At 67.8% G+C, this 56,757-nt stretch carries 52 protein-coding genes, 1 tRNA gene and 2 pseudogenes; 20 read left to right on the top strand and 35 right to left on the bottom strand.

Annotation, left to right across the window (positions count from 1 at the left end):
• Positions 1 to 109: 109 nt before the first annotated feature.
• The 10 genes from A5713_RS05670 to A5713_RS05625 form a co-directional block, all read right to left on the bottom strand.
• Complete coding sequence (locus A5713_RS05670) at positions 110 to 961, bottom strand: hypothetical protein (protein ID WP_156751762.1); 852 nt, start codon at positions 959 to 961, stop codon at positions 110 to 112.
• A gap of 212 nt (positions 962 to 1,173) precedes the next feature.
• Complete coding sequence (locus A5713_RS05665) at positions 1,174 to 1,452, bottom strand: hypothetical protein (protein WP_067922381.1); 279 nt, start codon at positions 1,450 to 1,452, stop codon at positions 1,174 to 1,176.
• A gap of 369 nt (positions 1,453 to 1,821) precedes the next feature.
• Positions 1,822 to 2,601, bottom strand: coding sequence for a hypothetical protein (locus A5713_RS05660; RefSeq protein ID WP_156751761.1), 780 nt, complete (start codon positions 2,599 to 2,601; stop codon positions 1,822 to 1,824).
• 185 nt (positions 2,602 to 2,786) lie between these two features.
• Positions 2,787 to 3,119 carry a hypothetical protein gene (locus A5713_RS05655; RefSeq protein WP_082972798.1) on the bottom strand — a complete coding sequence of 111 codons (333 nt, stop codon included), beginning with the start codon at positions 3,117 to 3,119 and terminating at the stop codon, positions 2,787 to 2,789.
• A gap of 88 nt (positions 3,120 to 3,207) precedes the next feature.
• The gene (locus tag A5713_RS05650) at positions 3,208 to 4,425 is read right to left on the bottom strand and encodes an acyl-CoA dehydrogenase family protein (RefSeq protein WP_068093458.1); all 1,218 of its coding nucleotides are present in this window, start codon (positions 4,423 to 4,425) and stop codon (positions 3,208 to 3,210) included.
• Positions 4,426 to 4,439: 14 nt separating this feature from the next.
• Entirely contained in the window at positions 4,440 to 5,498 is a 1,059-nt protein-coding gene (locus tag A5713_RS05645) for an acyl-CoA dehydrogenase family protein (protein WP_067922390.1), read from the bottom strand.
• Positions 5,499 to 5,519: 21 nt separating this feature from the next.
• A complete protein-coding gene (locus A5713_RS05640; RefSeq protein WP_068093454.1) occupies positions 5,520 to 6,350 on the bottom strand; it encodes an amidohydrolase family protein in 831 nt (276 codons plus the stop codon).
• On the bottom strand, positions 6,343 to 7,998 hold the full coding sequence (locus A5713_RS05635) for an acyl-CoA synthetase (RefSeq protein ID WP_068093451.1): 1,656 nt from the start codon (positions 7,996 to 7,998) through the stop codon (positions 6,343 to 6,345). Before A5713_RS05635 ends, A5713_RS05640 begins: the two co-directional genes overlap by 8 nt.
• Before the next feature lie 9 nt (positions 7,999 to 8,007).
• A complete protein-coding gene (locus A5713_RS05630) occupies positions 8,008 to 9,210 on the bottom strand; it encodes an amidohydrolase family protein (protein ID WP_068093508.1) in 1,203 nt (400 codons plus the stop codon).
• A 30-nt stretch (positions 9,211 to 9,240) separates the two neighbouring features.
• Positions 9,241 to 10,083, bottom strand: coding sequence for an enoyl-CoA hydratase (locus A5713_RS05625; RefSeq protein ID WP_067922516.1), 843 nt, complete (start codon positions 10,081 to 10,083; stop codon positions 9,241 to 9,243).
• 292 nt (positions 10,084 to 10,375) lie between these two features.
• Here A5713_RS05625 and A5713_RS05620 point away from each other — a divergent pair, with 292 nt between their 5' ends.
• Complete coding sequence (locus tag A5713_RS05620; RefSeq protein WP_067922399.1) at positions 10,376 to 10,612, top strand: general stress protein CsbD; 237 nt, start codon at positions 10,376 to 10,378, stop codon at positions 10,610 to 10,612.
• Positions 10,613 to 10,693: 81 nt separating this feature from the next.
• Here A5713_RS05620 and A5713_RS05615 read toward each other — a convergent pair whose 3' ends face one another.
• Positions 10,694 to 11,701: a dihydrodipicolinate synthase family protein gene (locus A5713_RS05615; RefSeq protein WP_067922401.1), complete on the bottom strand. Its 1,008-nt coding sequence runs from the start codon at positions 11,699 to 11,701 to the stop codon at positions 10,694 to 10,696.
• A gap of 41 nt (positions 11,702 to 11,742) precedes the next feature.
• Positions 11,743 to 12,540, bottom strand: a complete 798-nt coding sequence (locus A5713_RS05610) for an SDR family NAD(P)-dependent oxidoreductase (protein ID WP_067922404.1) — start codon at positions 12,538 to 12,540, stop codon at positions 11,743 to 11,745.
• Between the two features lie 221 nt (positions 12,541 to 12,761).
• Between A5713_RS05610 and A5713_RS05605 the strand changes: the two genes are divergently transcribed.
• Positions 12,762 to 13,574 carry a TetR/AcrR family transcriptional regulator gene (locus tag A5713_RS05605; protein WP_068093505.1) on the top strand — a complete coding sequence of 271 codons (813 nt, stop codon included), beginning with the start codon at positions 12,762 to 12,764 and terminating at the stop codon, positions 13,572 to 13,574.
• A 20-nt stretch (positions 13,575 to 13,594) separates the two neighbouring features.
• Here the strand turns inward: A5713_RS05605 and A5713_RS05600 are convergent, their stop codons facing one another.
• Both A5713_RS05600 and A5713_RS05595 read right to left on the bottom strand, forming a co-directional pair.
• The gene (locus tag A5713_RS05600) at positions 13,595 to 14,488 is read right to left on the bottom strand and encodes an enoyl-CoA hydratase/isomerase family protein (protein WP_068093448.1); all 894 of its coding nucleotides are present in this window, start codon (positions 14,486 to 14,488) and stop codon (positions 13,595 to 13,597) included.
• Complete coding sequence (locus A5713_RS05595) at positions 14,485 to 15,192, bottom strand: hypothetical protein (protein ID WP_068093446.1); 708 nt, start codon at positions 15,190 to 15,192, stop codon at positions 14,485 to 14,487. The genes A5713_RS05600 and A5713_RS05595 overlap by 4 nt, the downstream gene beginning before the upstream one ends.
• Positions 15,193 to 15,323: 131 nt before the next feature.
• On the opposite strand from A5713_RS05595, the gene A5713_RS05590 reads away from it, so the two are divergent.
• The 6 genes from A5713_RS05590 to A5713_RS05565 are packed head-to-tail and all read left to right on the top strand — an operon-like array spanning position 15,324 to position 22,358.
• On the top strand, positions 15,324 to 16,136 hold the full coding sequence (locus tag A5713_RS05590; RefSeq protein WP_068093443.1) for an enoyl-CoA hydratase/isomerase family protein: 813 nt from the start codon (positions 15,324 to 15,326) through the stop codon (positions 16,134 to 16,136).
• A gap of 9 nt (positions 16,137 to 16,145) precedes the next feature.
• Positions 16,146 to 16,958, top strand: a complete 813-nt coding sequence (locus A5713_RS05585; protein WP_068093441.1) for an enoyl-CoA hydratase/isomerase family protein — start codon at positions 16,146 to 16,148, stop codon at positions 16,956 to 16,958.
• On the top strand, positions 16,955 to 17,749 hold the full coding sequence (locus A5713_RS05580; RefSeq protein ID WP_068093499.1) for an enoyl-CoA hydratase/isomerase family protein: 795 nt from the start codon (positions 16,955 to 16,957) through the stop codon (positions 17,747 to 17,749). The genes A5713_RS05585 and A5713_RS05580 overlap by 4 nt, the downstream gene beginning before the upstream one ends.
• Positions 17,749 to 19,227, top strand: coding sequence for a class I adenylate-forming enzyme family protein (locus A5713_RS05575; RefSeq protein WP_068093436.1), 1,479 nt, complete (start codon positions 17,749 to 17,751; stop codon positions 19,225 to 19,227). Before A5713_RS05580 ends, A5713_RS05575 begins: the two co-directional genes overlap by 1 nt.
• Positions 19,217 to 20,821: a class I adenylate-forming enzyme family protein gene (locus tag A5713_RS05570; protein ID WP_068093433.1), complete on the top strand. Its 1,605-nt coding sequence runs from the start codon at positions 19,217 to 19,219 to the stop codon at positions 20,819 to 20,821. Before A5713_RS05575 ends, A5713_RS05570 begins: the two co-directional genes overlap by 11 nt.
• Positions 20,814 to 22,358, top strand: coding sequence for a class I adenylate-forming enzyme family protein (locus A5713_RS05565; RefSeq protein WP_068093431.1), 1,545 nt, complete (start codon positions 20,814 to 20,816; stop codon positions 22,356 to 22,358). Before A5713_RS05570 ends, A5713_RS05565 begins: the two co-directional genes overlap by 8 nt.
• Here A5713_RS05565 and A5713_RS05560 read toward each other — a convergent pair.
• The 6 genes from A5713_RS05560 to fabG form a co-directional block, all read right to left on the bottom strand.
• Entirely contained in the window at positions 22,334 to 22,696 is a 363-nt protein-coding gene (locus A5713_RS05560) for a hypothetical protein (protein WP_067922413.1), read from the bottom strand. The genes A5713_RS05565 and A5713_RS05560 overlap by 25 nt on opposite strands.
• Before the next feature lie 72 nt (positions 22,697 to 22,768).
• A complete protein-coding gene (locus tag A5713_RS05555) occupies positions 22,769 to 23,461 on the bottom strand; it encodes a GntR family transcriptional regulator (protein ID WP_068093427.1) in 693 nt (230 codons plus the stop codon).
• 2 nt (positions 23,462 to 23,463) lie between these two features.
• Complete coding sequence (locus A5713_RS05550) at positions 23,464 to 24,657, bottom strand: acyl-CoA dehydrogenase family protein (protein ID WP_068093423.1); 1,194 nt, start codon at positions 24,655 to 24,657, stop codon at positions 23,464 to 23,466.
• Between the two features lie 25 nt (positions 24,658 to 24,682).
• Entirely contained in the window at positions 24,683 to 25,876 is a 1,194-nt protein-coding gene (locus A5713_RS05545; RefSeq protein WP_068093421.1) for a CoA transferase, read from the bottom strand.
• Positions 25,873 to 27,090: an acetyl-CoA C-acetyltransferase gene (locus tag A5713_RS05540; RefSeq protein WP_068093496.1), complete on the bottom strand. Its 1,218-nt coding sequence runs from the start codon at positions 27,088 to 27,090 to the stop codon at positions 25,873 to 25,875. Before A5713_RS05540 ends, A5713_RS05545 begins: the two co-directional genes overlap by 4 nt.
• Positions 27,091 to 27,100: 10 nt before the next feature.
• The gene (fabG, locus tag A5713_RS05535) at positions 27,101 to 27,904 is read right to left on the bottom strand and encodes a 3-oxoacyl-ACP reductase FabG (RefSeq protein ID WP_068093418.1); all 804 of its coding nucleotides are present in this window, start codon (positions 27,902 to 27,904) and stop codon (positions 27,101 to 27,103) included.
• 108 nt (positions 27,905 to 28,012) lie between these two features.
• On the opposite strand from fabG, the gene A5713_RS05530 reads away from it, so the two are divergent.
• The 3 genes from A5713_RS05530 to A5713_RS05520 are packed head-to-tail and all read left to right on the top strand — an operon-like array spanning position 28,013 to position 30,510.
• Positions 28,013 to 29,185 (top strand): acyl-CoA dehydrogenase family protein, encoded by a 1,173-nt coding sequence (locus tag A5713_RS05530; RefSeq protein WP_068093416.1) that lies wholly within the window; start codon positions 28,013 to 28,015, stop codon positions 29,183 to 29,185.
• Between the two features lie 31 nt (positions 29,186 to 29,216).
• Positions 29,217 to 30,038, top strand: coding sequence for a mycofactocin-coupled SDR family oxidoreductase (locus A5713_RS05525; protein ID WP_067922432.1), 822 nt, complete (start codon positions 29,217 to 29,219; stop codon positions 30,036 to 30,038).
• Positions 30,039 to 30,084: 46 nt separating this feature from the next.
• Positions 30,085 to 30,510 (top strand): pyridoxamine 5'-phosphate oxidase family protein, encoded by a 426-nt coding sequence (locus tag A5713_RS05520; protein ID WP_068093414.1) that lies wholly within the window; start codon positions 30,085 to 30,087, stop codon positions 30,508 to 30,510.
• A gap of 4 nt (positions 30,511 to 30,514) precedes the next feature.
• Here the strand turns inward: A5713_RS05520 and A5713_RS05515 are convergent, their stop codons facing one another.
• The 3 genes from A5713_RS05515 to A5713_RS05505 form a co-directional block, all read right to left on the bottom strand.
• Positions 30,515 to 31,591, bottom strand: a complete 1,077-nt coding sequence (locus A5713_RS05515) for a phosphotransferase family protein (RefSeq protein ID WP_068093411.1) — start codon at positions 31,589 to 31,591, stop codon at positions 30,515 to 30,517.
• Positions 31,592 to 31,679: 88 nt separating this feature from the next.
• Positions 31,680 to 33,416 carry an ABC transporter ATP-binding protein gene (locus A5713_RS05510; protein WP_068093494.1) on the bottom strand — a complete coding sequence of 579 codons (1,737 nt, stop codon included), beginning with the start codon at positions 33,414 to 33,416 and terminating at the stop codon, positions 31,680 to 31,682.
• Positions 33,413 to 35,995 carry an ABC transporter ATP-binding protein/permease gene (locus A5713_RS05505; RefSeq protein ID WP_068093409.1) on the bottom strand — a complete coding sequence of 861 codons (2,583 nt, stop codon included), beginning with the start codon at positions 35,993 to 35,995 and terminating at the stop codon, positions 33,413 to 33,415. Before A5713_RS05505 ends, A5713_RS05510 begins: the two co-directional genes overlap by 4 nt.
• Positions 35,996 to 36,148: 153 nt before the next feature.
• Here A5713_RS05505 and A5713_RS05500 point away from each other — a divergent pair, with 153 nt between their 5' ends.
• Positions 36,149 to 36,577, top strand: coding sequence for a thiol-disulfide oxidoreductase DCC family protein (locus A5713_RS05500; protein ID WP_068093399.1), 429 nt, complete (start codon positions 36,149 to 36,151; stop codon positions 36,575 to 36,577).
• Here the strand turns inward: A5713_RS05500 and A5713_RS05495 are convergent.
• A complete protein-coding gene (locus A5713_RS05495) occupies positions 36,574 to 36,882 on the bottom strand; it encodes a hypothetical protein (RefSeq protein WP_068093398.1) in 309 nt (102 codons plus the stop codon). The genes A5713_RS05500 and A5713_RS05495 overlap by 4 nt on opposite strands.
• 74 nt (positions 36,883 to 36,956) lie before the next feature.
• Positions 36,957 to 37,040, bottom strand: a tRNA-Leu gene (locus tag A5713_RS05490).
• 97 nt (positions 37,041 to 37,137) lie between these two features.
• On the opposite strand from A5713_RS05490, the gene A5713_RS05485 reads away from it, so the two are divergent.
• Entirely contained in the window at positions 37,138 to 37,518 is a 381-nt protein-coding gene (locus A5713_RS05485; RefSeq protein WP_068093395.1) for a hypothetical protein, read from the top strand.
• A complete protein-coding gene (locus A5713_RS05480; RefSeq protein ID WP_067922452.1) occupies positions 37,515 to 37,865 on the top strand; it encodes a DUF3817 domain-containing protein in 351 nt (116 codons plus the stop codon). Before A5713_RS05485 ends, A5713_RS05480 begins: the two co-directional genes overlap by 4 nt.
• A 35-nt stretch (positions 37,866 to 37,900) precedes the next feature.
• Here the strand turns inward: A5713_RS05480 and rdgB are convergent, their stop codons facing one another.
• On the bottom strand, positions 37,901 to 38,500 hold the full coding sequence (gene rdgB, locus A5713_RS05475; RefSeq protein WP_068093392.1) for an RdgB/HAM1 family non-canonical purine NTP pyrophosphatase: 600 nt from the start codon (positions 38,498 to 38,500) through the stop codon (positions 37,901 to 37,903).
• 207 nt (positions 38,501 to 38,707) lie between these two features.
• On the opposite strand from rdgB, the gene A5713_RS05470 reads away from it, so the two are divergent.
• Entirely contained in the window at positions 38,708 to 39,808 is a 1,101-nt protein-coding gene (locus A5713_RS05470) for a ferritin-like domain-containing protein (protein ID WP_068093389.1), read from the top strand.
• A gap of 40 nt (positions 39,809 to 39,848) precedes the next feature.
• Here A5713_RS05470 and rph read toward each other — a convergent pair whose 3' ends face one another.
• The 7 genes from rph to clpS all read right to left on the bottom strand — a co-directional run bounded on the left by rph (position 39,849) and on the right by clpS (position 45,013).
• On the bottom strand, positions 39,849 to 40,628 hold the full coding sequence (gene rph, locus A5713_RS05465; protein ID WP_068093387.1) for a ribonuclease PH: 780 nt from the start codon (positions 40,626 to 40,628) through the stop codon (positions 39,849 to 39,851).
• Positions 40,629 to 40,652: 24 nt separating this feature from the next.
• Positions 40,653 to 41,435, bottom strand: coding sequence for a cyclic nucleotide-degrading phosphodiesterase (locus tag A5713_RS05460; protein ID WP_068093383.1), 783 nt, complete (start codon positions 41,433 to 41,435; stop codon positions 40,653 to 40,655).
• A gap of 76 nt (positions 41,436 to 41,511) precedes the next feature.
• Complete coding sequence (murI, locus tag A5713_RS05455) at positions 41,512 to 42,327, bottom strand: glutamate racemase (RefSeq protein WP_067922467.1); 816 nt, start codon at positions 42,325 to 42,327, stop codon at positions 41,512 to 41,514.
• Positions 42,324 to 43,004, bottom strand: a complete 681-nt coding sequence (locus A5713_RS05450; RefSeq protein ID WP_067922470.1) for a rhomboid family intramembrane serine protease — start codon at positions 43,002 to 43,004, stop codon at positions 42,324 to 42,326. Before A5713_RS05450 ends, murI begins: the two co-directional genes overlap by 4 nt.
• A 36-nt stretch (positions 43,005 to 43,040) precedes the next feature.
• The gene (locus A5713_RS05445) at positions 43,041 to 44,084 is read right to left on the bottom strand and encodes a P1 family peptidase (protein ID WP_068093381.1); all 1,044 of its coding nucleotides are present in this window, start codon (positions 44,082 to 44,084) and stop codon (positions 43,041 to 43,043) included.
• Between the two features lie 16 nt (positions 44,085 to 44,100).
• On the bottom strand, positions 44,101 to 44,682 hold the full coding sequence (locus tag A5713_RS05440; RefSeq protein WP_068093377.1) for a DUF2017 domain-containing protein: 582 nt from the start codon (positions 44,680 to 44,682) through the stop codon (positions 44,101 to 44,103).
• A 25-nt stretch (positions 44,683 to 44,707) separates the two neighbouring features.
• Positions 44,708 to 45,013 (bottom strand): ATP-dependent Clp protease adapter ClpS, encoded by a 306-nt coding sequence (gene clpS / locus A5713_RS05435; protein WP_067922479.1) that lies wholly within the window; start codon positions 45,011 to 45,013, stop codon positions 44,708 to 44,710.
• A gap of 67 nt (positions 45,014 to 45,080) precedes the next feature.
• On the opposite strand from clpS, the gene A5713_RS05430 reads away from it, so the two are divergent.
• Both A5713_RS05430 and A5713_RS05425 read left to right on the top strand, forming a co-directional pair.
• Positions 45,081 to 46,415 carry a nicotinate phosphoribosyltransferase gene (locus A5713_RS05430; RefSeq protein WP_068093372.1) on the top strand — a complete coding sequence of 445 codons (1,335 nt, stop codon included), beginning with the start codon at positions 45,081 to 45,083 and terminating at the stop codon, positions 46,413 to 46,415.
• Positions 46,412 to 48,427 (top strand): ATP-dependent DNA helicase, encoded by a 2,016-nt coding sequence (locus A5713_RS05425; protein WP_068093491.1) that lies wholly within the window; start codon positions 46,412 to 46,414, stop codon positions 48,425 to 48,427. The genes A5713_RS05430 and A5713_RS05425 overlap by 4 nt, the downstream gene beginning before the upstream one ends.
• A gap of 2 nt (positions 48,428 to 48,429) precedes the next feature.
• On the opposite strand, the gene glgP is transcribed toward A5713_RS05425, so the two are convergent.
• The gene (gene glgP / locus A5713_RS05420; protein WP_068093369.1) at positions 48,430 to 51,093 is read right to left on the bottom strand and encodes an alpha-glucan family phosphorylase; all 2,664 of its coding nucleotides are present in this window, start codon (positions 51,091 to 51,093) and stop codon (positions 48,430 to 48,432) included.
• A gap of 226 nt (positions 51,094 to 51,319) precedes the next feature.
• Between glgP and A5713_RS05415 the strand changes: the two genes are divergently transcribed.
• Positions 51,320 to 53,434 carry an alpha-1,4-glucan--maltose-1-phosphate maltosyltransferase gene (locus tag A5713_RS05415; protein ID WP_068093485.1) on the top strand — a complete coding sequence of 705 codons (2,115 nt, stop codon included), beginning with the start codon at positions 51,320 to 51,322 and terminating at the stop codon, positions 53,432 to 53,434.
• 1 nt (position 53,435) lies between these two features.
• On the top strand, positions 53,436 to 55,631 hold the full coding sequence (gene glgB, locus A5713_RS05410) for a 1,4-alpha-glucan branching protein GlgB (protein WP_068093366.1): 2,196 nt from the start codon (positions 53,436 to 53,438) through the stop codon (positions 55,629 to 55,631).
• A 102-nt stretch (positions 55,632 to 55,733) separates the two neighbouring features.
• On the opposite strand, the pseudogene A5713_RS05405 reads toward glgB, so the two are convergent.
• A pseudogene (locus A5713_RS05405) lies at positions 55,734 to 56,661 on the bottom strand (tetratricopeptide repeat protein).
• Between A5713_RS05405 and A5713_RS29040 the strand changes: the two are divergent.
• Positions 56,597 to 56,757: pseudogene (locus A5713_RS29040) on the top strand (co-chaperone YbbN); the annotation flags it as partial. The pseudogenes A5713_RS05405 and A5713_RS29040 overlap by 65 nt on opposite strands.

The raw sequence follows: 56,757 nt of genomic DNA, 5'->3' as shown, positions 1-56,757 counted from the left end.
GGGTCCCGGCTGCTTCCGACGCGATGGCGGGCACGGCGGACAGAGAAATACGTTGTTTCCCAACGAATATGACGGGGCAGCGGTTTGGCGCGACTTTGCGCGTCAGAACTCACAGGCCGCCGGTGACGTCTTGTTCGACGTGGCCGAACTCGTCGTCTTGGCCGTTGAACGTGCCGTGGCATGACACCACCAAGTGATACTTGACGCCCAGCGGTGGCGCCAGGAAGTCAAGTCTGGTGGCATCATTCGGGTTGACGTTGAAGTCGCGGTGCACCGCCGGCATCAAGAGCCCGTTCTTCGGCGCGGCGTCATACGTGCACTTGCCAGGCAATGGCGAGGTGTTCTTGACGTTCACCGCCACTGACGTCGGTGACTGCTCGACATTGACCGCGACCGCGTTCTTCGGCGGCTTCGGCGCAGGAGGCGACGGATTGGGCGTCTTGGAGCAATCCGAGCCGGCAGGCAGCTCGTAGTTGCCGGTACACCGCACCGGAAGGTTGTTCGGGCTCGCTGCTGCCTTACAAGTCTGCCCAGCCGGAACGGTCGGAGTCTCCGAACCCGCCGGACACTGGACGGCCGCCGGCGGCGCTTGGGGGGCGGCGGCCGGCTTACCGAGCACGATGGCGACGGTGTCGTCATCTCCCTTGCGGAAGAAGCCCACGCCGAAGTCCTTGTTGCTGCAGTCGTTGATGGCAGGAGTCGCTTCGCCAACGGCGCCGCGGGTAGCCCCCTCCGCGTTGTTCGCGCTCCCGAAGGGAGCGGCCAACGTGACGGCGAACGTGCCCTTGTACTGCCCGGTCGGGGGCACCCCCGGCAGGTTGTTGCCGATGGCATGCTGCGCCTCCCCCTCCAGGGGGATGCTGTAGTTCAAAGGGGGACAAGTCGATCCTGCTCGCGCATTGTTAACCGCCTGGCGGATGGCAGCGAGTGGATCGGCGGACGCGATCGGCGCCATCGTCAACGCGAGCGCCGAACCCGTCAGCGCCGCGAACGCAACTGCAACTGCTGCCCGGGTTCTGGTCATGGTGATCTCCTTTTCGTCGCCACCCGCGCACGCCGGATGCGGCAGGCCGGCGCGTCGGTGTCCGTCCGACATGCACGACGCTAAGTGGAATGGTCAGATGCGGAAATAAGGAGAATCCCTACTCTTGCGCGTTCATTGACCTGTCGGGGCTATTTGGGTACCTGCGGGGCAATTTCGTGAGCAAGTTTCACGGCGGCGGCGTTGGCCTGCTCCGCGGAGAGCCTCAACACGGCCACCTGCACGGTGTTGACGCGATTCCCCGCGGCGAACTCGACCCCGCCGCCACCCATGTATCGCATGCCGTCCGGCCCCGGCGTGCTGGGGTCGGGGAAGCCTGCCGCCGGCGGAGGGAGCTTGTCGTTCAGGGCGGTCCCTGGATTGCTGATGGTCAATGAGACCGATTCGTCGGTCGCCGTGTTCGTCCACATGCAGTCCCCCTGATCGGGATCCTTTCCTGTCGACACCCCTGTAGCCGGAGCGCCCAGCAACGACGTAATCTCCTGTGGCGCAATCATGGAGCACGCGTCGATGCGGGTTCCTGCGTGCAGCGTGGCGTTGGCCGCCGACTGCGACAGCCCTGATCGGCCCGCAGCGTTCCCCGGCCCGCTCGACCCGCATCCGGCCATCACACAGGACAGCGCGGCGACGATGACCAGTGCTTTCGTTCGGTGGACCTCACCACCGGTCGTCCGGAGCCAATACCGTGTACTGTCGGTCGCCGTACCCGCTTGTTGTCGCACAGGCGTCTCTCTTCTACTCGAATCTGGTTCACTGCAGCAATTTTCGTTCGGACGCACCTATTGCTTGGCCAGCACTACGGTAACGACGTCGACGCTGCGGTCATCGTGTCGGATGAAGCCCACACCGAAGGTCGTGTTACTGCAGTCGGCAATGGCGGGATTCGCTTTTGACGTGGCGCTTTGGATGGCCTTGATAATCGGGTCACCGGAACCCAGGAAGCCCACTTCGCCCGCCCTCAGTGCGGCGTTCTCCGTTCGCGCGTATTGCTGGGCCTCGTTTTCAAGGCTGGTCCGATACGTCAATGCTGGACAATGGGATTGGCTGCGCGCCTGGATGACAGAATCCGCCGCCACACCAAGTCCGGGACCAGGCTGCTGGTTTTGCGGCGGCGCGACTGACGGTTTGGTCGACTGGCCCAGCACGATCGTGACGACGTCGACACTGCGGTCATCGTGCCGAATGAAGCCCACCCCGAAGTCGGTGTAGTTGCAGTTCGCCAGTGCACTTTTCGCCTTGGCCATCGCGCTGTCATCAGCCTTGGCGAAGGGATCACCCGAACCGAGAAAGCCGACCACCGTCCCGGGATATCCGCCGGCCTGCGGCGGCTTTTCGGTGGTCGCGTACTGCTGGGCGATGCTGTCGAGGTCGCTACGCGCCGTCAGTCCTGGGCACGTCGTGGTGCCGCGAACATTGTTGACGTAGTCGCGCGTTTGCTGTTGATCGGCGTGGGCGATGCCGCTCGGTATTGCGCCCACGAACACGACAAGGCCGGTGATGGCGGTCGCGACCCCAAGCGGTGCTGATTGTGCTGTTCTCGTCATGACGGTTTCCTTCATCAGTGTTAGACGCGCCGCCGCGCCGGCGCCCGGGCCATCCCTGCGACGGTTCGTTGTGCGCCCAGCGTTACTAGGACTGTGGTCTCAGAGGGCGTTCGGGAGAAATAGGGGATTTCCCTATCGCTGCGATGCGGTCGGGTCGAATGGCACGGACGCGGGTCGCGGGGAGCGTACGGCCGGGCGGGTCAGCGGTCCCGGAATCGCACCCATCCGACAGCCGAACTGATCCGTTGCGCTGGATCGCCGGCATCCTGGCAAACCTGGGCAACGAGCGCGGCCGACTCGGCAGCAAAGACACCGAACGCGTAATCGTCCGCCGGCACGCCCATCGCCGTCAGCAGCCGGACCTGCTTGCCATCAGTCGACACGGATGCGGCACTGGTGTTGAGACGATCAACGACGTCTCCGATCGAGTGGGCGGGTGCCTGCGGCCCGTACCACTCGACGAGGAACCCCTGTGTGTGCTCCTCGATATTCGCCATCGGCACCACGCTACCGATGCCGGCGATCGTCAACATCAGGGTTTTCCCTAGCACGTATCGGGTTCCCATTTCGGGGCTGCGAGTGCTCGGTGTAAAGCTGCACACGCCGACGTCCTCGCGAGGATTACCCGTTCGCGCTGATCGAAGACACCTTCTTGACCGGCGGCGCGTACGCGGGCTTGCCCAGCCCGAGCGTGTACTGGGCGATCATGTTGCGGAAGACCTCCAGCGTGCCGCCATAGATGCCCACCAGTGGGGCGAACCGGTAGGCGTATTCGGCGCTGCCGTCGTCGGCGGCCGCCTCGGCTCCGTACGGCAACGCGGACGCGGCGCCGAGGATGTCCATCAGTTCCGGGGAGATGTCGCGCATCGTTTGTGCGATGGCCACCCGGCCGAAAATGCTCGGGGTGGCCAGCGCCACCTCCAGTCGGGCAACGCTGCGGCCCAGTCGATACGCGACCGACTTGTCTTCGATGAGTCGGCGGCCCGCGCCGTCCGTGCGCGCCACGCACGCCGCCGCCTTGTCCACCGCCTCGGACAGAAAACTGGCCTGGTGCATCATGATTGACGTATCCTGCAGACCGTCCGGGGCGGCGGCGACGGCGCCGTGCTCGACGTTGAGCGGTTCGCGCAGCACCGTCCAGCCCCCGTTCACCTCGCCCAGCCGGTATTTGTCGTCCACGCGGACGTCGCTGTAATAGACGATGTTGGTCCGATCGCCATCCACCGTGCGGATACCCTGGATTTCGATGCCCGGCGAATCCAGCGGCACCAGGAACATGGTCAGGCTCTTGTGTTTCGGCGCGTCCGGGTCGGTATTGGTGATCAGGAAAACGTATTGGCAGTTATGGGCGCCGGTGGTGAACATCTTGGAGCCATTGATGACCCAGCTCGATCCAACCGCCTCCCGTACCGCGCGGGTCTTACAGGTGGCGACATCGGAGCCGCCTTCGGGCTCGGTGTAGCCGAGGCACAACCGAACCTCGCCGCTGAAGACTTTCGGGAGCACCTCGTCACGCAGTTGCGGTGACCCGAACTTGTCCACCGAGCGGGCCACCATCGCGGTTGTCCCCCACGTCACCCACGGCACATGTGCCCGCCGCTTCTCCAACTCCCAGATGCGCCGCCGCACCCGGCTGAGACCACCGTCGGACTCCGGTTTCCATTCCGCCGCCAAATAGCCTGCGGCGCCGAACTTCAGGTGCAGGCCCTCGTCGAAGTTGTCGCCGGTTTCCCTGTCGCGGCGCCTGACCTCTTCGGTCATGTGCGTGGCCAGAAAGCTGCGCGCTTCGTCGCGGAATGCCTCGTCGGCTTCGGACAGCTCGACGCGGGAGAAATCCATCGTGTTGCCCCTTCCTACGCCGGCTGCGCCGCGCTCTCGCGGGCGGCGACGATCTCGGCCACCCGTTGGGACGTAGCCGCCGGATCGCCGCCGGCCAGTGGCCACCCGCGGGCGCGCACCAGATACGCCGTCGCCGCGGCCTCGGCCGAGACCCCGAGGCCGCCTTGAATATGGACCGCCATGGTCGCCGCCCTCGCCGCCTCCTCGGCCATGAAAACGAAAGCGGAAGGCGCCAATTCGGGCCGCTCGCCGGGTTCATTGTCCAGGAACCAGGCGGCGCGGCGAGCCAGATTGCGGCCACCCTGGACGGTGATGGCCATATTCGCCAGCGGGTGGGAGATGGCCTGCAGCGTGGAGATGGGCACACCCAGCGTGTATCGGGTCTTGGCGAACTCAGCGGCGATGGTCATGGTCTCCTCCACCAGCCCGACGAGCGCCGCCGCGGTCAGCAGCCGCCATTCGTCCAGCGCCAAAAGGTAACTCGCCAGTGCATCCGGCCCCTCGGCGATGACCTCGCGCGTGTCGGCCACCGCGGGGTCCACCCAGGCCATGGGCAGGCGGCCGATATTGTCGACCTTCGCCGGGCGGGTGCCGAAGGTCAGGCGCACGACTTCCTCGCCTTCGCGGACGACGACGTGGTCAGCGATCGACCCCGACGGAATCAACCGCGGGCCGCGCCCGGCGTCGATGCGCGGGTCCAGCGCGGCAAGCTGTTCCCCGTCCGCGATCCCGGCGGCAGCCTCGCCCAGCGCGCCGAGCCGCCCCAGCAGCCGCGCGGTGCAGACGTGGTCGATCCACGGAACCGGTGCCAGCGTCCGGCCGACCTCCTCGGCCACCAGGGTGAGGTCGACCAGGGTCGCGCCGTCACCGCCGCAGGACTCCGGCAACGCCATCGTGGTCGCGCCCATCCCACACAACCTCTCCCACAGGTTCTTGTCGAAACCCGACGGCTCTGCGGCACGGACGGTTTCGATGGAGCAGTGCGTCTTGAAGAACTGCTTATAGGCGTCCCGCAGGGCCACATGATCGTCGGACAGGCTGTAGTCCAGTCGGCGTAGTTCGAAGCGGTCCATCGTCAGTGCTCCCGTTCTCGGTCAGGCGCGGTCGCCGAAGAAAAAATCCTGCGCGTTGTTGTAAAGGTAGTTATCCAGCACGTCGGCCGGCAGATCAAGGGCACGGGCCTCGGGGATGACCCGCCGCATGGGCAACACCGGCCAGTCGGACGCGTAGATCACCTTGTTGCGACCGCGCGTGCGCATGTAGTGCAGCAGGCTCTCCGGCAGCCGCTTGGGCGACCACGCCGACGTCATGAGGCGCAGGTTCGGGTACTTCAGCAGCAAGCGGATCGCGACGTCCCACCACGGGTCGGCGCCGTGAATCATGCACAGCCGCAGTTCGGGGAATCGTACGCACACGCGATCCAGGTGCATGGGGTGCTGGACCTCGCCGGGTATGGGCGGCCCCGGGATGCCGGTGTTGATGCACAGCGGAAGGTCCAGTTCCGCACATTTGGCATAGAGCGGGTAGTACACGGCGTCGCTGGGCGGGTATTGGCCGTCGCCCCAAAAGCTCGGCCCCACTACGGCATACGCGACGGGCAGGTCGCCCGCGATCTCGGCGAGCTTGCGCAGCGACGGCACCGGGCGAAGCAGGTTGACCCCGCCCTCGGCCAAGGCGAATCGATCCGGTTTGGCTTCGGCGAATTTGCGCGCGGTGGTGGACGGGTTGGTGAGCGAGTCCATCAGGATCGCCTTGTGCACACCTTGTTCGTCCATCTCGGCGAGCAATTCGGAGAGATCGACCGGGGCGAACATCGACTCGGGGCCCTTGAAGTAGTCGTCCCTGACCTTGAGCATCCACGTCGGCTGAATTTCGGCTTCGCCGAAGTGGACGTTCACCAGGCAGTCAATCACTTTGTCATTCATGACTTCCTTCGGCGTCGGACCCTACCAGCGCGCTCACCGGAAGGTGTTGAGTGGCTTGTTCTCTGGCCCATCGGTAGTTGGGCTTGCCGTTGCCGAGGCGTTCGATCTGCTCGACGAAGATGACGGCCTTCGGCGCCTTGAAATGCGCCAGTTGTGCCGTGCACGCGTGGTAGAGGCCGTCCGGGGTGAGCCGGGCGCCGGGTTGCGTGGCGACGAGCGCGACGACCTCTTGACCCCACCGCTCGCTTGGTCGGCCGACGACCAGGGCATCGGCGACGCCCGGCTGAGCGCGCAGTACCTCTTCGACCTCTTCGACGAAAACCTTTTCGCCACCGGTGTTCACGACCAGCGAGTCGCGGCCCAGCAGGCGGATGGTGCCGTCCTTCTCCAGCGATGCCCGGTCGCCGGGTATCACCACCCGCCGGCCGTCGATCTCGGGGAAGGTCCGTTGCGTGGCCTCGGCGTCACCGAAATACCCGAGCGGGATGCGGCCTGTCCTGGCGGCCCAGCCGACTTCCCGCTCACCGGGCCGCAGAAATCGGCTGCGGTCGGCCGACACCACGCTGGCCCCCTCCCTGGGTTGGAAGGTTTCGCTGGCGGTCCCCCCGCGGCTGTGCCCGAACGCCATGTTGCCGCTCTCCGACGACCCATAGCCCTCGATGATGGTGATGTGTGGCAGGCATTCCATCAGTGCGCGTTTGTGTTTCGCGTTCGTCGCGGCGCCTCCGGTGCCGATCGCACGCAGCGAGGACAGGTCATAGGAACGCGCGCGCAGCTCGGCGATCAGCGGGCCGGCGTACGCGTCACCCACCATGGTCATCATGCCCACCTTCTCGCGCTCCGCGGTTTCCCACACCGACCGGACGTCCAGCCTGTTGCTGTCGTCGTAAAGCACTACGGGCAGGCCGGCGCAGAGCGCGGAGAACGCGGTCCACATGCCGGCGGCGTGCATGAGCGGGGAGACGGCGAACCACGGCTGGCCGCCCGCGGCGACCTTGTCGTGAATCTCCGTGACGCTGGCATGATCGGCCCCGACCATCGACGACACGTACATGTCGCTCTGTCGCCACAGCACGCCCTTCGGACGCCCCGTCGTCCCGCCGGTGCACATCATGATGAGATCGTCCGGAGATCCGGTCTCCTCGCGATCGGGGCCGACGGACGCCAGGGCGTCGTCGAGCGAGATCGCCTTCGGCAGTTGGGGAACCGTAGTGCCGTCGTCGATGGAGATCAGCAACTCGGTACCGATCGGCGGCAGGACGTCGGCGAACCGGGCGCCGAGGGAGCGGTGGTAGATGATCGCCCGTGGGCGGACGTAGTCGAGAAGGTCGCGGATTTCCCGGGGCGAGTAGTGGTGGTTCACGTTGACCGGGACGGTGCGCGCCTTCAGGCAGCCGATGACCATGTCGGGGTACAGGTCGTTGTACATCAGCAACGCGATGCGGTCCTGTCCGCATTCCCAGCGCTGCAGCGCGTCACGGGTCGCGTAGACGCCGAAACCCCTGCCTTCGAGGTAGTTCGCCAATCGGTTGGTGCGGACCGCGGAGTCGGCGAAGGTGCTCTTGCGGTCGCCGCACACGGTCATCAGCCGGTCCGGCACGGCGTCGGCGATGGCGTCCAGAACCGCGCCCACAGTCCATTCACTCATGGTGGGGCGCTAAACGGCCGACGGGACCGGAACGCCGAGCAGGTCGAGAGCATTGTCGCGCATCACTTTTCGGGCATCGGCTTCGCCGAAGCCGTTGAGTTCCCCGGCGAACGACACCGGCGTCTCGAGGCCTTCGCCGTGCGGCCAGTCGGACCCGAACAGGATCTTGTCGATGCCGATGACGTTGGCCAGCTCTTGCAAATCGTCCTCGTAGTAGGGGGCGATCCACACATTGTTGCGCAATTGCTCCACCGGGTCCTCGGGGAAATGCCGCGGGTAGTTGTTGGCGACCTTCTTCAGCCGCTTGATCAGCCGATGCACGAAATAGGAGCCGTTTTCGATGCTGACCGCCCTGAGCCCGGGGTGGCGGGTGAACACACCGTGCACGATCATCGAGGCCATCGTGTCGTGGATGGCGCGGTCGTCCAGGAGAACCTGATCCAGTGGGTCCTTTTCCCCGAACCCCTCGAAGGTCGCCTTGCCGCCCCACTGCGCGGCGATGTGCAGATAGCCGCTGTCGCTGAGGTGGAAGCCGACCGGCACCCCCGCCTCGGCGAGCCGGGCCCACACCGGGTCGTGGCTGGGATCGCCCAGCGATCTCGGCTTCACCACACCGGGCACCGGCGCGGGCCGCACCAGCACCAGCTTGGCGCCGCGCGCCAGCACGAACTCGACCTCTTCGAGCGCCTTGGCCGGGTCTGCCAGCGAAATGATGGGCGCGGCGATGATGCGGTGATCGGGCCGGTCGAAGCCCCAATCTTCGTCGAGCCACAGGTTGAACGCGTGCAGCGAGGCCATCGTGGCCTCGATGTCTCCCTTGAGCGCCTCCTCGACGCCGCACGCGAAAGTCGGCAGCATGAACACCGTTTCGACGTCCTGGGTCTCCATCACCGCGACCCGCGCGTCGCGGTTCTGGTACTCGGGGTGGCTGGCCAGCCGCTCGACCTTCATCAGCGAGGCGGGGTCGACGCCGTCGGGGATTTCGCCGCGGAACAACAGGTCCAGGCAGCCCGGCACGATGATCGGGTCAAAGGTCGGGTTGGGGATGAAGTGGTTGACCCGATCCCCGATCACGGCCCAGGTGCGCTTGCCGTCGTTGAGCATCTGCACGCCTCGCCGCTTGAACTTCTTGTCCAGGTGGCGGGTGAAGGCGTCCAGTGGTTCGTAGTAGTGGTTGTCGACGTCAATCGCCTTATAACCCAAGCTGGTCATGATCATCCTTTCCGGCATCACCGGCGAACACTAAGCGTCGGTCGGGTCGAGCGAAGGGAATCGGGGGGGCCGCTTCTCCAGAAAGCTGGTGATGCCTTCGATGACGTCCGGCCGCGGCATCGCCTCGTGCAGCAGCACCTCGGCACGCGCCGTGGCGTCCACGACATCGCGAGTGGCGTCACCGTATACCTGCCGCTTGATCACTTCCATGGACGCCGGCGAGCAGTTGCGTGCGATGTCCTCCGCGTATTCCAGCGCGCGGTTCATCAGATCCTCGGGCGCGACCACGTCCTTGACGAGGCCGAGGTCGGCCGCCTCCTCGGCGAGGAAGGTGCGGCCGCTCAACAGCAGATCCAGGGCGACGCCCCAGGTTGTCAGTCGCGGCAGTATCCAGGAGATGCCGAACTCGGCGATCAGTCCGCGGCGGGCGAAGACCGCGGCGAACTTGGCCCCGGCGGCCGCGAACCGCACGTCACACATGAGCGCCTGGGTCAGGCCGATGCCGACGCAGGCGCCGTTGATGGCGGCCACGACGGGCTTGCGCAGCGTGGTCACGAAATGCGGCGGCCGTTCCCCGACCAACTCGGCGAGGTTGGTCTGACTCGCCTTCTCCATCGTGTCGCCGTAACTCGGTGCGGAATTCGGCGTGCCCAGATACGCGCCGGCGCAGAATCCTTTGCCCCGGCCGGTCAGCACGACCACCCGGATGGCCGGGTCCTGTTCGGCGCGGTCGATCGCCGAGTAAAAGCCGGCGGCAATGTCCGGCCCCCAGGCGTTCAGGCGTTCAGGACGGTTGAAGGTCAGAATCGCCACGCCGCTGCCGGTGGACTCGTAGAGCACTGCGGCCTCGGAAGCGTCGTCCCCGCCGGACATCTCCCCCGCCACCTCCTCACGACCGCTACCCGATCCCGCGACGATTTGTACGCATACTGTATACCTATCGGTACCGTTTTCCACAACCGCCTTCGGGTGCCCACGAACCCCGGCCGAACAGGGGATTTCGGCTTGCTGAACCTCACCCCTGACCGCCGTCGACGGGGCTACTCATGACCAGGAGTGGCACGGATATCCCGGGTGTGGCGAGCACCACGCGCCGATCGCGTTTCCTCCTGGCGGCGAAAAGGGAAAGCCAACACAGATACCCACTACCGGGAGGGGAAACGCAATGGTTGACATCAAGAGCGGTCCGGTCGAGCTGATCCAGGGCATCGTCGAAGCCGTCTTCGGCAAGGCCAAGGAAATCGTGGGCACGATCATCGGCCGCAACGATCTGGTCAACGAGGGCCAGGCGCAGCAGGACAAGGCCGACGCGCAGCGCAGCGCGGCGAAGAAGGAAGCCGCGGCCGAGAAGGCCCGCGGCAAGGCCAAGGCCGCGGAGGCGCGCGAGCAGGCCGAACAGTAGACGGTTAGGCACAGGCCCGGTCACCTCGGTGGCCGGGCTCTGCTATGTATCCCGATGTGGCGCAGCGGTTTTGGCCGCCGATTAGGCCTCGATGAGCCCAAGCCGGCGGTATGCGTTCTCGATCTGCGACTTGGCCTCCGTCGGCAACTCCGCCTGCGGTGGCCGGGAATGCGGATACGCGCCTATCGGCAAGCCGAGAAGCGAGGCGGCGTACTTGAACGCGCCACCCCAGTGAGTGAAGTAATCGGCCCGTCCCGGATAGCACGTCCACCAGGATCCGACGTCGAGGTCGAATTGGTCCAGGCCCGACTCGCGGCCGAAGTCCATCGCCTCGAGCAGCTTGTCGCTTTGTACCAAATCCCAGTATTCCGAGAACAATCGCCGCCGCGGCGTCTCGAACAGATAGCCCGCGGTGCCCAGTTGCGCCGGACAGACGATCCCGTCGCGCAGCCAACCGGCGCGATACACCGTCTTGTCACACTCCCAGAGCACCAGGCCGGGCGCCAGCTGGTGGAGCATCCGGCTGCTGGCCGGCCTGAAGGCGCCCTCCTTGGTCGCGCACACGGCGGGCACCTCATCGTAGATCCGCGCGCTTTCGGCGGCGGTCAGCACGTAGCCGGACGACGGCGAGTTGAACATGCCCAAGGCGATGTCGGTGCGCGAGGCGATGTATTTGAAGAATCGCAGAACGCCCTCGCCGCCATGCACTTCCATCATCGGCGTTTGGATGTAGACGATGTCGGCGCCGGCTTCCTGGGCGTGCAACGTCAACTCCAGACAGTCCTTCGCGGCGATGGCGGCCGTGCAGGCTTGCACGACGACGTCGGGATTGACGGCACGCCCTTCCTCAATCGCTACCTCTAACAAGCGTTTTCGCTCATCGATGGTCAGCGACCAGAACTCCGAGAGACCGCTGGTGCACCACAACATCGGGTGCCCGAGGTCGCCGACGCAGTAACGGACCAGCGTCCGATAGGCCTCCCAGTCGATGTCGTCGCCGTCCGGCCCGCAGAACGGGGTGTAGAGCGAGTCACCGATTCCGCGCAATGCGCCGCGCGCCCAGGCGCGGGCCTCGCTTGCCGTCGCCACTTTCGACTCCTTCTTTCGGCCGAGCTTTTCGTTCCGGGCGGTCAGGTGAAGTCCGAACCACCGTCGACGTTGATGTTGGCCCCCGTCATGTAGGAGTTGCGCCGCGACGCGAGGAATGCGGCCACCGGCCCGATTTCCTCCGGCAGCCCCGCCCGTGGCATGTGGGCCGGATGGCCGAAGTGCTTGTCGATGGCGTCCATCAACGCGTAAAGATCGCCGCCGTCGACGCCCACCGATTTCGCCCAACCGACGAGCGACTCGGACGCGATGCTGCCGGGCGACACCACGTTGACCAAGATCTCGTCCTTGGCCAAGAACAGAGACAGATTCTTGGACACGCTGGTCAGCATCGACTTGGCCGCCGTGTAGGCGGGCAGCATGACGCTCTGCCGCTGGGTCGAGTGGGCCGAGAAGTTGACGATCCGCGCCCATTGCGCCTTGCGCAGCAGCGGAAGTGCCGCGCGGACACAGCGCACCATGCCCATCACCCCGTCTTCGACGGCCTGGCGCCATTGCTCGTCGGCCAAATCGTCGAACGTGCCCGCCGCTCCCGGCCCGACCGTATTGACAAGGGCATTGAGTTCTCCGCCCCATCGCCGGCCGAGTTCGGCGAACGCCTCGTCGACCTGACCGGGATCGGCAATGTCCGCGACGAGCCCGACGGCGTCGGGGCTACCGCGCCCCGTCAACTCCGCCGCGGCGCAGTCGAGCGCGTCACGACTGCGGCCGATCACCGCGACCCGGGCACCTTCGTCGGCGAGGCAGCGGGCCGTGGCCAAACCCATGCCGCGGCTACCGCCGACTACCACCGTTGCGGCATCCGCCAGCCCTAAATCCATGGCAATTCCCGTGGCTCATCGGATGACTGGGTGAATGGCTTGCGCCCGGTCATGTTCGCCCGCCCGGCCTATCGTTACCAAAACGCCTACGATAGGTATTACAGTAGCAGATGAAAAGTGCACGAAAGCCGGGTTGACGGACATCGTCGAGCGGCGACACGGCTAAGCTTGCGCAGGTGAGTCGGTACGGCTCTTGGACCGCATGCACAGGATACAGCGTGATGGAGGTGCCCGTAGTGGCAAAGCAGGCTACCGCCGATAGGCGTCAACGCCGCGAACGCGGATCCATCAATCCCGATGACATCATCAGTGGCGCATTCGAACTCGCGGAGCAGGTATCGATCGACAACTTGAGCATGCCGCTGCTTGGCAAACATCTGGGCGTCGGCGTCACGAGCATCTACTGGTACTTCCGTAAGAAGGATGACCTGCTCAACGCGATGACCGACCGCGCATTGAGCAAGTATCGGTTCGCCACCCCCTACGTCGAGGCCAGCGACTGGCGCGAGACATTGGCCAACCACGCGCGCCTGATGCGTAAAACGTTCATGGGTAACCCAATTCTGTGCGACCTGATTCTGATCCGCGCCGCGCTCAGCCCGAAGGCGGCACGGCTGGGTGCCGAGGAGATGGAGAAGGCCATCGCCAACCTGGTCGAAGCCGGGCTGTCGCCGGAGGACGCCTTCGACACCTACTCGGCGGTTTCGGTGCACGTCCGCGGCTCGGTGGTGCTGCAGCGGCTTTACGAGAAGAACCAATCCTCCCATGAGGGTGCGCGTGCCATCGAGGACGCCGTCGCCATCGACCCCGAGAAGACTCCCCTGCTGGCCCAAGTCAGCCGCATCGGGCACCGGATCGGCGCACCCGACGAAACCAACTTCGAGTACGGACTCGGCTGCATCCTGGATCACGCCGGCCGGTTGATCGAAGAAGGCAAGGGGCCGAAAGGCGGCAAGGCCGCGCCGTCACGGCCACGCAAGGCGGCCAAGTCGCCCGCGTCACGCGCACGCACCAAGGCCCCGGCCGCGCGCTAGCCGGATACCGAATAGGGTTACTACACTTCGGGTTCCGGCACGTCGAAGTGTTCGTCACGGAGCCGGAACGCTTCCTTGGTCCCATGCTGTGCGCGGGCCTTGACGAAATTGAACTCTCCTGGCCCGAATTGCAGGTTGGTGCCGAAGGCGTGGAAGAGATAGCTCGCGACTTCCTCACCCTGGTATGCCTGGCTCTGCTCGACGAGGCGGAAAGCCTCCTTGGCGATGACCACCCCGTCGGCGGGCATCTTCGCCGCCTTCTCGGCCCAGTACCGCGCCCGCGCCGGGACGGCGGCGGAATCGCAGGTGTCGGTGAAGATCCCGAGATGTTCGAGCTCGCCGGCCTCGATGATGTCGCCGGTCAGCAGCAGGCGCCGGGCCAGCACCGGACCCAACCGGTGGAAGAACATGTGCAGGCTGCCGAGCGCGGGGCCGAGGAAGCGGGTGGCCGGCATGCCGACCTTCGTGTCGCGCGCTATCACGGAGATGTCGGTCATCAGCGCCATCTCGAAACCGCCGCCCAGCGCATATCCGGTGATCTCGCCCACCGTCACCTTGGGAAAGCCCATGAAGTTGTGGTAGAAGCCAAAAGACTTACGGTCCACGGTAAGTCGCCGACGTTGACTGGGACGGCGCTTGCCCGACGCGTCGCCGGGCGTGGTCGTTTCGCCATACCAGCCATAGGCGTTGTTCATGTCGGCCCCGGTGGAGAAGACGCCGCCCGCGCCGCGCAACAGCACCACCGTCAGGTCGTCGTCGTCGGCCACCCGATCCAGACAGCGGGCGATGGCGTCGCGCATGACGGCGTCGTAGGAGTTGCGGTGCGCCGGATTGTTCAGCGTGATCGTGGCGATGCGGCGGTCGGGGTCCATCTCGAACAGCACGCGATCGTCCGATGCGCTCGGGGGCGTCATGTGTCGGATTCCTTTCGCCGCCTGCCGAATTTGAACCCGGCGAGCCTCTCAGGGGGTGACGCCAAGGTGTTCACCTGGCCGGTGCAGAGCACTTCGCCGTCGAACAGCAGCCGTGCCGTCGATGCGATGCCGCGTTCGACCTGCGATCGGACGATGTCGAACCGTAGCGCGGTCAACACCGGTGTCGGTCGGCGGAACGTCACGACCAGTGATCGCGTCTTGCCGGACAGGCCCGTGACGCAATTGTGGTGCTGGATGACGCAGTCGAAGAAGACGCCCAGAAAGCCGCCGTGCACGCATCCCGGCGGGCCCTCGTAGACGAGCGGGAAGTTGACTCGCCCCGTTGCCTCGTCGGCATCGAGCTGATCGAACCGATACTCCGGGAAGCACGGATTGTAGGCGCCGATGTCGGTCGCATGGTCGAGATAGACGCGCCGGGGATCATCGGGGACGTCGCCGATTCGCGGCGCGTTGTCCACCGGCGCAGCGGCAGAGAGTTCGCTCTCCCATTCCGCGAACTTCTCCACCATGGTGTCGACGGTGGGATGGGGATGTTCGAGGGCCAGCAGCAGTGAGCTCAGGCGCCGCATGGCGCCGGCGGCCGCCACGGTCTGGGAGAGTGGCCGCTCGCCGAATCGGGCGTCACCCGATCGCGTTGACTCCGGTTCGGCGCAGCCCCCCGCTCGCCCCTCCTGCAAGGCCATGCATCCCCCTTTTCGCTCGGGTTCCGGCCCGGCTATTTCCGGCGGCGGCGTACCCTGCTAACTTATACAGCGTATCAATGGTATTGCCTACTGTATGGGTAACCGTAACGGCAGAAAGGCCGGATTCGACGGTGAGTCAGGAGGCCGACGCGGCCGGCGCCGACGGTGCGGTGACAGTGTGCCGGGACGGCGGGGTGTTGCGGATAACGCTCGATCGCCCATCCCAGCGAAACTCGTTGAGCCAGAACATGATCAGCGCCTTGGTCGAGGCCCTCACCGACGCCGCCGCCGATGATTCGTTGCGCGCCGTGCACATCCGGGGCGGCGAGGATTTCTGCGCCGGGGTGGACTGGCTGGCCACCAACGACCGCCGGCGCCCCCGCGCCGGCGACCTGGTGCGGCGGATCCCCCATGCCGCTCATCGCGTGATCGAGCTGGTCGCCGGCATCCAGTTGCCAGTGCTCTGCAGTGTGCGGGGATGGGCCGCCGGGTTCGGCTGCAACCTCGCGCTGGCAGCCGACTTCACCGTCGCCGCCACCGACGCGGTGTTCTGGGAGCCCTTCGTTGACCGGGGCTTCAGCCCGGATTCGGGCGCGACCTGGCTGCTGCCCCGGCTGGTGGGGCTGGCACGGGCCAGGCGAATGCTGTTGTTGGGCGAGAAAGTCAGCGCGCGGGATGCGGCCGATTGGGGATTGATCCACCGGGCCGTAAGCCCGCCCGAGCTCGACGACGCGGCCGAGGAATTACTCGAGCGGCTGGCCTCCGGGCCGACGGTGGCGATCGGGCTGACCAAGCAGGCACTGGGCTTCGGCCAGGACACGACGTTGAGCCAATCCATGGCCCAGGAGCTGTACAACCTGGAGTTGTCCTGCCGGACAGCAGATTTCAAAGAAGGTCTGGACGCCTTCCGGCAACGACGCGGCCCGAAATTCCAGGGCCGGTGAGGGAGCAGGATGCCTACTGACTCGTTCGACACCATCAACTACGACGTCGACGGGCATACCGCCACCATCACCCTGAACCGCCCGGACGCCCTCAACGCGCTCAGCCCGCACATGATCACCGAATTGCGAGCCGCCTACGACGAGGCCGAAAACGACGACCAAGTCTGGCTGACCATCGTGACCGGCACCGGTCGCGCGTTCTGCACCGGTGCCGACGTCACGGCCATTCCCGAAGACGGCAAGGTCGTCTACGAGCGCCCGTACCTGTCGACCTATGACCAATGGGAGGCGCCGCAGGAGGGCACCCCTCCGTTCCGCACGGCCGCCAAGCCCGTGCTCGCCGCGGTCAACGGGTTGTGCTGCGGCGCCGGCATGGACTGGGTCACCACATCCGACATCGTGATCGCCTCGGAACAAGCGACTTTCTTCGATCCACACGTCAGCATCGGCCTGGTAGCCGGCCGCGAGATGGTGCGGGTCTCGCGCGTGCTGCCCCGCTCCATTGCCCTGCGGATGGCCTTGATGGGCAAGCACGAGCGGATGAGCGCGGGGCGCGCCTACGAATTGGGATTGATCAGCGAAATCGTCGAGCACGAAACGCTTCTCGAGCGGGCCCACGAGATCGCCGGCATCGTCAACTCCAATGCGCCGCTGGCGGTACGGGGCACTCGTCTCGCCATCCTCAAGGGGCTCAACGTGCCGCTGCACGAAGCCGAGATCATGGCCGAAACGTTCCGCGAGCGCGTGTTGCGCACCGAGGATGCGGCCGAAGGGCCCAAGGCCTTCGTGGAGAAGCGCAAGCCCGATTGGCAGTGCCGATGACGTTCGAAACCATCAGGCTCGAGGTCGACGAGAGTGACCGGGTCGCGACCATCACGCTGAACCGGCCCGGACAGCTGAACGCGTTCAACCGCACCATGTGTGAGGAGGTGGCCCGCGCCTGGCGCATGGTCAAGCTCGATGATGCGGTCAACGCGGTGGTACTGCGGGCGGCGGGCGACCGGGCGTTCAGCGCCGGCCTGGACATCAAGACGCCCTACGGTCAGCCCGAAAACATCTGGAACCACGAGGATCCCGGCGAGGCACTCAGCCCCAAATGGCAGAAGATGTGGAAGCCGGTCGTGTGCGCCGTTCGGGGCATGTGCACCGCGGGTGCGTTCTACTTCGTCAACGAATCCGATGTCGTCATCTGCTCGGAGGACGCGACGTTTTTCGACTCGCACGTATCCGCCGGCCTGGTCTGCGCGTTGGAGCCGATCGGCCTGATGAGGCGCATCGGCCTCGGCGAGACGCTGCGCATCGCGCTGATGGGCAACGACGAGCGGGTCAGCGCCGACACCGCGCTACGGATCGGCTTGGTGTCGGAGGTCGTCCCCGCCGAGCAGCTCTGGGACCGCGCGCACGACATCGCCGCCACCATCGCCGCGAAGCCCCCGACCGCGACCCAGGGCACGGTGAAGGCGATTTGGGAATCGCTCGACAAACCCTATCGGGCGGCCATGGAACAAGGACTGATCTACACCCGCCTGGGCAACCCGCTCGGAACGGCCGAACTTGCCGCCCGACCGAGTTCCGGCGACGAAGGCGCCGCGCGCAATCCGAAGACCCGCTGATGCCCCCGCACCCCCTCAGCCAACGCATTGCCGACGTCCTCGACCTGCAGCCCGAGGCCGACGCCATCGAGTATGAGGGGCAATGGATCTCCTGGGCTCGCCTCGGCGGATCGGCACGGCGCATCGCCGCCCTGACGGCCGGCGCCGAAGCCGGGATGCTGCTGCGCAACCGGCCGGGTCAGGTGGCCGCCTTCCTCGGGGTGTTGCTGGGGGGCGGCACCGTGGTCGTCATCAACCCCGGCCGCGGTGAGGTGCGCACGCGGTCGGACATCGCCGCACTGCAGACCCCGCTGATCATCGGGGAGCACGACGAACTGACGGCGCTGGTGCCCCCGACGACCGCGACGACGGCCGTGCCGATCTCCGGTCGGCTAGACGATCCCCCAGCTGACTGCGTGACCACTTCACCCGCGGCGCAGACCGGTCCGCGGCCGGGCGTCGCGGTGCGCATGCTCACCAGCGGCACCACGGGACCGCCCAAACGAATCGACCTCGACTACGACACGCTGGCGCGCAGCGTGATGGGCGCCGAAGCCGATCGCGCCCCGGCGCCTACGGAGCTGCGGCGTGGAGTCGCGATCGTCAACTCGCCGCTGGTGCACATCGGCGGGGTGTTCCGCGTGTTGCAATGCATCGCCGAGGCGAGGCCGTTCGCGCTGCTCGAGCGATTCGAGCTGAATGCGTGGGCCGACGCGGTGCGCAGGCACCGGCCGCGCACGGTATCGCTGGTGCCCGCCGCTCTGCGCACGGTGTTGCACTCCGACGTGCCGCGAGCCGACCTGGCTAGCATCCGCGCGGTCACCTGCGGCACCGCCCCGCTGTCGGCCGACGACGCCGACACCTTCACCGAGAAGTACGGCATTCCGGTGCTGACCTCCTATGCGGCAACGGAGTTCGGTGGCGGCGTGGCGGGCTGGACCCTGCCCGACTACCGGCGATACTGGGCGGCCAAACGGGGCAGCGTCGGTCGCGCCAACCCCGGCGCCCAATTGCGGGTGGTGACTGACGACGGCGCGCCGCTCGGACCTGACCAGGTTGGTCTGCTCGAAGTGAAGCCGAGCCAGCTGGGGCCCTCGGCCCGGTGGATGCGGACCACGGATATGGCGCGTATCGACGCGGACGGGTTCGTCTGGATCGTCGGGCGGGCCGACCAGGCGATCATCCGCGGCGGGTTCAAGGTGATGCCCGACGACGTCCGCACCGCCCTGGAAAGCCACCGGGCGGTGGCCGGTGCCGCGGTGGTCGGGCGCTCCGATAGGCGCCTCGGCGCGACGCCCGTCGCCATGGTGGAATTGCGCGAGCCCGGCTCCACCGGACCCGACGCGATCGTGGAATATCTGCGAACACGGCTGGCGCGCTATGAGATTCCCACCGAGATCGCGATCGTCGACGCGATCCCCCGGACACCGTCGGGCAAAGCCGATCTGGGCGCGATCCAGCGCTTCTTCAGCGCACCCCACGGCGATCATGCGCGGTGACATCGCGACCGTCGCCGGGGTCCTCACGCGCCAGGCCCGCTCGCGGGCCGACCACGCCCTGCTCGTCTGCGACGACGACCGGATCAGTTATGGGGAAGCCGAGGCCCGCTCGGCCAAGCTGGCCCGCGGGCTGATCGCAGCCGGCGCGGGCAAGGGTACCCATGTGGGCCTGCTCTACCCCAACGGCCCGGAGTTCGTGGTCGCGATGCTGGCCGCGGCGCGGATCGGCGCCGTGGTGGTCCCCTTCTCCACGTTCGTCACCACCCGCGAACTGCGCCAGCAGCTGCTCGACAGCGATGTCGAAATACTCTTGAGCGCGGCGACTTTCCGCGTCCATGACTACGTGCAACGGCTCGAGCAGGTGCTGTCGGATCGCGACTTCGACTCCGACCGCCATTTGTTCTCGCCGGCCGCGCCACAACTGCGGCAGGTCGGCATCGCCTACCGCCCGGGCGCGGCGCGGCGCCGCCGGGACATCGTTCGGTTCTACCGGCTCGCCGATACCGTGGACCCCGAGCTGCTGGCGGCGACCCAGGACGACGTCAACGGCTGCGACCCTTTGGCCATCGTCTACACGTCGGGCTCCACCAGCTCCCCCAAGGGCGTCGTGCACACGCATGGCGGCCTGCTCGGACATCAGCAAAACCTCAACAAGATTCGCGGTTTGACGGCGGACGACAGGCTGTTCTGCAATTCGCCCTTCTTCTGGATCGGCGGCTTCGCGTTCGGGCTGCTGGCCACGTTGGTCGCCGGGTCGACGCTGGTGTGCTCCAACGCCGCCGACCCCGGAAGGACACTTGACCTGCTGGAGGCCGAACGACCGACCGTGACCAACGGTTTCAGCGCCGGGATCGCTCACCTGACCGAACATCCGAGCTTTCCGGGCCGGGACTTGTCATCGATGCGTCGGGGCAACCTCTATCCGATCATGGCGCCCGACGTTCGACCGGCCGACCCCGAACTGCGGCACAACATGCTGGGCATGACCGAAGCCGGCAGCGTCGTGCTGATCGGCGACGACGAAACCGATCAACCGGAGAACCGGCGCGGGTCGTTCGGCAAGCCGGCACCCGGTATCGACACCAGGATCATCGGCGCCGAAACGGGAGAACCGGTGACCGCAGGCGACGCCGGCGAACTGTGCATCCGCGGACCGTATGTGATGCAACGCTATTACGGACGCAGTCGCGAGGAGTGCTTCGATGCCGACGGCTGGTTCCACAGCGGCGATCTGGTGCGGGTGGACGCGGACGGATTCTTCTACTACCTCGGCCGGCTCGGCACGATGATCAAGACGGCGGGAGCCAATGTCTCGGCGGTCGAGGTCGAACGGGCTATCGCCAGCGTCACCGGCGGGCTGGCAGCGCACGTCATAGGCGTTCCCGATGCCCGGCGGGGCCAGCTGGTCGCGGCGGTCGTGGTGGTGCCGGACGGTGCTGCCTTCGACCCGGCGGCGTTGCGCGACCGGCTCAAGGCGGAGCTGTCGGCATACAAGATCCCCCGGCGCTTTGTGGCCGTCTCACGCTCGGAGCTTCCGTTGCTCTCCAGTGGCAAGGTCGACACCCGAGGACTGAGGGAGCTCTTCGGTGCCTGACACCCTCGACCGACTGGTACGGCTGCGCTCCGACCACGACGGCGACAAGCCGATGGTGATCGACCCCACGTCGCGGGTCAGTTATCGCGAACTCGACTCCACTACACGAGAATTGGCCGCGGTGTTCGTCGAAGCCGGTGTGGGCAAAGGCACGCGGGTGGGATTGATCATGCCCAACAGCACCCGCTGGGTGCAGATCGCTGTCGCCTTGACCCGCGTCGGGGCCGTGCTGGTTCCGCTGAGCACCCTGCTGACGGCGCGGGAGCTGGCCGCCCAACTGCGGGCCGCCGCGGTGCAACTGCTGGTCGGCGTCGAGGAATTCCGCGGGCACCGATATCTGGACGACCTCGCGCCGCGGACCCAACTTCCCGCCCTGCGTCAGGTCTGGACGGCCGACCGGCTCGCCGACGCGACCGCCGGCCTTCGAGCCCGCCGACTGGTCGACGCCCTGACGGAAAGGGTCAACGCCGCCGACCCGTTGGTCATCATGTTCACCTCCGGCAGCAGTGGGCCGCCCAAGGGAGTCATGCACTCTCACGGCAGCGCGCTCGGCGCGACCCGGTCGAGCCTGGGCGCGCGATGCATCACCCCCGACACCCGTCTGTATCTCCCGATGCCATTCTTCTGGGTGGGTGGCTTCGGCAGCGGAATCCTGTCCGCGCTGCTAGCCGGCGCCACCCTGGTGACCGAGGAGATTCCCCGGCCCGAGACGACACTGCGACTGCTGGAAGCCGAGCGGGTGACGTTGTTCCGCGGCTGGCCCGACCAAGCCGAGACGCTCGCCCGCCACGCCGCCACCGCCGGCGCCGACCTATCGGCCCTGCGACCCGGAAGCCTGCAGGCCGTGCTCCCGCCCGAACAGCGGGCCCAACCCGGCGCCCGCGCCACGCTGTTCGGCATGACCGAGGCGTTCGGTCCGTACTGCGGCTATCCCGCCGACACCGATATGCCGGCGACTGCGTGGGGCAGCTGCGGAAAACCATTCCCCGGCATGGAAGTTCGCATCGTCGACCCCGACAGCGGCGATCCCGTCCCGGGCGGAACGGTCGGCATGATCCAGATTCGGGGACCGCACACACTGCGCGGCATCTGCGGCCGCGGCCGAGAGGACGTGTTCACCGTCGACGGCTTCTACCCCACCGGCGACCTGGGCCGCCTCGACGAGGAGGGGTTCCTGTTCTACCACGGACGCTGCGACGACATGTTCAAGGTGAGCGGCGCCACCGTCTATCCCGGTGAGGTCGAACAGGCGCTGCGCACCATCGACGGCGTCCGTGGCGCCTTCGTCACCAACGTGCCCACAACGGCGGGCCAACGGGTCGGTGCGGCCGTGGTGTCCGACGGACCGTTGACGGCCGACCAGCTGAGTCGGCACGCGCGAAACCTGCTGAGCGCCTTCAAGGTACCGACGGTGTGGCTACCGCTGACATGCGACGACGACGTCCCGCGAGGCGGCACCGGCAAGGTCGACCTACCTCGACTGCGGGAGATGCTGAGCGACGCGAATCGGGATCAGGAGACCCGGGTCCAGGGTTGACAGTTCTGCGACTCGAACGCCTTGACCGAGGTGTTGATGTTCGCGTACATCGGACCGATCGAGGTATTCGTCTGTAGCACATGGTCCTTGTTCGCATCGGGCGTGCTGTAGGTGAACCACGAGCACATCGACTCCTGTGTCGGCACGTTGTTGATCCAGACACCGAAGACCGATCCCGACCCACCCGTGTGGTAGAGGCCCGGCGCGATGTCGACACCCACGACGAAGACACCGTTGCCGGGAATCGGGTCGAGCATGTCGGCGACGGCCGGCGGCGCCAGGGCGATAGCTGTCACAGTCGCCACGAATACGGCCGATGCGCGAATCGTTCGGGGCACTTGTCCTCGCTCTGTGTCGTTTGGCCCCCTTGAGATGGCAGCCTATGCCGAGGCAGGCGCGCAGGACAACGGTTAGCCCGACGGCGGACGGCTCCCCTCGTCGACGACGCCGCGCGCGGTCAGGTGGTCGATCAACGGAACGGCGCCGGCGGCCAGGTGTTGCGCCATCGCCGCGCGTGCGAGGTTCTCGTCGCGCTTTTTCAGCGCGGACAAGATGCGGCGGTGGTCCCTCATCGACTGTTCGGGCCAGCCTTGGATGGCGGGAAACACCGATTCCGGTGCGTAGCGGGTGATCTGGGACATCAGCTGGGCGAGTTTGGGCGAGTCCGCGGCGACGTTGATGGCCCGGTGGAATTGGTGGTTGAGGCGCACCGTGCGCTCGTCGTCGTCGCCGGCGTAGGCGTCTTCGAGCTCCGCCTGGATTTGTTTGAGTTCGCGCAGTTGGTCGTCGCTGATGTTGGTCGCGGCCCGCGCCGCGAGTTCGCCGCCGACGTGTGCCTGCACGTTCGCGACGTCGGTGACGTCGCGACCTGTCACCGGCAACACCATGAAACCCCGTCGCGGCTGTTGGCCGATCAAGCCCTCCGCGCGCAGGGCAAACAGCGCTTCCCGCACCGGTGTGACGCTGATTCCCAACTCGGCGGCCAATTGGTCCAAACGGACGTAGGACCCCGCGACGTAGGTGCCATCGAAGATCCGCTGGCGGATCAAGCGCGCGACGTCGTCGGAAAGCTGCGGTCGCGCCGCGAAATCCGGAACCGTCATCGCTACACCTGATACTCGGCGAGCAGCCGCTTGCTGATGATGGACTTCTGGATCTCGCTGGTTCCCTCGCCGATGAGCAGGAACGGCGCGTCACGCATCAGCCGCTCGATCTCGTATTCCTTGGAATAGCCGTAGCCGCCGTGGATCCGGAAGCTCTGCTGAGTGACTTCGGTGCAGTATTCGCTGGCCAGGTACTTCGCCATCCCGGCGGCCACGTCGTTGCGCTCGCCTGAGTCCTTCAGCCGCGCCGCGTTGACCATCATCAGGTGTGCCGCTTCGATTTTGGTGGCCATCTCGGCCAGCTGGAATGCGATGGCCTGATGCTCGGCGATGGGCTTGCCGAAGGTGTGGCGCTGCTGGGCGTAGCGGACGGCGAGCTCGAAGGCGCGGATGCCGACACCGCACGCCCGGGCCGACACGTTGACCCTGCCGACTTCGATCCCGTCCATCATCTGGAAGAAGCCCTGCCCGGGGGTACCGCCCAGAACGTCATCGGCGCTGGCCCGGTAGCCGTCGAAGATGAGCTCGGTGGTGTCGATCCCCTTGTAACCCAGCTTGTCGATCTTGCCCGGTATGACCAGGCCGGGCACGACTTCGCCGAAGCCCGTCGGCTTCTCGACCAGGAACGCCGTCAGGTTTCGGTGCGGCTTGTCCGCGCCTTCGTCGGTGCGGACCAGCACCGCGATCAGCGTCGAGCTCCCCCCGTTGGTCAGCCACATCTTTTGCCCGTCGATGGTGTAGTCGCCGTCGGGCTGGCGCCGGGCCCGCGTCCGGATCGCGGCGACATCGGAGCCCAGCTCGGGCTCCGACATCGAGAAGGAGCCTCGCGTCTCGCCGGTCGCCATCCGCGGCAGGAACCGCTGCTGCTGCGCATCGGTGCCGTGCTGGCGCAGCATGTAGGCCACGATGAAATGGGTGTTGAGCACCCCGGACACACTCATCCAGCCGCGCGCCAGCTCCTCGACGCACAGCGCGTATGTCAGCAGCGACTCCCCCAGGCCGCCATACTCCTGGGGAATCATCAGCCCGAACAGGCCCATGTCGCGCATCCGGTCGACGATGTCCTGTGGGTAGGTGTCGCCGCGCTCCAGCTCGGCGGCGTTGGGGATGACTTCCTTTTCGACGAATTGCCTTACGGTGTCGATGATTTCGGTCTGGAATTCGGTCAGGCCGAGGGTCTGGGCGAGTTTGGTCATGCGTCGTCTTTCCTTTTCGGCTTGCTCAGCAAGCGATTGTCTTCGCGTCCGTCAGGCGGTCGATGTCGCCGGGCGTCAAGCCCAGGCGCCGCTGCAGGACCTCGGCGGTGTCTTGACCCAGGGCGGGCGCCGGTGCGCCGGCGGGGTGGGCGCCGTCGAACGCTACCGGCAGGCCGGGGGCGAAGTACTCCCCCAGGCCCTCCTGACGCAATCGGGTGAAAAGCGGATTCCCGGTCACCTTCGGGCCCGCCGCAACCTCGGCGAAGGTGCGATACCGCTCGAACAACACCGTGGTTCCCGACAGGGCGGCGATGATCTCCTCGGCGGTGTGGTCGGCGAACCAGGTGGCGAACAGCCCGGACAGCACGTCGCGATAGCGGTAGCGGTCACCCTCGGATTCGAAGTCGACGCCCAACGCGTCGGCGAGCGCGTCCACCGCGGCGCCGGTGCCCGTCACGCCGACGAGGTCGCGAAAGTGCCTGCGGGTCAGGGTGACAACCATGAACCTGGCACCGTCACGGCTGGCGAAGTCCTGGCCGTACTGGCCGTAGATGGCGTTGCCCAGTCGCTGGCGTTGGGAGCCGGTGACCTGCGGCTCGGTCAACAGTCCCAGGTTTCCGGCGGTGGCCAGCGCGACATCCTCGAGCGCCAGGCTGATCCGCGTGCCCGCACCGGACTCGTCACGGCGGCGGAGTGCGGTGACGACGGCCAGCGCGGCGTACAAGCCGCAGCAGACATCCCAGGCCGGCAACACGTGGTTGATCGGGCCGGCATGATCGGCCGGGCCGGTGACGAGCGGGAAACCGATGCCGGCGTTGACCGTGTAGTCGACCCCGGTCGACCCGTCGCCACGCCCGAGCAGCTGCACGTGGATGACGTCGGGGCGCCCGTCTGCCAGGGCCTGGTAGCTGAGCCACGGCAAGCCGGCGGCGTTGGTCACCACCACACCGTCCCCCTCGACGATGAGCCGCCGGACCAGGTCTTGTCCTTCCGAGGAATGCAAATCGATGGTGGCCGAGCGCTTTCCCTTGTTCAGCCCCGTCCAGTAGATCGACGTACCGTCCTCCGCCAGCGGCCACCGCTGCACGTCGGAAGCGCCACCGATCGGGTCGATCCGAATCACCTCGGCACCAAGCTGACTCAACGTCATGCCGCACAGAGGGGCGGCGACGAAGCTGGACACCTCGACGACGGTGAGACCACTCAGGGGCCCGGTCACTTCGGGGCGACCCGCTCGAACACCGCGGCCAGACCCTGGCCGCCGCCGATGCACATGGTCTCCAACCCGTAGCGGGCCTCACGCCGGGTGAGCTCGCGGGCCAGGGTGGCCAGCATCCGCCCGCCCGTCGCGCCGACCGGGTGGCCCAGCGAGATGCCCGATCCGTGCACATTGGTCCGCTCGTGGTCGGCGGCGCCGAAATTCCATTCCCGCATCACGGCGAGCGCTTGGGCGGCGAAGGCTTCGTTGAGTTCGATGACGTCGATGTCGGACAGCCGCAGGCCCGCCTTGCCGAGCGCCGCCTCGGTCGCGGGCACGGGCCCGATGCCCATGACGTGGGGCGCCACCCCCGCCAGCCCCCATGACACCAGGCGCACCAACGGCGTCAGACCGTATTCGTCCGCCTTCTCGGGCGTGGTCACCACGCACATCGACGCCGCGTCATTCTGACCGCTGGCGTTGCCGGCGGTGACCGTCGCCTCGGGATCCTCGTTCAGCAGAACGGGTTTGAGTTTGCCCAGCGACTCCACCGAGGCATCGGCGCGCGGATGCTCGTCGGTGTCGATCAGCTCCTCGCCCTGGCGGGTGCGCACCGCCACCGGGATGATCTCCTCCGCCAGGATGCCGTCCTTCTGGGCGGCCACCGCCCGCTGGTGCGACCGCACGGCGAGCTCGTCCTGCTCCAGACGCGAGATGCCGTACTGGCGGCGCAAATTCTCGGCCGTCTCCAGCATGCCGCCGGGCACGGGGTGGTGGCGCCCGCCGGCGGTGGTGCGCCCCCGCGCGAGCGCGTCATACACGCGGACACCGGTTCTCCCACCGCCCCAACGCATGTCGGTGGAATAGAAGGCGACGTTGCTCATGCTCTCGCAGCCGCCGGCGACGACGAGATCGTGATCGCCGTTGCCCACCTGCAGGCAGGCCTGGATGACCGCCTGCAGACCCGACCCGCAGCGGCGGTCGACCTGCATTCCGGGAACCGTCACGGGCAGGCCGGCGTCCAGGGCCACCACCCGTCCGATCGCCGGCGCCTCGCTGTTGGGATAGCAGTGGCCGAGGACGACGTCGTGCACCGCCTCGGGCGCGATGCCGGTTCGTTCGAGCAGGCCGTTCAGGGCGGTGACGCCCAGGTCGACGGCGGTCAGCGATTTGAACATGCCACCGTAGCGGCCGATCGGGGTCCGTACCGGTTCACAAATGACCGTCTCGCGCATCATCCCTCGCTCAGATGTGCCGGCCGCCCGTGACTTCCATCACGGTGCCGGTCATGTATGAGGACAGATCGGAGGCCAGGAACAGAGCGACGCCGGCGACCTCGCTGGGTTCGCCGGCGCGGCCCATGGGGATCTCGGCCACCTTCTGGTCCCAGATGCGTTGTGGCATGGCCTCCGTCATGGCCGACCGGATCAACCCGGGGGCGATCGCGTTCACCCGGACTCCCAGGTAGGCAAGCTCTTTGGCCGCGGCTTTGGTCATGCCGACGATCCCGGCTTTGGCCGCCGAGTAATTGGTCTGGCCCACCATGCCGACCTTGCCCGAGACGGACGACATGTTCACGATGGCGCCGCGCTTGTTCTCCCGCATGACGGCCGCGGCCAGCCGGGTTCCGTTCCACGTGCCCTTCAGGTGCACGTCGATGACCTGATCGAACTGCTCTTCCGTCATCTTGCGCATGGTCGCGTCGCGGGTGATCCCGGCGTTGTTGACCATGATGTCAAGGCCGCCGAAACTCTCGACCGCGGTCGAGATGAGGGCTTCGACCTCTGCGGCCCGGGTGACATCACACTGTTTCGCCAACGCGACATCGCTGCCGCCCAGCTGCGCAGCGGCGGCTTCGGTCGCCCCAACGTTCAGGTCGCCGAGCACGACGCGGGCACCCTCGGCAACGAATCGCTGCGCAATGGCGAAACCCAGGCCTTGTGCACCGCCCGTGATGACCGCGGTTCGACCGTCCAGCAACGACACCTGATTCCCGCCTCCCTGTGCTTCCCGCCGGGGACGCCCCGACCGTCGAATATCATATTTCATATAGGATCTGCTCCGATGCCGGGTTCACACCCGGCCGCTGAGCTGGCCGGCCGACCGCGGCTGAGCGACTCGCTACCAACGAGATGTCGAACAGGGAGCGACCCGCCTATGACCACCGCAGAACCACCCGAGGTCTCCGACGACGACTTTCGGGAGATCCTCGCCCAGACCCGGCACTTCGTCCGCACCGCGGTCGTCCCGCGCGAACAGGAGATCCTGATCGAGGACCGGGTGCCCGACGATCTGCGCGACCAGGCCAAGAAGATGGGCCTGTTCGGGTACGCGATCCCCCAGCAGTGGGGTGGCCTCGGGCTGAACCTGATGCAAGACGTCGAGCTGGCCATGGAATTGGGCTACACCTCGCTGGCACTGCGATCGATGTTCGGCACCAACAACGGCATCGCCGGGCAGGTGCTGGTCGGCTTCGGCACCGACGAGCAGAAGGCCCGCTGGCTGGAGTCGATGGCGTCCGGCGACGTCGTCGCCTCCTTCGCCTTGACCGAACCCGGCGCCGGTTCCAACCCGGCCGGCCTGCGAACGAAAGCCGTTCGCGACGAGGATGATTGGGTGATCTCCGGGCAGAAGCGCTTCATCACCAATGCGCCCGTCGCCGATCTGTTCGTGGTGTTCGCGCGCACCCGGCCCGCGGATGACCAGGGACCCGGAATCGCGGTGTTCCTGGTCCCGGCAGTGTCGCCGGGCGTCGAAGTCGGCGCCAAGGACGCCAAGATGGGTCAGGAGGGCGCGTGGACCGCGGACGTCACCTTCAACGATGTCCGCGTCGAGGGCGGCGCTCTCATCGGCGGAAGCGAGGACATCGGCTATCGGGCGGCGATGACCTCACTGGCCCGCGGCCGGGTCCACATCGCCGCCCTCGCGGTGGGCGCCGCTCAGCGCGCGCTCGACGAATCGGTCTCCTACGCCGCCACCGCGACGCAGGGCGGCACGCCGATCGGGCACTTTCAGTTGGTGCAGGCGATGATCGCCGACCAGCAGACGGGGGTGCTGGCCGGCCGCGCGCTGGTCCGCGAAGCCGCCCGCCTCTGGGTCTCGGGCGAAGACCGCAGGGTCGCGCCGTCGGCGGCCAAACTGTTCTGCACCGAAATGGCCGGCAACGTCGCCGATCTCGCGGTGCAGATCCACGGCGGCAGCGGCTACATGCACGGCGTCCCGGTCGAGCGCATCTACCGCGACGTGCGACTGCTGCGGCTGTACGAGGGCACCAGCGAGATTCAGCGACTGATCATCGGGTCCAATCTCATCAAGGCGGCACAGCGTTGACGGGGTGGCCGAACCCAGTAAAGGAGCAGCTATGAGCGGAAAGCTTGCAGGCAGAGTCGCATTCATCACCGGAGCGGCGCGCGGGCAGGGCCGGGCGCACGCGGTTCGCCTCGCGCGCGAGGGGGCCGACATCATCGCCGTCGACATCGCCGGCAAGCTCCCGTCCTGCGTCCCCTACGATCCGGCGACTCCCGACGACCTGGCCGAGACCGTTCGCCTGGTTGAGGAAACGAACCGTCGGATCATCGCCTCGGTGGTGGACACGCGGGATTTCGACGCGCTTCGCCGGGCCGTCGAGGACGGCGTCGCCGCGTTCGGGCGGCTGGACATCATCGTCGCCAACGCCGGCGTCGCGGCTCCGCAGGCCTGGAACGACATCACGCCGGAGAACTTCCGCGATGTCATGGACATCAACGTCACCGGCACCTGGAACACCGTGATGGCCGGCGCGGACAAGATCATCGAGGGCGGGCGGGGCGGATCCATCATCCTGATCAGCTCCGCGGCCGGCATGAAGATGCAGCCGTTCATGATTCACTACACCGCCAGCAAGCACGCCGTCACCGGGATGGCGCGGGCTTTCGCGGCCGAGCTGGGCAAGCATTCGATCCGGGTCAACAGCGTGCACCCCGGCCCGGTGAACACTCCGATGGGGACAGGCGACATGGTCGCGGCCGTGGCCAACACGATGGAGACCAACCCGCAGCTGTCGCACGTGCTCACGCCGTTCCTGCCGGACTGGGTTGCCGAGCCCGAGGAGATCGCCGACACCGTGTGCTGGCTGGCCAGCGACGAATCCCGCAAGGTCACCGCGGCCAGGATCCCCGTCGACCAGGGGTCGACGCAGTACTGATCGGCAGCTCGGGAATAGATTCGCGGCATCGGCGCTTGCAGGCCACATGAAAGCCTTCACCGAGAGCGAACGTCAGGAGTTCTTGGCCGCCACGCACGTGGCGGTGCTGTCCGTCGACGCCGACGGCCGGCCGCCGGCCAGTGTTCCCATCTGGTACGACTACACCCCCGGTGGGGACATCCGGATCATGACCGGGGCGGCCAGCCGCAAGGCCCGACTGATCGATCGGGCCGGCAAGGTGACGCTGGTGGTCCAGCGCGAGGAGGTGCCGTACCAGTACGTGGTGGTCGAGGGCACCATTGTCGACACCGCCAAGCCCGCACCGGCCGACGTTCAGGAGGCCGTCGCCGTCCGCTACCTCGGCGAGGAGGGCGGGCGGGCGTTCATCCGCAGCATGGAGGGTGTGGAAGAGGTCATGTACACCATCCGCCCGGACCGCTGGACGAGCGCGGACTTCACCGGCGACCTCTGAGGCGTCAGCCGATCAGCTCCAGCGTCCCCAGCTCGCGGATCGCCTGACAGCCGCGGCCGAGCATGGCCAGCACCATGTCGTCGCCGCGCTCGGTCGCGGCGGCGAACGCGAACCCCAGCGCCGAAATCAGCGGTGCCTGCAGTACCCCGAGTCGATAATCACGCCAACACGTTTCGGCGTCGTAACCGGTGACACCGCCCACCGTCAGAGCGCGATGGTAGTCGGCGACCAGCTGTTCTTCGATGCTCGCGCGCAGTTGGGGGCTGAGACTGGTCGCGGTGAAGTAGGCGAGGTCCCTGGCCGGCAATCCGACGCCGAGCGTCTGCCAGTCGACCACGCTGACCCGGGTTAGGTCCGGATCGAACAGCAGGTTGTCCAAACGATAGTCGCCGTGCAGCAGCGCGAACCGGTCGTATTCGGAAAGCAGCCACGGCGTGATCAATCCCATTGCGGTGCTGAAGGTATCGCGATCTTGAGCGCTCATCCGATCGCCCAACTTGTCCAGCGTGATGTCAGCACTCATCTTCGCCACCTCGCCCATGCCGCCCGCGCCCGCTTCATCCGGCCTGCCGAACGCGATGCCCGCGAAATCCAGCCAGACCGGATCGCACCAGCTGGGCGCGTGCAGGCCGGCCAGGGCGGTGACCGCGAGGCGCGCTTCTCGCTCCCCGCACCCCGCGAGCTGATCGCCCTGGACCGCGGGGGCCTGATCGGCGAGCAGCAACGCGAATTCCATGGCATCCTCGGTGATCTCGGAGTAGAAGCAGCGCGGCGTCGGCACCTGCACCCGGTCCGCGACACACGAGTAGAACGCGCATTCGCTGCGATATCCGATGACCACCCGGTCGCGCACCGTGTCGTCCTGCGCCGGCAGCTTGATGACGAACGTGTGCGGCAGGTCGCCGGGATCCGTCGCGTATCGCGCGGAGACCCGGTAGGTTGCGCCGGTCTGCCCGGTGCCGATGGCGACCACGTCGACGTCGGCAACCTGCACGGATGTGCCACGCTGACTGAGCGCGGCCGACAACCACTCCGGTGTCACGTCGCCGGGATACCGCGGAATCGACACCACAGCACTCATGAAACAGCACGCCTCCTGTACCCGGACCGCCCCGTCCGACTGACAAACTGTAAGGCATACCGCAAGAGCCGCGGTCGGCAACGGTGAGCTAGTCGGCGAGAATCCGCCATTCGGCGGCCTCGCGCTGCCGGCGCCAGAACTCATCGAAACGCCCACCCGCCGCGAGTAATTCGGCCACCGTTCCATCCTCGATCACCCGGCCCTCGTCGAGGAACAGGACGCGGTCGGCGTGGCCGATACTGGCCAATCGGTGCGCGACGATCACCTGGGTGCGCGACCGCGGGTCGAGCGTCAGCGCATCGACCACCGCGGCCTCGTTTTCGGTGTCCAACGCGCTGGTCGCCTCGTCGACCAACAATATCGGCGCCGGCTTGAGCAGCGCCCGCGCGATGCTGACCCGTTGGCGTTCACCGCCGGACAGCGCCGAGCCAGCCTCGCCGACCACCGTGGCAGCGCCCTCGGGCAGTCGCGCAATGAGTTCGTCGACGCGGGCCAGCGCCACGGCCCGGGCGAACTGCTCCTCGCCGGCGCCCGGATCGCCGGCCAACACGTTGTCACGGATCGACCCGTGAAAAAGGTACGGATGCTGAAACACGACAGCGCTCGCCGCCCGCCGCGAGTCGGCGTCCAGCGACACCGCGTCGACGCCGTCGATCAAGACGCGGCCGCGACCGGGTTCGTGCAGGCCGGCGATCAGGCCCAGGATGGTGCTCTTGCCCGATCCCGACGGCCCGACGATCGCCGTCGTGCTGCCCGGCTCCAAGGTGAAGCTCACCCCGTCGAGCACCGGTGCGGTCGCGCCGTCATAGCTGAACGTGACGTCGTCGAACTCGATGCGGGGCGCCGCGGCGCTGGGCAACGTGGCGGTCCCGGCGTTCATCAGCGGCGACGTGAGGACGGCGCGAATGCGGCCGAGCGTCGCGCGGGTGCTCTCCAACGCCGGTGCCAGCTCGCTGATCGCGGTGAACGGCTCCAGGTAGCGCACGATCACCACGATGAGGGCGATCGCTTCAGGGACGGTGACGGTCCTGTCCACGGTCATCACCGCGGTCGCCCCGGCCAGCAGGATCAGCGACAGCTGGCTGGCGAGGCTGAACAGCAACTGGCCGGGAACCTGCATGGACAGCAACCGCATGGTCGCCCCGTGCTGCGCGGTCAGCGCGTCGCCGACCAGACTGCGCGCCGGCTCGACCCGTCGCGCCGCCCGCAACGCCTGCTGGGTGCGGGCGAATTCGATGATCCGTTCGGTGAGCACGCTGTTGGCCTCGTCGGCCGCGGTATCCGCGCGCCTGGCCAGCCGCGCCGACGCCCACAGCGCACCCAGCAGCAGCGGTACACCGCCCAGCGCGGCCAGCCCGAGCTGCCAGGAGATCGGGAGCAAAGCCAGCCCGATGGCCGCGGGCAGCAGGATGGCGGAGGTCAACGGCGTCAGCAGGTTGACGACGAGACCGACCAGTTCCGGCCCGGTGGCGGCGATCGCCTGCCGCGCGGTCGCGGTGCGCTCGGCGGTGAACCACTCCAACCGCACCCGGGGCAACCGGTCCGCCACGTCGTGCTGGCTGTGATCGAGCACGGCAAAACCGAGTTCGAAGCCGATGCGCGCTGTCGCGGTGTCGATGACCCAGCCGATCACGGTGGCGGCGGTGAGCCACCCCAACCACACCAGTGCGCGCTCCGGGGCGTCGCCGAACAGGGCGCCCACCAGTGGCACCAGCAATACGGTCGCCGTTGCGCGTACCGCCGCGGAGGCCAGTGCGAGCGCGGTGTAGGCGATCACCCGGGCGCGACGATCCGCCGGAACCAGGCCCAACCACGTGCGGATCATCGCGCCCCCTCCCGGGCCGTCGCGACCACCCGATCCCGCCGGCCGCCGTCCCACAGCCGTCGGTAGCGGCCGTCGGCGGCCAGCAGCTCGTCGTGCGTGCCTCGTTCGGCGATCCGCCCGTGGTCGAGCACGACGATCTGGTCGGCGCCGGTGATGGTGTGCAATCGATGGGCGATCACCAACACGGTGCGGTCCTGGGCTAGCCGGTTGAGGGCTTGCTGGACAAGGTATTCCGACTCCGGATCGGCGAACGCGGTGGCCTCGTCGAGGATCAGCACCGGGGTGTCCGCCAGGATCGCGCGGGCGATGGTGAGCCGCTGCCGTTCACCGCCCGACAGTCCGGTGCCCGCTCCGAGCACGGTGTCGTAGCCGTCCGGCAATCGCATGATCCGGTCGTGGATCTGCGCCTGGCGCGCGGCCTCCTCGATTTGCGCCGCGGTGGCGTCCGGGACGGCCAGGGCGATGTTGTCCGCGACGGTGCCGTGCACCAGCTGGGTTTCCTGCAGGACGAACCCCACCTTCGTGTAGAGCTCATCAGCGGTCATCGACCGGATGTCCTGTCCGCCAATGCGTATGGCGCCGCTCTCGACGTCATGGAAGCGGGCGAGCAGGGCGGCCAGCGTCGACTTGCCGGACCCGGACGGCCCGACGAGTGCGGTGACCGTGCCCGGGCGCAGCGTCAGCGAGACCCCCCGTATCACCGGGACACCCGGTCGATAGCCGAAGCTGACGTCGTCGAACACCACCGTCGCCGACGGATCTGCGGACCCGTCCGGTTGACGCAGCGCCAGCTCGGGCTCGTCGAGCGTGTTCTGCAGGCGCCGGGCGGCCAGCATGCCCGCGCTGATGCCACCCATCCCGTAGGCGATGCCGAGCAGCCGCGCGCCGAACGTGGTGCCCAGCAACAGGAATGGCAGAAGGTTCATCGGGTTCATCCGCCCCGTGATGGTGAGCAGCGTGCCCGTGAGGGCGATGATCCACAGGAAGGTCGAGGGGCGGGTGACCAGGTCCATGAGCGTCTTCTTGCCGGCCAGTGGGCGTTGCCACGAGACCAGGAATTCGACGTAGGAGTCCAGGAGGCGCCGGAAGCCGGATGCGGCCGCGCCACCGAAGACGCGGATCACCGGCTGGCCCTCCAGGTAGGCGCCGGCCTCCCCGCTCATCTTCTCGGCCCAGCGCTGTGATTGCGCGATGCGCGGGCCCGACTGGATCGTGAGCGACGAGGTCAACGCCAGGTACACGACGACGGGCAGGAACAGCACGAGCGCGACGCGCCAGTCGACGACGAACAGGTAGATCAGCACCGCCACGGGCGCGATGATCGCCGCGACGGCATCGGGGATGGCGTGCGTGACCAGATAGTGCAGCGACAGCGTGTCGTCCTGCAGCAGCTGCTTGATCGAGCCCGATCCGCGCGCGGTGAACCAACCCAGCGGCAGGCGAGAGAGCTTGCGCAGCAACCGCGAACGCAGGTGCGCGGCGAACCGCGCGTCGACGACGTGCAGCCACAGCGTGAGCGCAGCACCGAGCACGGTGCCCGTTCCCAGTAGCGCGACGGCCACGATCCCGACGTCCCAGAGGCGTGTCGCGGGCGCCCCCGCCAGCAGCAGCCGGGCCAGCTCGACCAGCAACACGAACGGCGCCAGCTGCACCACCGTGATGACGGCCTGCAACACACCGGAGAAGATCAACGCCCAGCGCAGCGGCCCCAGCAATCGGCCGGCGCCCTGGGCACGCCACCTGCCGCGCGCCGCCGGCGCGGGTGCCGGGTCGACGGGCTGCGGCGTCGAAACCTGCTCGCGCACAGGGTCATCCGCAGGTTCCGGCTCATCGCCACGGCGCGTTCCCATCGCGCGGCCCGCGCTCCAGTAGGCCTGGGCGTGTACCTCGGACTTGGGAAAGCCGAATTCGTCGCGCAGCCGCGTCCGGACGTGCTTGAGGACGGTCGCCTCGGGCGTGGCCCAGGCGTACCAGTTGGACCAGTCCCGGTTCTCGATCGCCGCCGCAAGCGATGTCTCGTCACGCCGGGGCACCCAGTGCACGCGCAGCCGCGGGTGCCGCGCGACCGGGATCAGGACGTCATTCTCGTCGTGCTGCTCGAGATACATCTCGATCGGCACGTCGTCGGGGACGACTCCGATGATCCCGTTCATGCCCGGGATCGACGCCGAATCGCCGATCAGCAGATAGCCGGACGGCTGCTCGTCGGGCACATCGAAACGCGACGAGCCCATCAGCGCCATGACGGCGATCGTGGCGCCGGGTTGGACGGTGCGCGCCCACTTGGACGCCGGGCCGGCGGGCTCGTGCAGCACGATGTCGACGGCGAAGCGGCCGCTGGGGACGTCCGCCTCGGAGATCGTGTAGGCGCGCTGGAACTCGGTGCTGGATCCGTCCGGGTCTGGGAACCAGAACCGCAACCACGCGGCGGGTTCGGCATCCACGTCTTCGAACAATGTCGGTGACATCATCCGCACCCGCACGAAATGTGGTGCGATCGGGACGGTTTCGAGCACCGTTGCGGTGTGGTCGCGAGCGCCGAAGCTCCGCAACATCACACCCTGGAACCCGCGTGCCATCAGCGGTCCTTCCCCGCGGCACGCAGGGCCGCGACGACTTCACCGAGAGAACGGCCCGGCGGACCCTCCGCTCGATAAGTTACCGCAAAACTAAGGGTTGCCTTACCAAAGGTCAAACCAGGGTCGGCGGCGGGCGGCTAGTAGCCTGGTGGTGTGAGCGGTGAATCGTCGGCGTCGCCGGTATTGCTCTACGACGGGGTCTGTGGCGTCTGCAACTCGGCGGTTCAGACGATCCTCCGGTTCGACCCGAACGGCACCCTGCGCTTCGCGGCGCTCGACAGCGACTTCGCCCGGGCCGTCTTCGATCGGCATCCGGCTATCGGGAACGTGGATTCGATGGTTTTCGTCGACGAGCCCGGCCAGCCCACTGAACGCGTCGCCGTCCGGTCCGCCGCCGCCATGCGGGTGGTCGATTACCTCGGCGGGCCGTGGAAGCTGCTCCGAGCGGCCCGCGTCATCCCCACTCCCCTGCGCGACTGGCTCTACGACAAGTTCGCCGGCGTCCGCTATCGCATCTTCGGCAAACACGACACGTGTCCGTTGCCGCCACCGGAGGTTCGCGCGCGCTTCCTGGACGCTTAGTCCACGGCGAGGTCGGCCTCGGACTCCTTACGCTTCAACTCGGCGAGCTTGCGGTCCTCGGCGGCAAATTCGCGATGGTGAGCCGCCGATTCGCGGTGCACGTCGACATGCGACACGCCTTGTTCGACCGTCTCGTCCTGCACCCGTGCGACTTCTTCGTGCCTGAGGGCCGATTCCTCGAAGCTGCGCGCGGCCGACAGCCCGGCTTGGGCCGCGCGTTCGCGGGCCGCCGCGGCCCTGTCTTCGGCGCGCTCTACGTCCTTCGCAGTGAGGGCTTCCTCGAGTGGTTGGTTTCCGGTGGCCATGGCGTCTCCTCGTGTCCGTGCAGTGCATGTACCCCGCACGGACGGTTTGACGCCTGACGATCGCGATATCGGAGTGCGGGCGGAGGGACTCGAACCCCCACGCTCTTTCGAGCACCGGCACCTAAAGCCGGGGTGTCTGCCAATTCCACCACGCCCGCAGCGTGCCGATCGTACCGCTGAGGGCACGGACGGACGCGGTTGTGGTATGCCTCGACGAATTCGTCGGACCCAAATCGTGAGCGGTACCGTCAAGGGGTGTCCACTACCCGTCGTCGCAGGCCCGCGCTGATCGCCTTGGTGATCGTCGCGGCCTGCGGCTGCCTCGCGCTGGGCTGGTGGCAGTGGACCCGGTTCCAGTCGGTATCGGGCACGTTCCAGAACCTCGGCTACGCACTGCAGTGGCCGCTGTTCGCCTGGTTCTGCATATATGCGTATCGCAAATACGTGCGCTACGAAGAGATGCCGCCGGAACCCCGCCGCGACACCGGGCTCACCGAGATACCCGCCGGCCTGCTGCCCGAGCGCCCCGGGCCGATGCAACCACCGTCCGACGATCCCGCGCTGTCGGAGTACAACGCCTACCTGGCCGAGCTTGCCAAACAGGACACCGAGAAACAGAACAGGACCACCGCATGACCACACCGGAGACGCCCGAGGCGTCGGCGTCGGCATTCCCCGTCGAGAAGATCCGCACCGCGTTGCTCGGCTACCGGGTCATGGCGTGGGCGACGGGTCTGTGGCTGATCGCGCTGTGCTACGAGATCGTCTCGCACCTCGTCTTGCACCACGAGATCCGCTGGATCGAGGTGGTCCACGGCTGGGTGTACTTCATCTATGTGCTGACCGCGTTCAATCTGGCGGTCAAGGTGCGCTGGCCGATTGCCAAGACGATCGGTGTGCTGCTCGCCGGGACCATCCCGCTGCTGGGGATCATCGTCGAGCACTTCCAGACCAGGGACGTCAAGGCGCGCTTCGGGCTGTAGGGCTCGTACGCTGCCGGCCCGACGCTGCGAACGCCCTATGCCAGCTCGCGCAGCGCCGGTACCAGCAGCGCGAGAGCGCGACCGCGATGGGAGACGGCGTCCTTCTCCTCGGGGCTGAGCTCCGCCGCGGTGCGGTCGGAGCCGTCCGGCACGAAGACCGGGTCATAGCCGAAACCGCCATCCCCCCGCGGTTCTCGTGCGATGCTGCCGGTCCACTCGCCGCGGACGACGACCTCGCCGGCCGGCCCGGCTAGGGCGCAGGCGGACACGAACGCGGCACCGCGCCGCCCGTCGGGCACCTCACGCAACTGCGCCAGCAGCAGCGCGGTGTTCGCCGCGTCGTCGCCGTGCCGACCCGACCAGCGCGCCGACAGCACCCCGGGCATGCCGTTCAACGCGGCCACCTCCAGACCGGAGTCGTCGGCCACCGAAGCCAGGCCCGTCGCGGCGAAGGCGTCCCGCGCCTTGGCCAACGCGTTGTCTTCGAAGGTCGCGCCGTCTTCGGGCGCTTCGTCGAAGGGGGGAACGTCGCGAAGAGACACCAGCCTCAGCGCCGTCAAGCCGGCCGCGTCGAGCACCCGGCGCAATTCGGCCAGCTTCTTGGTATTGCGGCTGGCGACCAGCAACTCGGTCACCGGTTGGTCCGATCCATGCCGTCGCCTCCCCAAGAGCCACCCACGCGTACGACAACAAATTAGCCGGAATCGGCGGCGCCGCCTTCAGCCCGGCCTAGGTCCGACCATGACCTCCGACGTCGAAAGGCTTGACAGCCCCGCCGAGCGCGGCGCACTGTGATACACGTCATATGACCACTGGTCATACCAGGCAGAGAGGGACAGCTCATGACCACGAGGGACAAGTACACCGACGTGCCCTCCCCGTACTCGTGGGAGGTGCCCAGCACCGGCAACGCGCGCTTCACCTGGGAGTACGACGAAGGGCGCGCCCGACTTCTTTCCCTCTACCAAAAGGGAAAGGACAAGCAGTGGGATGCCCAGTCGCGCATCGACTGGGCGCAAGACGTCGACCCGATGAACCCGGTTGGGCTGCCCGACGAATTTCATCCGCTGTTCGGCAGCCCGGTGTGGGACGCCGCAGACGACGCACGTCGCGCCGAGATGCGCCAGCACTTCCAGGCCTGGCAGTTCTCGCAGTTCCTGCACGGCGAGCAGGGCGCGATGGTGTGCGCGGCCAAGATCGTCGAGGTCGTCCCGGACTTGGACGCGAAGTTCTACGCGGCCACCCAGACCATGGATGAGGCCCGACACGTCGAGGCGTTCTCGCGGTTCCTGCAGGAGAAGGTCGGGGTGGTCTACCCGATCAACAAGCACCTGACCGCACTGCTGGACGACACCTTGCACGACTCCCGCTGGGACATGCCCTACCTCGGCATGCAGGTGCTCATCGAGGGGCTTGCCCTCGCCGCCTTCGGGGTGCTGCGTGACATGGCGGCGCCCGACTCGCTGGCCAAGGGGGTGCTCGCCTACGTCATGCAGGACGAGGCCCGGCACGTCGCGTTCGGCCGCATCTCACTGAAGGACTACTACTCCGCGCTGACCGAGGCCGAGCGGGACGAGCGCGAAGAGTTCGTCGTGGACGCCTGCTACCTGATGCGCGACCGGTTCCGCGGCGAGGAGGTCTTCGAGACCCTCGGCCTGGACGTCCAAGCGTGCGCCGAGTGGGTCGACACGTCCCCGCTGATGATCCAGTTCCGGTCACACCTGTTCAGCCGCATCGTGCCGATCGTCAAGGACATCGGGCTGTGGGGCGAGAAGGTGCAGAAGGCCTTCCGGGACATGGGTGTCCACGACATGGCGGGCGTCGACATCGAGGCGCTGATGAAGGCCGACGAAGACCAGGCCGAGGCTCTGGACAAGGCACACGCCGAGATGGCCGACCGGGCCCTCGAGGTGGACCAGGTGATCGCGGCGGGCGCGAGCTGAGCCACCGGACGCTTCGGCGCTCCGTCGCCAACGCGGGGTGTCAGCTGCCGAAAGACTTGGGCGCCAGGCCACTCTCGGGCAACTCACCCGGATAAGGCAGTGCCAGCGCCTCGCGCTGGGCGGCGAACAACTTGTCGCAGGCGGCGAGCGCCACGTCGAGCAGTTTGTCCAGCGTCGAGCGCGGGAAGGTCGCGCCCTCGCCGGTCCCCTGCACCTCCACGAGTGTCCCGGTGTCGGTGGCGACGACGTTCATGTCGACCTCGGCCCGCGCGTCCTCCTCGTACGGCAGGTCCACCCGGATCCTGCCGTCGACCACCCCGACGCTGACGGCCGCGATGGCGCAGGACAACGGCCGGGGATCGGACAACTTGCCCGCTGCGGCCAGGTACGTCACGGCGTCGGCCAGCGCCACGAAGGCACCCGTGATGGCGGCGGTCCGGGTGCCGCCGTCGGCCTGCAGCACGTCGCAGTCGACGGCGATGGTGTTCTCCCCCAACGCCGCCAGGTCGATGCAGGCCCGCAGCGACCGGCCGATCAGCCTGCTGATCTCCTGGGTGCGGCCGGACAAGCGTCCCTTCACGGATTCGCGGTCGGAGCGCGTGTGGGTGGCCGACGGCAGCATCGCGTACTCGGCGGTCAGCCAGCCAAGACCCGATCCTTTGCGCCAGCGCGGCACCCCGTCGGTGACGCTGGCGGTGCACATGACCTTGGTGTGCCCGAACTCGATGAGCACCGACCCCGCTGGGTGCTCGGTGAATCCCCGGGTGATGACCACGGGGCGAAGCTCGTCGTCAAGGCGACCGTCTTCTCGTCTCGTCACGACGCCAACCCTAACGCGGGGTGCTCAGACCCTTTCGGAGCGGCGGATGTCGAACGTCTCGCCGCACACCACCGCATGCACGGGGCCGTCGAACTCGGCCTTGGCCTCGCTGATCACGTCCTCCCGCGAGGTCCACGGCGGGATGTGCGTCAGCAACAGTTCGCGAACGCCGGCCTGCGCCGCCGCCCGGCCGGCCTCGGTGCCCGACAGATGGAGCGCGGGCGGACGGTCCGGCGAATGCGTCCAGGAGGCTTCGCACAGGAAGACGTCGGCGTCCCGGGCCAGCTCGACCAGTTGCTCACACATGCCGGTGTCACCGCTGTAGACCAGCGAGGCGCCGGTGGAGTCGGTGATCCGCATGCCGTAGGACTCCGTCGGGTGGGCCACTACCCGCGGCGTCACCGTGAGCGAGCCGAGCGTGACCGGTTCGCCGTCGACCCAGTGCCGAACGTCGAAAATGTCTGAGCAGTCATCGATTTCGCCGCCGTACGGCGACGACGCCGCACCCAACCTCGACCAGGTGTCGCCGGGGCCGTACAACAGCGCCTTACCGTCCGGCCGCGACGGGTGGTAGCGCCGCCACACGAACAGGCCGGGCAGATCGAGGCAGTGGTCGGCGTGCAGATGGGACAAGAGCACGTGCACTGAGGCGGGATCGGCGTAGCGCTGGAGCGCGCCCAGCACGCCGCCGCCGAAGTCGATGACCATCGGCGGTGTATCCGGTGCCCGAAGCAGATAACCCGACGCGGGCGAATCCGGCCCCACCACGCTGCCCGAGCAGCCGAGCACGGTTATTCGCACGGACACTACTGTGCCATGCCCGGTAGGACCGTGACGAAAACATCGCCGCATTCGTGTGATGAGAATCTCGCCGCCATCAGCACTACTCAATTCTCACGTGGTGAACGGGTTGCACGCCGGTGACCGCGGGGCCCAGGAACCGCGCCGCCAACGCGGTGAACGCCTCGGGGTCGCCGGTCGCCTCGAAGACCCGTGTCGCGGGCGGGGCGTCATGAGGGCGCAGGAGCTCACGTTCGGTGAGCACCCGAAGCACCTCCTTGGCGGTTTCCTCGGCGCTCGACACCAGCGTCACGTGCTCGCCCATCGCGAGCTGGATCAACCCGGACAGCAGCGGATAGTGCGTGCACCCGAGCACCAGCGTGTCGACCTGCGCGCGCTGCAGCGGTTCGAGGTAGCCCTCGGCCAGCCCGAGCACCTGGCGCCCGCTGGTCACGCCCCGCTCCACGAAATCGACGAAGCGCGGACACGCCACGGCGGTGATCTCGGTATCGCGGGCGGCGGCAAACGCGTCCTGGTACGCGTGCGAGTTGATGGTGGCCTGCGTGCCGATGACGCCGATGCGGCCGTTGCGGGTCGTGGCGACCGCGCGACGCACCGCCGGCAGGATCACCTCGACGACCGGTACGTCGTAGCGTTCGCGCGCGTCCCGCAGGCATGCCGCCGACGCCGTGTTGCACGCGATCACCAACGCCTTGACCCCGCGCTCGACGAGGTCGTCCCCGATGGCAAGCGCATGCGCGCGAACCTCGGGGATGGTGAGCGGACCGTATGGCCCGTGGCCGGTGTCGCCGACGTAGACGATGTCCTCGTCGGGCAATTGGTCGATGATTGCCCGCGCGACGGTCAGCCCGCCGACGCCGGAATCGAAGATCCCGACGGGCGCCATCGGCGAGCTCATGTCTTGGGACGCGGCAACGCGGTGCCGGCTTTTCTCTTCGCGCGGGCCTTACGTTCCGGTGCGGACAACCAGTAGGCGGCGACGACGCCGGCGAGAGCACCGCACAGGTGCCCCTGCCACGACACCCCACCGCATCTGCCGAGCACCGGCATGGCGCCCAGCAGCACGCCGCCGTAGGCGAACAACACCACCAGCCCGATCGCGATGTCGGCGAACCTGCGCACGAAGATCCCGAACACGAGCAGGAAGGCCAGCCAGCCGAAGATCAGGCCGGAGGCCCCGATGTGGTCGGTCGGACCGCAGGCGCTGCCCACGTTGCCGATGAGCCAGGTGCCGAAGCCGCCCAGGATCCACACGATCGCAGTGGCCCAGATGAACCGGCTGAGACCGGCGAGCGCCATCAGGAAACCCAGCACCAACAGCGGGATCGTGTTGGCCATCAGATGCTGCCAGTTGGCGTGCAGGACCGGCGCGAAGATGATTCCCCACAGGCCGTCGGCTTCGAGCGGCCGGATGCCGTTCTCGTCCAGGGAATGCCCGGTCAGCTGGTCGATGAGCTCGATCAGGTAGAGCAGGGCGACGAAGGTGAGGATCGTCGTCCCGCCCACCACCCACGCGGGCCGCTTCGGCTGCTTGGCCGGTGCGCCGGGGCGTCCCTTGGGGGTGGTCTTACCCATAGCTGCAGGTTACCGGCGCGGGCGGTGGCGAACCCCTCATGGGGCGAACGCCCCGGGCAAGATGTCGCGGTAGGTCGGTATGCCGGCGACCGGATCGGCGGCGAAGACGCCGGCCAGCACCGCACGCGCGACGCAGTCGGCCGCGGCGGCACCCACCTCCGCGGCCAGCCGCATCTCCGGCGAAAAGGAGGCGGGCGCGTCGGGCGGGGCCGGCACTTCTACCGCCCCCGTCGCCAGGGCGAACACGGTGTCGCCGTCGTACGGGGTGTGCGCGGGCCGAATGGTGCGCGCCAGCCCGTCCTGGGCGGCGACGGCGACGCGCCGGCACGCGGCCGGGCTCAGCGCCGCGTCGGTCGCAACCACCCCGATGACGGTGTTGAGCGGGTTCTCGAGCGGCCCGGACGCGGTCGGCAGGCGGGCGAAGGCGTCGACCTGCTCGCCCGGCGGCGGCCGCAGGGCGAACTCCTCGATCAAGTCCGCCATCCACGGCAGACCGGTGGCCCGGTCGGCGACATCACCGGCGGAGTTCACCACGACCACCGCGCCGACGGTCACCCCGCACGGCAGCGCCGTCGAGGCCGTCCCGACGCCGCCCTTGAGCACCCCGGCACGTGCCCCGACGCCGGCGCCGACGCTCCCCACCGCCGGCGCATCCGCACGGCCCACGGCGGCTTCGCAGGCCAGGTAGCCGAACTCCGCCGTCGGGCGTCGGTCCCAGCCACCGACGGGCAGGTCGAAGATCACCGCGCCGGGCACGATGGGCACCACCCCGCCGTCCATCGCCACGCCGCGTTCCCGCTCCTCGAGCCAGCGCATGACGCCGTCGGCGGCGGCCAGACCGTAGGCGCTGCCACCGGCGAGCAACACCGCGTCGACGTACCGGACGGTGTTGGCCGGGTCCAGCAGGTCGGTCTCCCGGGTACCGGGCGCGCCGCCGCGGCAGTCGACCGCGCCCACGGTGCCGGGCGGGGTCAGCACGACGGTGACGCCGCGGGCCCATCCTTGGCCGAGGGTCGCGTCGGGGTCGAGCCGGTGATGGTGGCCGACGCGGATGCCCGCGACGTCGGTGATGGCGTTCATCCGGCAGCCAACTGGGTCATCTGTTCCCCATCAGCACCAGGACGAGGTACTCCTGCAACACGGTCAACCACTGGTAAACGTCGAAGTGCACGGCCAGCGGGTGATCGGCGGGCAGGCGCTCGGGTCCCTCCGGGCCGACCTCGAGCATCACTCCCAGCGTCAGCCGGATGTCGTTGACCGCCGCGACCCAGGCGTTCGCATCCTCCTCGGTGAGGTCGAACCGTCCGCCGCCACTGGGAACGGTGTCCAACAACCGTTGTGCCGCAAGGCGTTTGGCGTCGATGATCTCGGGCTCGTGCAGGCTGCGCAGCGCGGCGTTGAGGCTGTCCGCATCGTCGGGGCCCAGCGCGTGACCGTCGTCTTGACGGAAGAAATCGGGCAGCAGCCGGCGCAGAGTCGGATCCTTCGGGGGATCGCTGTTCCCGGTCTTTATGCCGGTGATCTCCTCGAGTTCGTCTGCGGGCGCGGAGGATTCACGCTCGTCGAGCAACCCGACCATGGCTGTGGCCAGGTTTCTCAGCAGTGCCGCCTCATGAGACGCCAGGGCGGACCGAAAACGGGGACCGTCCGCGGTCTCGACGCGCTTCCACTTGCGCACAGGTAATCGCCGAAGCCCTCGAGGATCAGCGGTCCTGCTGCATGGTCGCCCACAACCCGGCGGCATGCAGCTTGGACACGTCGACTTCCATGGACTCCCGGCTGCCGGCCGACACCACCGCCCTGCCTTCGTTGTGTACCTGCAACATCAGCTTGGTGGCGTGCGGCTCGCTATAGCCGAACAACTTCTGGAACACATACGTCACGTAGGTCATCAGATTGACCGGGTCGTCCCACACGATCGTGACCCACGGGCTCGCCGTGACGTCTACCGGAGCGGACTCGCGTTGTCCTGTAGTGCCCGGCTTAGCGGGCGCTGACATTACAACCATGGCTTACACGATACCGAGGGCCGGGTGACGTTTCCGAGCCCCCGACGCCAGCCGATACCGTTATGGAATGAACGACCCGGTCGTAACTGGGCTGCTTACCGACAAATACGAGTTGACGATGCTGGACGCGGCGTTGCGCGACGGCACCGCCTCTCGCCCGACGACCTTCGAGTTGTTCGCCCGCCGACTCCCCGAGGGCCGCCGGTACGGCGTGGTCTGCGGGACCGGCCGGTTGCTCGAAGCGTTGCCGCGGTTCGGCTTCGACGACGAGGCGTGTCAGATGCTGGCGCGGTTCCTCGATGCGGACACGTTGCGTTACTTGCGCGAATTCCGGTTCACCGGCGACATCGACGGCTACGCGGAAGGCGAGCTGTACTTCCCCGGCTCTCCCGTGCTGTCGGTGACCGGCACTTTCGCCGAATGTGTCGTGCTCGAGACGCTGGCATTGTCGATCTTCAACCACGACACGGCGGTCGCGTCCGCGGCGGCACGGATGGTGAGTGCGGCCAGGGACCGTCCGTTGATTGAGATGGGATCGCGGAGAACCCACGAACACGCCGCGGTCGCAGCGGCACGGGCCGCCTATATCGCCGGCTTCGCCGCGTCCTCCAATCTGGAGGCGCAGCGCCGATACGGAATCCCCGCGGAGGGCACCTCGGCGCACGCGTTCACCATGCTGCACGCGAGCGGGGAACCCGCCGAGGTGACCGAGCTGGCCGCCTTCCGCGCCCAGGTGGCGGCGCTGGGCGTCGGCACCACGCTGCTGGTGGACACATATGACGTGACGACCGGTGTGGCCAATGCGGTGACCGCCGCCGGGGAGTCGCTCGGCGCAGTCCGCATCGACTCGGGCGAGCTGGGTGTCCTGGCGCGCCAGGTCCGCGAGCAGCTCGACCGGTTGGGGGCCCACCGGACCCGCATCGTGGTCTCCAGTGACCTCGACGAGTTCTCCATCGCCGCCCTGGGTGCCGAACCGGTGGACAGTTACGGCGTCGGCACCTCGCTGGTGACGGGCTCGGGCGCACCGACGGCGAACATGGTCTACAAGCTCGTCGAAGTCGACGGGATGCCGGTGCAAAAGCGCAGCAGCCACAAGGAATCCCGCGGCGGCCGTAAAGAGGCGGTGCGCCTGACACGCCCGTCCGGCACGGTCACCGAGGAGCTGGTGTATCCCGCGGGCCATCGGCCCCCGGTGACCGAGCCGTACCGGGTGTTAACCGTCCCGCTGGTCCGCGGCGGCGAGGCGGTGTCCGAACCGAATGTGGCCGCGGCGCGCGAGCTGGTAGCTTCCGGACTGCGCAGTCTGCCGTGGGAGGGTCTGAACCTGTCGAGCGGGGAGCCCGCGATCCCCACGACCCTGATCCCCGCCGGCTCGGTAACACCGCAGAGCAAAAGAGGCTGATCACGTCCGAGGTGTCCGTGCCCGAGTTGCTGGCCGTCGCCGTGGCCGCCCTCGGCGGCAGTGAACGCAGCGGCCAACTCGAGATGGCCAACGCCGTGGCACGGGCGTTCGAAACCGGCGAGCATCTCGTCGTGCAGGCCGGTACGGGCACCGGAAAGTCGCTGGCCTACCTGGTGCCCGCGATCGTCCGGGCCATCGACGACGACTCACCGGTCGTCGTGTCCACCGCCACCATCGCGCTGCAGCGGCAGCTCGTCGACCGCGATCTGCCCAGGCTGATCGATTCCATCGTCGACGCGCTCCCCCGCCGCCCGCAGTTCGCGCTCCTCAAGGGCCGCCGAAACTATCTGTGTCTGAACAAAATTCACAACGGCGGCGCCGAAGCCGAGGAGGATGCGGGGGACCGGCCGCAGGAGGAGCTCTTCGACCCCATGGCAGCCACCGCGCTGGGACGCGACGTCCAGCGACTCACCGCCTGGGCGTCGACGACCGATTCCGGTGACCGCGACGACCTGAAACCCGGTGTGCCGGATCGATCGTGGTCCCAGGTCAGCGTTTCGGCGCGGGAGTGCCTGGGCGTGGCCCGCTGCCCGTTCGGCTCGGAATGCTTCTCCGAACGGGCGCGCAGCCGGGCCGGCGGAGCCGACATCGTCGTCACCAACCACGCGCTGCTGGCCATCGACGCGGTCGCCGACTCTGCGGTGCTGCCCGAACACGCGCTGCTGGTCGTGGACGAGGCCCACGAATTGGTCGACCGGGTGACCTCGGTGGCCACCGCGGAGCTGACGCCGGCCACCCTGGGCGTCGCGGCAAGGCGGATCGCGCGGTTGGTGAATCCCGAACTGACACAACGGCTCGAAGCGGCGACGGCCAACTTCGCGGCGGCGATCCACGAAGCCACGCCGGGCCGCATCGACCGCCTCGACGAGGAGCTGGCGACCTACCTCACCGCGCTGCGCGACGCCGCGAGCGCCGCGCGCTCGGCGATCGACACCACGAGCGACGCGAAAGCGGCCGCGGCCCGCGCCGAAGCGGTGGCGGCGCTGAGCGAGATCTCCGATACCGCGTCGCGGGCCCTCACGTCGTTCGGCCCCGCGATTCCCGATCGCACCGAGGTGGTGTGGGTCGATCACGAGGACAACCGGGGCTCCATGCGGCCGGTGTTGCGGGTGGCACCCCTGTCGGTCGCGGGCCTGCTGCGCGGCCGGGTGTTCTCCCGTTCCACGACGGTGCTGACCTCGGCGACCCTGACCATCGGCGGATCCTTCGACGCGATGGCCGCGGCGTGGGGTCTGACCGCCGAAGACACCGGGCCAGAGCCGACCCGCTGGCGCGGTGTCGACGTCGGCTCGCCGTTCCAGCACGCCAAGGCCGGAATCCTCTACGTCGCGGCTCACCTGCCGCCACCGGGCCGGGACGCCACCGGATCTGCCGAGCAGCTGACCGAGATCGCCGAGCTCATCACCGCGGCGGGCGGACGAACTCTGGGGTTGTTCTCGTCGATGCGGGCGGCCCGGGCCGCCGCGGAGGCCATGCGCCAACGGTTGTCGACGCCGGTCCTGTGTCAAGGCGACGACAGCACCTCCGCGCTGGTCGAGCAGTTCAGCGCCGACGCGCCGACGTCCCTGTTCGGCACCTTGTCGCTGTGGCAGGGCGTCGATGTGCCCGGGCCATCACTGTCGCTGGTGCTCATCGACCGCATCCCGTTCCCGCGCCCCGACGACCCGCTACTGGGCGCGCGGCAACGCGCGGTCGCGGCGCACGGCGGCAATGGCTTCATGGCGGTCGCCGCCAGCCATGCCGCATTGTTGTTGGCGCAGGGCTCGGGCCGGCTGTTGCGCCGCGTCAACGACCGGGGAGTCGTCGCGGTGCTGGATTCGCGGATGGCCACCGCAGGCTACGGCGGCTACCTGCGGGCCTCGCTGCCGCCGTTCTGGCAGACCACCAACCCGGCGCAGGTTCGCGCCGCGCTGGAGCGGCTGCGCACCGCGGCCGAGGGTCTGCCCGCTTGACGTCAGCGGGCCAGCGTGACCAGGCCGAGCTCGGCGCTGCCGGCGAGCATCGGGTGATGGGGCAGCACGCGCACCGTATACCCGACGGACCCCGCCAGCGGTAGCGACAGCGTCGTCGAAAACACCTGGTTGCCGCCTTCGGCGGTGCCGGTGTACGACATCTCGACGGTGGTCGGGTCCAGGAGCGCGTCGCTGGCATCCACCCGGCCCACCAGCCCTTGGACCCTGACCTCGTCGGGCGCGAGCCCGTCCAGCGCCACGGTGGCGGTCAGCGTCAGCTTGGAGCCGAGCACCGGCGTGTCCGGCAGCCCCGTGCTGTCCACATCGGTGATGGAGATCTTGGGCCAGGCCTCTTTGGCGCGCCGACGGTACGCGGCCAGCTCGCGGGCGGCGCCGAACTCGCCGGCGTCCTCACCGTCTTCGGCGGGGCCCACGGTCCTGCGCAGCGACTGCGCCGCGTGGGTGTAGTACTGCTCGACGTAGTCGCGCACCATGCGCGAGGCGAGCACCTTCGGTCCGAGCGTCTGCAGTGTGTGCCGCACCATCTCGATCCACCGGGGCGGCACGCCGTGTTCGTCACGCTCGTAGAACTTCGGGGCCACCGCCTGCTCCAGCAGGTCATAGAGCGCGCTGGCCTCCAGGTCGTCGCGGCGCGCCTCGTCACTCAGGCCGTCGGCAGACGGTATCTCCCAACCGTTTTCGCCGTCGTACCATTCGTCCCACCACCCATCGCGGATGGACAGGTTCAGGCCGCCGTTGAGCGCGCTCTTCATCCCGGAGGTGCCGCAGGCCTCCAGCGGCCGCAGCGGGTTGTTCAGCCAGACGTCGCAACCCCAGTACAACAGCCGCGCCATCGACATGTCGTAGTCGGGCAGGAAGGCGATGCGATGGCGCACCTCGGGCCGGTCGGCGAAGCGCACGACCTGCTGGATCAGCGCCTTGCCCCCGTCGTCGGCCGGGTGCGACTTCCCCGCGACGATCAACTGAATCGGCCTGTCCTCATCGAGCAGCAGGCGTTCGAGCCGCTGGGGATCGCGCAGCATCAGCGTCAAGCGCTTATAGGTGGGCACCCGCCGGGCGAAACCGATGGTGAGCACATTCGGATCGAATGCCGTTGATATCCAACCCAATTCGGCATCCGACGCGCCGCGTTCCAGCCACGATTTGCGCAGCCGGCGCCTGACGTCCTCGACCAGCAACGTGCGCAGTTGCGAGCGGATCCACCAGAGGTGACCCGCGTCGACCTGCTTCAGCCGCAGCCACACGCCGGGATCGCCGAAGGAATCCGACCCGGCCAGCTCACGCCCCAACTGCAGCCACTGGGGCGCCGCCCAGGTGCGCGCGTGAACTCCGTTGGTGATCGAGCCGATCGGCACCTCATCCGCGTCGAACCCCGGCCACAGCTCGTTGAACATCGCGCGGCTCACCTCGCCGTGCAGCAGCGAGACGCCGTTGGCCCGCTGCGCCAGCCGCAAACCCATGTGCGCCATGTTGAACTTGGTCGGATCGTCCTCGGCGCCGAGCGCAAGGATGCGGGCAGTCGGCACACCCGGCAACAACGCGGGCGCATCCTTGCTACCGACCTTCTCGGGCTTCTTGTCGGGGTCGTCTCCGTTACCGGGGTCATCTCCGGCATGCCCGTCGAAATACAGCCGCACCATGTCGATCGGGAACCGGTCGATGCCGGCGGCCACCGGGGTGTGGGTGGTGAACACCGTGCTGGATCGCACGACGGTCAGCGCGGTGTCGAAGTCCAACCCGGCGTCGGTCATCAATTCGCGGATGCGTTCCGCCCCGAGGAACCCGGCGTGCCCCTCGTTCATGTGAAACACCTCGGGTGCGGGCAGGCCTTCGATGGCGGTGAACGCGCGGATCGCCCGCACCCCGCCGATGCCGGCCAGCAGCTCTTGGCGCATCCGGTGCTCCTGGTCACCGCCGTAGAGCCGGTCGGTGATGCCGCGCAGCTCGTGCTCGTTCTCGGGGACGTCGGAATCGAGCAGCAACAGCGGGACCCGACCGACCTGCGCGACCCAGATCCGCGCGTGCAGTTGGGCGGAATCGGGAAGCGTCAACTCGACCAGGACGGGGTCCCCGGCGGCGTCGGTGAGGAGTCGCAACGGCAGCCCCTGGGGGTCCAGTGACGGGTACGTCTCGTTCTGCCAGCCGTCCGCGGTGAGCGACTGGCGGAAATACCCGGACCGGTAGTACAGGCCCACCGCCACGAGCGGCACCCCGAGATCGGAGGCCGACTTCAGATGGTCCCCGGCGAGGATGCCCAGGCCGCCGGAGTAGTTGGGCAACACCTCGGCCACGCCGAACTCCATCGAGAAATAGGCGACGGCCGCCGGCATCGCCACGCCTTCGGCTTGCTGCTGCTGGTACCACAGCGGACGGCTCAGGTAGTCGTTCAGGTCGGCGGCCAGCGCATCGAGCCGGCCCAGGAACGCCTCGTCGAGCGCCAGCTCGTCGAGGCGTGCCGGATTCACCGCGCCCAGCAACGCCACCGGGTCAGAGCCGCACCGCTCCCACAGCTCCACGTCGACGGTCGCGAACAGGTCCTGGGTCGGCCTGTCCCACGACCATCGCAAGTTGGTCGACAGCTGGTCGAGCGCGGCCAGCCGTTCGGGAAGGTGTGCACGGACGGTAAAGCGGCGGAGGGCTTTCACGCGTCCTTACCTTACTGAGGATTTCGTCCCGCGCACGGCGGCAGCGACCCGCTTTTCCCGCCGAGGGTGTGACCGGACACTAGGGTGGGTATCGGGTAGTTATCGGGGCCGCAACGGTGCTTCCCCGCAGAGGCAGTTCCCCACGACAGGAAGTTTCGCCAGACGAGAGGCATTCCGCGACGAGCACACCGCGGTTTGGCCGCACACAATTCGGAACGGAGCTGTGGTGCCTGGTCGTGTCGAGATCGATGACGTCCAACCCGTCGTTTCCTGCGGCGCGTATCCCGCCAAGGCGGTGGTCGGCGAGACCGTCCCGGTCCGCGCGGCGGTGTGGCGGGAAGGCCACGAAGCCGTCGCCGCGACCCTGGTGGTGCGCTACCTCGGGCCGCGCTATCCGCAGGTGACCGAAACCCGCCGGATCAAAGCGGTTCAGGCTCCCGTGAAGCCCGCAACCGAAGTCGACGGAGGGGTGGACCAGCAACGGGTCAAGCCGCTGCTGCTGCCGATGACGTTGGGCCTCGAGCCCTATGTCTTCCACGGGCAATTCACGCCCGACCGGGTCGGCCTGTGGACGTTCCGGGTGGACGGCTGGGGCGACCCCGTCCACTCCTGGCGTCACGGCGTGGTGGCCAAGCTGGAGGCCGGCCAGGGTGAGACGGAACTGTCCAACGACCTTCTGGTCGGCGCCGCGCTGTTGGAGCGCGCCGCGATGGGGGTGCCCCGCGCGCGGCGTGACCCACTCCTGGCGGCCGCCGAGGCGCTGCGGAACCCCGGGGACCCGGTCACCCGTTCGGCGCTGGCGCTGGCGCCGGAAACCGAGGAGATTCTGGCCGAGTATCCATTGCGGGATATAGTCACGCGCGGCGAACAGTACGGCGTCTGGGTGGATCGTCCGCTGGCCCGCTTCGGCTCCTGGTATGAGATGTTCCCCCGCTCGACCGGCGGCTGGGACGCCGAGGGCAACCCCGTTCACGGCACGTTCGCGACGGCGGCCGCCCAGCTGCCGCGGATCGCGGCGATGGGTTTCGACGTCGTGTACCTGCCGCCGATCCACCCGATCGGCAAGGTTCACCGCAAGGGCCGCAACAACTCTCCCACCGCCGCGCCCGGAGATGTCGGTTCCCCGTGGGCTATCGGCAGTGACGAGGGCGGCCATGACGCCGTCCACCCCGACCTGGGCACCATCGAGGACTTCGACGCGTTCGTCGCCGCGGCCCGGGAACTGGGCATGGAGGTGGCGCTCGACCTGGCGTTGCAGTGCGCGCCGGACCATCCGTGGGCACGCGATCATCGTGAGTGGTTCACCGAACTGCCCGACGGCACCATCGCCTATGCGGAGAACCCGCCCAAGAAGTATCAGGACATCTACCCGCTCAACTTCGACAACGACCCGGCGGGTCTCTACGACGAAGTCCTGCGCGTCGTCCGGCACTGGATGGACCACGGCGTCAAGTTCTTTCGGGTCGACAACCCGCACACCAAGCCGCCGAACTTCTGGGCGTGGCTGATCGCGCAGGCGAAGAGCATCGACCCCGACGTGCTCTTCCTGTCGGAGGCCTTCACGCCGCCGGCCCGGCAGTACGGTTTGGCGAAGCTCGGGTTCACCCAGTCCTACAGCTACTTCACCTGGCGTACGGCCAAGCAGGAACTCATCGAATTCGGCGACGCCATCGCCGGATCAGCGGACTTCCGGCGCCCGAACCTGTTTGTGAACACCCCGGACATTCTGCATGCCATCCTGCAGCACAACGGCCCGGGCATGTTCGCGATCCGCGCGGTGCTGGCCGCGACCATGGGCCCGGCGTGGGGCGTGTATTCCGGCTACGAGCTGTTCGAACACCGCGCGGTGCGGGAGGGTAGCGAGGAGTACCTGGACTCGGAGAAGTACGAACTGCGGCCGCGCGATTTCGCGGGTGCGCTCGCCGAGGGACGCTCGCTCGAGCCGTTCATCGCGCGGCTCAACGAGATTCGCCGTCTGCATCCCGCGCTGCAGCAGTTGCGCACCATCCATTTTCACAGCGTGGACAACGACGCGTTGCTGGCCTACAGCAAGTTCGACCCTGCGACCGGCGACTGTGTGTTGGTGGTGGTGACGCTCAACGCGTTCGGCGCCGAGGAGGCCACCCTGTTTTTGGATATGGCGGCATTGGGTATGGAGCCCTACGAGCGATTTTGGGTGCGCGACGAAATCACCGGCCAGGAATTCCAATGGGGGCAGGCCAATTACGTCCGCATCGACCCTGCGCGAGCGGTGGCGCATGTCATCAACATGCCACTCATCCCGCGGGAGTCCCGGATGAAGCTGCTCCGTAGGCCACCACACGGACCGGAGGGATTGTGACATGAGCCAAGCCGATCAACTCGCCAGGACGCATCTGGCGCCCGACCCCGCCGACCTGTCGCGCCTGCTGGCCGGCACGCATCACAACCCGCACGGGGTCCTGGGCGCCCACGAATACAGCGACCACACCGTCATCCGGGCGTTCCGCCCGCACGCGGTTGAGGTCGCCGCGCTCGTCGGAGACGATCGGTTCCCGTTGGAGCACGTCGAGTCTGGCCTGTTCGCGGTGGCTTTGCCATTCGTCAACCTGATCGACTACCGCCTGGAAGTCAAGTACGAGGGATCCGACCCGTACACGGTCGCCGACGCCTACCGCTTCCTGCCCACCCTGGGCGAGGTCGACCTCTTCCTGTTCGGCGAGGGGCGCCATGAACGACTCTGGGATGTGCTCGGCGCGCATCCCCGCTCGTTCACCACGGCAGACGGTGTCGTCAACGGGGTTTCGTTCGCGGTGTGGGCGCCCAACGCCAAGGGCGTCAACCTGATCGGCGAGTTCAACGGCTGGACGGGCAGCGATGCCCCGATGCGGTCGTTGGGTTCTTCGGGTGTCTGGGAGCTGTTCTGGCCCGACTTCCCCGCGGAGGGCCTGTACAAGTTCCGCGTGCACGGCGCCGACGGGGTGGTGACCGAGCGCGCCGATCCGATGGCCTTCGCCACCGAGGTGCCGCCGCACACCGCGTCCCGCGTGACGCGTAGCGAGTACACCTGGCGGGACGCGGACTGGATGCAACAGCGCGCCCAACGCAATCCCGTGTTCGAACCGATGAGCACCTACGAGGTACACCTGGGCTCCTGGCGCCCCGGCCTCAGCTACCGCGACCTGGCCCACCAGCTCACCGCGTACGTTCTCGAGCGCGGGTTCACCCACGTGGAGCTGCTGCCGGTCGCCGAGCACCCGTTCGCCGGGTCGTGGGGCTACCAGGTGACCTCGTACTACGCGCCGACGTCGCGATTCGGCACACCCGACGAGTTCCGCCTGCTGGTGGACGCCCTGCACCAGGCCGGCATCGGCGTCATCGTGGACTGGGTGCCGGCGCACTTCCCGAAGGACGCCTGGGCGCTGGGGCGGTTCGACGGAACGCCGCTCTACGAGCACTCCGACCCCAAGCGTGGCGAACAACTCGACTGGGGTACTTACGTTTTCGACTTCGGCCGAAACGAGGTGCGTAACTTCCTGGTGGCCAACGCGTTGTATTGGCTCGAGGAGTTCCACGTCGACGGGCTACGGGTGGACGCGGTCGCTTCCATGCTGTACCTGGACTACTCGCGCCCCGAGGGCGGCTGGACGCCGAACATCTACGGCGGTCGCGAGAACCTGGAGGCCGTGCAGTTCCTGCAGGAGATGAACGCCACGGTGCACAAGTCGGCGCCGGGCATCGTCACCATCGCCGAGGAGTCGACGTCCTGGCCAGGTGTCACGCGCCCGACAAACCTTGGTGGCCTGGGCTTTTCGATGAAGTGGAACATGGGCTGGATGCACGACACGCTCGACTACATCAGCCGCGATCCGGTATACCGCAACTACCACCACGGCGAGATGACGTTCTCGATGCTGTACGCGTTCAGCGAGAACTATGTGCTGCCGATCAGCCACGACGAGGTGGTGCACGGCAAAGGCACGCTGTGGGGCCGGATGCCGGGCAACAACCACGTCAAGGCCGCCGGGCTGCGCAGCCTGCTCGCCTACCAGTGGGCGCATCCCGGCAAGCAGTTGCTGTTCATGGGGCAGGAATTCGGCCAGCGCGCCGAGTGGTCCGAGGAACGCGGCCTGGATTGGTGGCAACTCGACGAGCAGGGGTTCTCGAACGGCATCCTGCGGATGGTGCACGACATCAACGACATCTACCGCAGCCATCCGGCACTGTGGAGCCAGGACACCATTCCCGACGGCTACTCCTGGATCGACGCCAACGACTCGGCCAACAACGTGTTGAGCTTCTTGCGGTATGGCAGCGACGGCTCGGTGATGGCCTGTGTGTTCAACTTCGCAGGCAGCGAGCACAGCGGCTATCGGCTGGGTCTGCCGTCCGCCGGCCGCTGGCGCGAGGTGCTCAACACCGACGCGACCGACTACAACGGCACCGGGATCGGCAACATGGGCGGGGTGGACGCCACCGAGGACCCGTGGCATGGCCGTCCGGCCTCGGCGGTGCTGGTGCTGCCGCCGAACTCGGCCCTGTGGCTCGAGCCCGCGTAACCCGTTACAGGCCACCCGTTACAGGCCGACGCCCAACGCCGACTTTGCGTTGAATTGCGGCCCGTTTGGCCCCGACAACCCGACGTTCGGCGACCGGGAAGCTCAGTAGAGGGCGTTGGCGAGGTTGCGCCGCCCGGCGACGACCTCGGGGTCCGCCGGATCGAAGAGCTCGAAGAGCTCGATCAGCCTGGTGCGTACGCGGCTGCGCTCGTCCCCGGATGTGCTGCGCACCAAGGCGATCAGCCGATCGAACGCCGCGCTGACATCCTGGTTGAGGATCTGGACGTCGGCTGCCGCGAAGGCCGCATCGATGTCGCCCGGTGCCGCGTCGGCCGCGGCGAGGGCGTCCGGCGGGTGTGCGGTCGCACGCATGAGAAAGTCGATCTGCCGGATCGCGCCCTTTGCTTCGACGCTGCCCGGGTTGGCACCCAATATCGCTTGATACAAACCTCTGGCCGCCTCGAAATTCCCGGCCTCGAGTTGTTCGCGCGCCGCGGCCAGCTCGGGATCAACCTCGTCGGCGTCCTCGGAATTGCCTGGGCCCCTGAGCTTCCCGGCCGTCGCCGACAGAAGCGAGTCGATCCACCCTCGCAGCTGGTCGGGCGGCTGCATGCCCTGAAAACTGGACAGCGGCTGCCCGGCGGCCAGAGCCACGACCGTCGGCACCGCGTCGACGCCGAATATCTGGGCCACCCTGGGCGCCACGTCGACGTTGACCGTCGCCAGCGACCACTTGCCGCCGTCCTCGGCGGCGAGCCCCGACAAGATGTCGACGAGCTGGACGCAGGCGTCGCTGCGCGGTGACCAAAGCAGCACCACCACGGGCACTTCCTCGGACCGGAGCAGGACTTCGGTCTCGAAATTGGCCTCGGTGATTGCGGATACCCCAGGGCCGCCGTCACCGGCCGCCGGTGCGCCGCCGGCCGGGTGGATCGGTCGCCGACGCGCATGCCAAACTTGACGTCGTGACGCGTCCGCGACCCTCGATTGGCCCCGCGCTTGCCGGTGCGGTCGACTTGTCCGGCCTCAAGCAGCGGGCCCAGCAGCAGCCGGCCGGCGGCGCACCGGCGGCCGGTGACGGCGGCCCTGGGGTATCCGCAATCACCGAGGCCAATTTCGAGACCGA

It is taken from the genome of Mycobacterium sp. E2497, from assembly GCF_001668695.1.
Lineage (GTDB): Bacteria > Actinomycetota > Actinomycetes > Mycobacteriales > Mycobacteriaceae > Mycobacterium.
This window is presented reverse-complemented; position numbering and strand designations above follow the sequence as displayed.

What these genes read in the sequence shown, in the direction of transcription:
- A5713_RS05660 (WP_156751761.1), bottom strand. Translation starts at nt 2,601, where the DNA reads ATGAAGGAAACCGTCATGACGAGAACAGCACAATCAGCACCGCTTGGG.
- A5713_RS05555 (WP_068093427.1), bottom strand. Translation starts at nt 23,461, where the DNA reads ATGACGGTTCCGGATTTCGCGGCGCGACCGCAGCTTTCCGACGACGTC.
- A5713_RS05480 (WP_067922452.1), top strand. Translation starts at nt 37,515, where the DNA reads ATGACCACACCGGAGACGCCCGAGGCGTCGGCGTCGGCATTCCCCGTC.
- A5713_RS05640 (WP_068093454.1), bottom strand. Translation starts at nt 6,350, where the DNA reads ATGAATGACAAAGTGATTGACTGCCTGGTGAACGTCCACTTCGGCGAA.
- A5713_RS05530 (WP_068093416.1), top strand. Translation starts at nt 28,013, where the DNA reads ATGACCACCGCAGAACCACCCGAGGTCTCCGACGACGACTTTCGGGAG.
- A5713_RS05635 (WP_068093451.1), bottom strand. Translation starts at nt 7,998, where the DNA reads ATGAGTGAATGGACTGTGGGCGCGGTTCTGGACGCCATCGCCGACGCC.
- A5713_RS05580 (WP_068093499.1), top strand. Translation starts at nt 16,955, where the DNA reads ATGACGTTCGAAACCATCAGGCTCGAGGTCGACGAGAGTGACCGGGTC.
- A5713_RS05495 (WP_068093398.1), bottom strand. Translation starts at nt 36,882, where the DNA reads ATGGCCACCGGAAACCAACCACTCGAGGAAGCCCTCACTGCGAAGGAC.
- murI (WP_067922467.1), bottom strand. Translation starts at nt 42,327, where the DNA reads ATGAGCTCGCCGATGGCGCCCGTCGGGATCTTCGATTCCGGCGTCGGC.
- A5713_RS05585 (WP_068093441.1), top strand. Translation starts at nt 16,146, where the DNA reads ATGCCTACTGACTCGTTCGACACCATCAACTACGACGTCGACGGGCAT.
- A5713_RS05620 (WP_067922399.1), top strand. Translation starts at nt 10,376, where the DNA reads ATGGTTGACATCAAGAGCGGTCCGGTCGAGCTGATCCAGGGCATCGTC.
- A5713_RS05595 (WP_068093446.1), bottom strand. Translation starts at nt 15,192, where the DNA reads ATGGCCTTGCAGGAGGGGCGAGCGGGGGGCTGCGCCGAACCGGAGTCA.
- A5713_RS05540 (WP_068093496.1), bottom strand. Translation starts at nt 27,090, where the DNA reads ATGCGCGAGACGGTCATTTGTGAACCGGTACGGACCCCGATCGGCCGC.
- glgB (WP_068093366.1), top strand. Translation starts at nt 53,436, where the DNA reads ATGAGCCAAGCCGATCAACTCGCCAGGACGCATCTGGCGCCCGACCCC.
- A5713_RS05515 (WP_068093411.1), bottom strand. Translation starts at nt 31,591, where the DNA reads ATGAGTGCTGTGGTGTCGATTCCGCGGTATCCCGGCGACGTGACACCG.
- clpS (WP_067922479.1), bottom strand. Translation starts at nt 45,013, where the DNA reads ATGGTTGTAATGTCAGCGCCCGCTAAGCCGGGCACTACAGGACAACGC.
- A5713_RS05550 (WP_068093423.1), bottom strand. Translation starts at nt 24,657, where the DNA reads ATGACCAAACTCGCCCAGACCCTCGGCCTGACCGAATTCCAGACCGAA.
- A5713_RS05510 (WP_068093494.1), bottom strand. Translation starts at nt 33,416, where the DNA reads ATGATCCGCACGTGGTTGGGCCTGGTTCCGGCGGATCGTCGCGCCCGG.
- A5713_RS05520 (WP_068093414.1), top strand. Translation starts at nt 30,085, where the DNA reads ATGAAAGCCTTCACCGAGAGCGAACGTCAGGAGTTCTTGGCCGCCACG.
- A5713_RS05570 (WP_068093433.1), top strand. Translation starts at nt 19,217, where the DNA reads ATGCGCGGTGACATCGCGACCGTCGCCGGGGTCCTCACGCGCCAGGCC.
- A5713_RS05625 (WP_067922516.1), bottom strand. Translation starts at nt 10,083, where the DNA reads ATGTCCGGCGGGGACGACGCTTCCGAGGCCGCAGTGCTCTACGAGTCC.
- A5713_RS05505 (WP_068093409.1), bottom strand. Translation starts at nt 35,995, where the DNA reads ATGGCACGCGGGTTCCAGGGTGTGATGTTGCGGAGCTTCGGCGCTCGC.
- A5713_RS05470 (WP_068093389.1), top strand. Translation starts at nt 38,708, where the DNA reads ATGACCACGAGGGACAAGTACACCGACGTGCCCTCCCCGTACTCGTGG.
- A5713_RS05450 (WP_067922470.1), bottom strand. Translation starts at nt 43,004, where the DNA reads ATGGGTAAGACCACCCCCAAGGGACGCCCCGGCGCACCGGCCAAGCAG.
- A5713_RS05525 (WP_067922432.1), top strand. Translation starts at nt 29,217, where the DNA reads ATGAGCGGAAAGCTTGCAGGCAGAGTCGCATTCATCACCGGAGCGGCG.
- A5713_RS05655 (WP_082972798.1), bottom strand. Translation starts at nt 3,119, where the DNA reads ATGTTGACGATCGCCGGCATCGGTAGCGTGGTGCCGATGGCGAATATC.
- A5713_RS05575 (WP_068093436.1), top strand. Translation starts at nt 17,749, where the DNA reads ATGCCCCCGCACCCCCTCAGCCAACGCATTGCCGACGTCCTCGACCTG.
- A5713_RS05605 (WP_068093505.1), top strand. Translation starts at nt 12,762, where the DNA reads ATGGAGGTGCCCGTAGTGGCAAAGCAGGCTACCGCCGATAGGCGTCAA.
- A5713_RS05430 (WP_068093372.1), top strand. Translation starts at nt 45,081, where the DNA reads ATGAACGACCCGGTCGTAACTGGGCTGCTTACCGACAAATACGAGTTG.
- A5713_RS05665 (WP_067922381.1), bottom strand. Translation starts at nt 1,452, where the DNA reads ATGTGGACGAACACGGCGACCGACGAATCGGTCTCATTGACCATCAGC.
- A5713_RS05445 (WP_068093381.1), bottom strand. Translation starts at nt 44,084, where the DNA reads ATGAACGCCATCACCGACGTCGCGGGCATCCGCGTCGGCCACCATCAC.
- fabG (WP_068093418.1), bottom strand. Translation starts at nt 27,904, where the DNA reads ATGAAATATGATATTCGACGGTCGGGGCGTCCCCGGCGGGAAGCACAG.
- A5713_RS05630 (WP_068093508.1), bottom strand. Translation starts at nt 9,210, where the DNA reads ATGACCAGCTTGGGTTATAAGGCGATTGACGTCGACAACCACTACTAC.
- A5713_RS05600 (WP_068093448.1), bottom strand. Translation starts at nt 14,488, where the DNA reads ATGACGCCCCCGAGCGCATCGGACGATCGCGTGCTGTTCGAGATGGAC.
- A5713_RS05610 (WP_067922404.1), bottom strand. Translation starts at nt 12,540, where the DNA reads ATGGATTTAGGGCTGGCGGATGCCGCAACGGTGGTAGTCGGCGGTAGC.
- A5713_RS05650 (WP_068093458.1), bottom strand. Translation starts at nt 4,425, where the DNA reads ATGGATTTCTCCCGCGTCGAGCTGTCCGAAGCCGACGAGGCATTCCGC.
- A5713_RS05645 (WP_067922390.1), bottom strand. Translation starts at nt 5,498, where the DNA reads ATGGACCGCTTCGAACTACGCCGACTGGACTACAGCCTGTCCGACGAT.